We start from the raw sequence: 57,671 nt of genomic DNA on the forward strand, positions 1-57,671 counted from the left end.
GCTCAACTGGAAGCGCGACGACCGCCAGTTCTTCCAGGCCGTGGAGCTCACGGGCGGCAACTACCGCCAGGCCGGCTTCGGCAGCGGGCCGCTGTGGAGCCTGCGCTACGAGCACCGCTGGGACCTCGGCCCCAAGTTCACGCTGCGCTACGGCCTGAGCATTTCCAGCCATCCCTACGACGGCGTGCGCGAGCGACAGCGCGGCGTCTTCCTGAACCTCTCGATGCCCCTGCAGTGATGCGAACGACAGACAACAACCCCATGACCTTCCTGCGCGCGGCCATGCTGTGGCTGGTGATCGCGGCGGCATCCGCGCTGGCGCTCCCCGCCTTCCCGCAGCCATTGCCGCCCGCCGACCCCGACGACGGCCTGAGCTTTCGCGTGCTGTCCTTCCACGACGTGCGCACCGGCGTGCGCGCCAGCTTCGAGCAGTCGCCCGACGAGACCGCCGTGGACGACAGCACCCTGGCCGAGGTGTTCGCATGGCTGCAGTACAGCGGCTACCACCCGGTGAGCCTGCAGCAGATCGTCGACGCGCGCGCCGGCGGCAAGCCGCTGCCTTCGCAGCCCGTGCTGCTGACCTTCGACGATGGCTACCGCAGCGCCTACACCAAGGTGTTTCCGCTGCTCAAGCGCTTCAACTACCCCGCGCTGTTCGCGCTGGTCACGAGCTGGCTCGACGTGCCCGAAGGCCAGCTGGTGCACTGGGGCGACAAGCCCGCGCCGCGCGAGAACTTCCTGCTGTGGCCCGAGGCGGCCGAGATGGCGCGCTCCGGCCTGGTCGAGTTCGCGAGCCACACCGACGCGATGCACACCGGCGTTCTCGCGAATCCGCAGGGCAACATGCTGCCGTCCGCGGCCACGCACCGCTACGACCCGAAGACCGGCCGCTACGAGGACGACGAGACCTACGTGCGCCGCATCGAGGCCGACCTGCGCCGCAGCCGCGAGATCATCGAGGCGCGCACCGGCGCCAGGGTGCGCGCCACCGTGTGGCCCTACGGCGCCTACAACACGGCCGCGCTGGAAGCCTCGAAGCGCGCCGGCATGCCCATCACCTTCACGCTCGACGACGGCGCCAACACGCAGGCCGTGCCGCTCACGCGCATCCGCCGCGCGCTGGCCGCGTACGACAACAAGGCGCCCGACTACGCGCAGCTGCTGCGCAGCCCGGTGGGCGGCGAGGTGCGGCCGGTGAATCGCGTGATGCATGTCGACCTCGACTATGTGTACGACCCCGACCCCGCCCAGCAGGAGCGCAACCTGTCGGCGCTGATCGACCGCGTGGCCGCCGTGCGTCCGCGCTCGGTGTTCCTGCAGGCCTACGCCGACCCCGACGGCGACGGCGTGGCCGACGCGCTGTATTTCCCGAACCGCCACCTGCCGATGCGCGCCGACCTCTTCAGCCGCGCCGCCTGGCAGCTGCGCACCCGCACCGGCGTGAAGGTGTACGCATGGATGCCGGTCACGGCCTTCCGGTTGCCGGCGTCGAACCCGCTGGCCACGCACACGGTGATGGCGCAGGGCGGCACGATGCCGCCCGGGCGCTACCACCGCCTCACGCCCTTCGACCCCGCGGTGCGTACGCTGGTGGGCGACATCTACGAAGACCTGGGCCGCCACGCATTCTTCGAGGGCGTGCTGTTCCACGACGACGCGACGCTCTCCGACGACGAGGACGCAAGCCCCGCCGCGCTCGCCGCCTATGCGAAGTGGGGCCTGCCGCCCGACGTGGCCGCGATCCGCGCCGACCCGGCGCTGGCGGCGCGCTGGAGCGCCGCCAAGACGCGCTACCTGATCGACTTCACGCACGAGCTGGCCGCGCGACTGGGCGCCTGGCGGCCCGCGCTGGAAACGGCGCGCAACCTCTACGCGCGCCCGGTGCTCGAGCCCCAGGCCGAGCAGTGGTTCGCGCAGAACTACGAAGCCTCGCTCGCGGCCTACGACTACGTCGCGCTGATGGCCATGCCGCGCATGGAACAGGAAGCCGACGCCAACGCCTGGCTCGCCCGCCTGGCGCGCCGCGCGGCCGACACGCCAAGAGGCCTGGACGGCACCGTGTTCGAACTGCAGGCGCGCGACTGGCGCACCGGCAAGCCCGTGGCCGATGCCGAACTGGCCCGGCAATGGACGCTGCTGCAGCGCGCCGGCGTGCGCCACCTGGGCTACTACCCCGACGACTTCCTCAACAACCAGCCCTCGCTCGACGTGGTGCGCCGCGCCATCTCGGTCCGCACGCTGCTGCCGCGGGCCCTGCGCGCGTCGGCCGCCGAGACCACGCCACCCCAGGCACCACAAGCATCACCACCGGCGCACGGAGAGCGGACCCCATGACCACCAGCCACTTCCTTGCGCAGACGCTGCCGTCGCTGCTGTTCGGCTTCGTCTTCTATTACCCCTTCTTCATGGCCTACGTGTGGATGGCGGGCGGCCTCTCGCATGCCTGGGTGTTCGAGCGCAAGCGCGACGTCGATGTCAATCCGCTCGACCTGCTGCCCTCGCGCCCGCTGGTGACGGTGGTGGTGCCCTGCTTCAACGAGGCGCCGCACCTGCGCGAAGTGATCGAGCAGCTCATGCGCACCCGCTACCCGAACTACGAGGTGATTGCCGTGAACGACGGCAGCACCGACGGCACCGGCGAGCTGCTCGACGAGATGACCAAGGAGTACAGCCGGCTTCGCGTGATCCACAACGCCAGCAACCAGGGCAAGGCCGTCGGGCTCAACACCGCCTGCCAGCTCGCGCGCGGCGAATACATCCTGGGCATCGACGGCGACGCGCTGGTCGACGAGGACGCCATCGCCTGGATGCTGCGGCCCATGCTGGCGTCGGAGCGCATCGGCGCCGTGACGGGCAACCCGCGCATCCGCACCCGCACCACGCTGCTCGGGCGCATGCAGGTGGGCGAGTTCTCTTCGATCATCGGCCTCATCAAGCGCTCGCAGCAACTGGTGGGCACGCTGTTCACCGTGTCGGGCGTGATCGCGATGTTCCGCCGCCGCGCGGTGATCGACGTGGGCTTCTGGAGCCCCGACGTGCTCACCGAGGACATCGACATGAGCTGGAAGCTGCAGCTCGGCGGCTGGAAGCTGCGCTTCGAGCCGCGCGCGCTGTGCTGGATCCTGATGCCCGAGACCTTGCGCGGTCTCTGGAAGCAGCGCCAGCGCTGGGCCATCGGCGGCATCCAGACCATGCTGCGCAACACCACGAGCATCCTGAAGCCGCGCAACTGGCGCATGTGGCTGGTGTATGCCGAGTACATGACCAGCGTCGTCTGGGCCTATGCGATGGCGGCGGTGCTCGTGGTCAGCCTGGCTCGGCCTTTCCTGCCGATCGAGTCGGCCTGGCACTCCGCGCTGCTGCCGCACTGGCAGGGCACGCTGCTGGCCATGACCTGCATCCTGCAGATGCTGCTGAGCCTGTGGATCGACCGCCGCTACGACCGCGACCTGATGCGCTATTTCGCAGGAACGATCTGGTACCCGATCGCTTTCTGGACTATCACGATGGCGACCACCGTCATCGCCCTGCCCAAAGCCCTGATACGCCGCCGCGGCAAGCGCGCGGTGTGGACGAGCCCTGACCGAGGAGTTTCCGATGCCCCATGAAGACACAATGACCCACAGCCGCTTTCCCGATACCGACCACGACACGCCGCCGCCGAGCCGCCGCCCCTCCTGGGGCCAGCCTGCGGTGGAGGAGCCCATCATCGATGCCGCGCGCATCTCGCTGAGCGCCTTCGGCAACGGCCGCTCGCGGCAGCGCACGATGGCCATGTACCTGTGGCTGCGCGTGCTGCGCCCGGCCGTGACCATCGCCATCTGGTTCTGCGCCATCTGGTACGCATGGCCCTATGTGCTGGGCGCGCGCTCGCAGCCGGAGGTGCTGCACCTGCTGGGGCTGTATGCATTGGTGATCGGCGCGATCCTGGTGTCGATGCTGGCGATGGCGCCGTGGCGCCGCCGCCAGCAGAAGCGCGAGTCGCCGCCCGACCAGGAGCAGTCGTCGCTGTTCGCGCTGGCCTCTTACATCGAAGTGCCGCCCGCGCGCCTGTCGACCTGGCAGCGCACGCGCCAACTGCTGGTGCACCACGACCGCGACGGCCAGCTGCGCGACGCCACCGACACCGCGCCCGGCGCGCTGGAGCCCGAGCCGCTGCGCCACGCGGCGGCACGCCGCTGACCGAAGCGGCGGCTCGCCGCTGAGCAAGGCGGCCGGAGGTCCGCAAGGCGCGGCATAGGGCCGCGCGCGTGCAGGGATTTAGTGGCGGTGCTTCAATCGCGCCACCCCCCTCCACCAAGGACCTCTTCATGGATCTCCAGCTCCAGGACCAGCACGTACTCATCACCGGCGGCAGCAAGGGCATCGGCCTGGCTTGCGCGCTGGGCTTCCTGCGCGAAGGCGCCCGCGTGAGCCTCGTCTCGCGCGAACTCGGCAACCTGGAGCGGGGCAAGAAGACACTGATCGACTCGTTCGCCCAGGCCGACGGCCGCGTGTCGGTGCATGCCGCCGACCTGAAGGACCCGGCCAGCGCCGAGGCCGCGCTCGACGCGGCCGAGCAAGTGTTCGGCCCCGTCGACGTGCTCGTCAACTCGGCAGGCGCCGCCCGCCGCACCCCGCCCGACGAGCTGACCGCCGCCTCATGGCACGACGCGATGGACGCCAAGTACTTCACCTACGTCCACATGATCCACCCCGTGGTCAGGCGAATGGGCCAGCGCGGCCGCGGCGCCATCGTCAACGTCATCGGCCAGGGCGGCAAAGTCGCGAGCCCCGTGCACATGGCCGGCGGCGCCGCCAACGCCGCACTGATGCTCGTGAGCGCGGGCATGGCCGCCGCCTATGCCGGCAAAGGCGTGCGCGTGAACGCCGTGAACCCCGGCCTCACCCTGACCGAACGGCTGCAGGAAGGCATGAAAGCCGATGCCAGGCTGCAGGGCATCGACACCGAAGAGGCGCTCCAACGCGCCAAGGCCAGGCTGCCGCTGGGCCGCATCGCGACACCGGAAGAAGTCGCCAACACGGTGGTGTTCCTGGCGTCGCCGAAGGCGAGCTACGTGACCGGCGCGATCGTCGCGATGGACGGCGCAGTCACTCCGATGATCTGAAGAAACAAGAACGAGGACGCCGGGCAAACCTCAGGCAACCGCCAGCAAAGCCTCGAACTTCAACCCCAGGAAGTCGACGAACGCCCGAACCCGGGCCGGCACGAACCGCCCGCTCGGCAACAGCGCATGCAGCGGATAGGGCTCCGTCTCCCAATCAGGCAGGAGCCGCACGAGACGCCCTTCGCGAATGTCCTCCCGCACATCCAGCGCGGACTTCAGCGAAACGCCGTAGCCCGCCACGGTCCACTCCCGCGCCAGCGAAGCATCGTCCACGCTGCGGTTCCCATTCACCCGCACCTCCGTCCACTGCCCGTTCTGCGCAAACCGCCAGACCCGATGCCGCCGCCCTGAACGGTTGAAGATCAGGCAGTTGTGATGCGCCAGGTCCTGCGGCACCTTCGGCGCGTCGTGGCGGCGCAAATAGCCGGGCGAAGCGGTCAACACCGGATTGGTCAGCGCAAACGGCCGCGCCACCAGCCGCGAATCGGCCAGCGCGCCATAGCGCAGCGCCACGTCGACCTCGTCGCGCATCACGTCCAGCGGCCGGTCGCCCACCGACAGCGACAGCTGCACACCAGGGTGCAAGGCAAGGAATTCGTCGAACCACGGCAGCAGCGTGCTGCGCGTGAGGTCCGACGGCGACGCCACGCGCAGCGTGCCGACCAGCTCGCCGCGGTCGGCGGTGACCAGCGACTCCCCCTCGTCCAGCAATTCGAAGGCGCGCACCGCGTAGTCGAGCAGCGTCTGGCCCTGCGGCGTGAGGCGCATCGCGCGGGTCGAGCGCTCGAACAGCCGGGCGCCGAGCTGGGCCTCCAGCCGCTTGAGCGTGGCGCTGGCCGCCGCCGGCGTGATGCCCAGCGCATGCGCCGCAGCGGTGAGCGTGCCGCCGCGCGCAGTGTGCACCAGCACCTGCAGGTCGGAGATATTTTCAATCTTCATTTGAAAGTGTTGCTGTTCCAGGCCGTCTTATCAAACCGGCCTTGCGATCCTACATTCGACGCATCGTCACTGAAAGGCCATTGCCATGAAAGCCGTCGGCTACTACCAGCCCCTCCCCATCGACAACCCCGAATCGCTGCAGGACATCAAGCTGCCCGCGCCCCAGGCCGGCCCGCGCGACCTGCTGGTGCGCGTGAAGGCGGTGTCGGTCAACCCGGTGGACACCAAGGTCCGCAAGAACGCCGCGCCGGAAGCCGGCCAGGCCAAGGTGCTGGGCTGGGACGCCGTCGGCACCGTCGAGGCGGTCGGCAGCGGCGTGAAGAACTTCAAGGTGGGCGACCGCGTGTACTACGCCGGCTCGATCATCCGCCCGGGCGCCAATGCCGAGCTGCATGCGGTCGACGAGCGCATCGCCGCCCTCGCGCCCCGGAGCCTCGACGACGCGCAGGCCGCCGCGCTGCCGCTGACCACGATCACCGCCTACGAACTGCTGTTCGACCGCCTGCAGGTGCCCAAGGGCGGCGGCGAAGGCCAGACGCTGCTCATCACCGGCGGCGCGGGCGGTGTCGGTTCCATCCTGATCCAGCTGGCGCGCCAGCTCACCAAACTGCGCGTGGTAGCCACCGCCTCGCGCGCCGAGACGCGCGAATGGTGCCTGGCGCTGGGCGCGCACACCGTCATCGACCACTCCAAGCCGCTGGCGGCAGAGCTGAAGGCGGCGGGCATCGGCGAGGTCGACATGGTCGCCAGCCTCACCCAGACCGAGCAGCACTACGCGCAGATCATCGAAAGCCTCAAGCCCCAGGGCCAGCTCGCGGTGATCGACGACATGAAGATGCTCGACGCCATGCCGCTGAAGACCAAGTGCATTTCGCTGCACTGGGAAATGATGTTCGCGCGCTCGCGCTTCGAGACGCCGGACATCGCCGAGCAAGGCGCGCTGCTGGCCGAGGTGGCGGCGCTGGTCGACGCGGGCCGCGTGCGCACCACGGCGAACGCGAGCTTCGGCACCATCAACGCGGCGAACCTCCGGCGTGCGCATGCGCTCATCGAGAGCGGCAAGGCACAGGGCAAGGTGGTGCTGGCGGGCTTCTGAGCCCACGACAGAGCCAGCACAATCGGGCGCATGAACGACATTGCAGCCCGTGCCCACCCCATCGAGTTCGAAACCGCGCGGCTGCGCCTGCGCCAATGGCGCGAGAGCGATCTCGCGCCGTTTTTCGAGCTGGCCCGCGACCCGCAGGTGATGGCGTTCCTGCTGCCTTTGCCCACGCGCGCCGACAGCGATGCGATGGTCGAACGCATCAAGGCGCGCATCGCCGCGAACGGCTGGGGCTTCTGGGCCGTGGAGCACCGCGAGTCGGGCGCGTTCATGGGCTTCACCGGACTGAACTCGCCGCTGGCGGACCTGCCGTTCTCGCCGTGCGTGGAAATCGGCTGGCGCTTCGGTCGGCAGTGGTGGGGGCAGGGCTTCGCGAGCGAGGCGGCGCGCGGAGCGCTCCAGGTGGGGTTCGAGCGGCTGGCGCTGGACGAGATCGTCGCCTTCACCGCTTGGAACAACACCCGCTCGGCGGCGGTGATGGAGCGCATCGGCATGCATGAAGACGTGGGTGGCGCGTTCGACCACCCGCTGGTGCCCGAGGGCCACCCGCTGCGCCGGCACCGGCTCTACCGCATCACCCGGCCGCGGCGCTGAAGAAAGCTACTTGGCCTTCGACACCCGCCACACGGCGTTGCCCACGTCGTCCGCAACGATCAGCGCGCCGCTCTTGTCCAGCGCCACGCCCACCGGGCGGCCCTGCGCCTTCTCGTCGGGCGACAGGAAGCCGGTGAGCACGTCGACCGGCGGGCCGCTCGGCTTGCCGCCGATGAAGGGCACGAACACCACCTTGTAGCCCGACTTGGGCTTGCGGTTCCACGAGCCGTGCTCGCCGATGAAGGCGCCGCTGGCGAACTGCTCGGGCATGCCGCCCGGGCGCGAGAACACCATGCCGAGCGGCGCGACGTGCGAGCCCAGCGCGTAGTCGGGCGCGATGGCCTTGGCCGTCATGGCGGGGTTCTGCGGCGTGACGCGCGCGTCGACGATGCCGCCGTAGTAGCTCCAGGGCCAGCCGTAGAAGGCGCCGTCCTTCACCGAGGTGAGGTAGTCGGGCACGAGGTCGCTGCCGATCTCGTCGCGCTCGTTCACCACGGTCCACAGCACCTTGGTTTCCGGCTCCCAGCCCATGCCGTTGGGGTTGCGCAGGCCGCTGGCGAACATGCGCTTCTCGCCGGTCTTGGTGTCGACCTCCCAGATGGCGGCGCGGCCCTCTTCGGCGGCAAGGCCGTTCTCGCCGATGTTGCTGTTGGAGCCGACCGTGACGTAGAGCTTGCTGCCGTCGGCATTGGCGATCACGTTCTTGGTCCAGTGGTGGTTGATGCCGGCGGGCAGTTGCGTCACCAGCGTGGGGTTGGCGCTGACGGAGGTCTGGCCTTCGGTGTAGGGCACCTTCACCAGCGCATCGGCGTTGGCGATGAAGAGCTCGTTGCCCACCAGCACCATGCCGTAGGGCGACATCAGGTTGGTCATGAAGACCTGCTTCACCTCGGCCACGCCGTCGCCGTCGGCGTCGCGCAGCAGGGTGATGCGGTTGGCGCTGGGCACGCCGGCACCGGCGCGGCCCATGACCTTGCCCATGACCCAGTTGCGGATCTTGGCGACGGGGCCGTCGCCGCCGTCGGTGGCGCCGCCGCCGGGCTTGGGCGGCTTGTTGCTCTCGGCCACCAGGATGTCGCCGTTGGGCAGGGTGTAGACCCAGCGCGGATGGTCGAGCCCGCGCGCCAGCGCCGTGACCTTCAGGCCCTCGGCCGGCGTCGGCATGGCGACGTCCGTCCAGCCGACCGCGGGGGCGACGTTCACCGTGGGAATCAGCGTCTTGTTCGGCTCGGCCAGCTGCGGGCGCGGCCCGACCGTGACTTCCGGCGGGAGCTTGGCGGATTCGCCGCAGCCGGCGAGGAACAGCGCGGCGCCCACGGCCAGGACTGCCACGGCGGGAGAGGCGGAAGAAAAGGGCGATGCGGTGCGGGTGGGTACTTGCTGCGGTGCCTTCATGCGTGTTCCTTGAGCGGCCGATGCCGCATGGCGGTCGGATCATCGCTGGCCGGCTGGCGCGGCCGGTGTCGGTCGTGGGCGCTTTATGGCGTGGGCGCACCTCATTGGCGCATCGCCGCTACCATCGCCGGATGACCGAAGACCTGTTCCGCGCCGACGCCTACCTGCGCACATGTGAAGCCCGCATCCTGCGCATGGATGACACCGGCATCGTGCTGGACCGCACCGTGTTCTATCCGCTGGGCGGCGGCCAGGCCGGCGACACCGGCGTGCTGGTGCTGGCAGACGGGCGCGAACTGGCCATTGCGGACACCCGCAAGGCAAAGAACGAAGAAGGCCAGCCGACGAACGAATTCATCCATGTGCCGGCCGAGGGCCAGGCCGGCCTGCTGGCCGCGCTGAAGCCCGGCGACGCCGTCACCGCCCGGCTCGACTGGGAGCGCCGCCACCGGCTGATGCGCTTCCACACCGCTTCCCACCTGATGTGCCACCTCGTGCCGGTGCCGGTGAACGGCTGCTCCATCACGCCCGAGTACGCGCGCATCGACTTCCACATGACCGACCCGCTCGACAAGGAAGCGCTGACCGCCGGCCTCGCCAGGCTGGTCGAGGCGGCCCACCCGCTGACCGTGGGCGCCATCACCGACGAGGAGCTCGACGCCAACCCGGCGCTGGTCAAGAGCATGAGCGTGCAGCCGCCGCGCGGCACGGGCACGGTGCGCACCATCCGCATCGGCGGCGGCAATGAGGGCGCCGACCGGATCGACTTCCAGCCCTGCGGCGGCACGCATGTTGCAAACACCGCGGAGATCGGCGCCGTGATCGTCACCAAGATTGAGAAGAAGAGCGCCAACACCCGCCGGGTGGTGCTGGGCTGGGCGCCTTCGGCGGCAGCGGCCGCTTGAACCGCCCGGAACTTCACCCCCGCAGATCGCTCCGACCCTCGGCATGATTTTTTCGCGCATCCATTTCGCTACGCTTCTGATAGCAGCCGCCGCAGCCAGCATGCCGGCCGCGGCGCAGCTGGCTTCCAAGCCGGGCGCGGTGGTGACAACCCCGCACGTGCGGGCCGAGCTGATCGCCCATGCCCCCGACGGCGTGGCGCCCGGCAGCCCGGTGTGGGTGGGCCTGCAGATCACGCACCAGCCCGAGTGGCACACCTACTGGAAGAACGCCGGCGATTCGGGCCTGCCCACCGAAATGACGTGGACGCTGCCGGCCGGCGTGTCGACCGGCGAGATCGCGTGGCCGGTGCCCGAGAAGATCCCGGTCGGCAACCTCGCCAACTACGGCTACGAAAACACCGTGCTGCTGCCGGTGCCGCTGGAGGTGTCCACGCTCTACAAGCCGCCGATGGCGCTGGGCGGCAGCACGCCGGCCATGGACATCCAGCTCAAGGCATCCTGGCTGGTCTGCCGCAAGGAGTGCATTCCGGAGGAAGGCACCTTCTCGCTGTCGCTGCCGCTGCAGGGCTCGACCGCGCTGCACAAGGCCGAGTTCGACACCGCGCAGGCCGCGCAGCCGCAGCCGCTGGCCCAGGCCGGCGCCGTGGAAGTCGACGGCCACAACCTGAAGGTGCGCCTCGACGGCCTGCCCGCCGCCGCACAGGGCAAGACGCTGGGCTTCTTCCCCGAGACACCTGAGGTGATCCGCACTGCGGCCGTCTCCGGCAAGGACTGGACCCAGTCCTGGCAAGGCGGCACCTGGACCGCCACCATTCCGCTGGCCGACCAGCGCAGCGCCAGCCCCACGGTGATGCCGGTGGTGGTGGCGCTGGCCGAAGCCGACCGGCAGGCCGGCCAGCCCGTCGCATGGCGCGCCGAGGCGCCGGTCAGCGGCAACTGGCCCGCCACCGCGGCACCGCGCGCCGAGGTGTCGCCGGCGCTGCAGGCCGCGCTGGCCGCCAACGCAGCCAACGCAACCAATGCGGCCAGGCCCGCCGAAGCGCCCGCCCCTTCTTCCACCACCTTCATGGCCGCCCTGCTGGGCGCCCTGCTCGGCGGCCTGCTGCTCAACCTGATGCCCTGCGTGTTCCCGATCCTCGCGATCAAGGTGCTGGGCTTCGCGCGGCAGGCCGGCAACGACAGCGCGCACCGCCGGGCCGGGCTGGCCTACACGGGCGGCGTGATGCTGTCTTTCCTCGCGCTGGGCGGCGCCATGCTGGCGCTGCGCGCTGCCGGCGCCGGGCTGGGCTGGGGCTTCCAGCTGCAATCGCCGGGCGTGGTGGCGGCGCTGGCCGCGCTGTTCACGCTGATCGGCCTGAACCTGGCGGGCGTTTTCGAGTTCGGCCGCGCCGCGCCGTCGTCGATCTGCAGCGCCCAGGCCAAGCATCCGCTGGCCAACGACTTCCTCTCCGGCGTGCTCGCAGTGGTGATCGCCTCGCCTTGCACCGCGCCCTTCATGGGCGCATCGCTGGGCTTCGCGATCGGCCTGCCCGCCGCCCAGGCGCTGCTGCTGTTCGCGGCGCTGGGCTTCGGGCTGGCGCTGCCTTACCTGGCCGCCAGCTTCGTCCCCGCCGTGGCGCGCCTGCTGCCCAAGCCGGGACCATGGATGCACACGCTGCGCCGCCTGCTCGCGTTCCCCATGTTCGCCACGGTGGCGTGGCTGGTCTGGGTGCTGGGCCAGCAAAGCGGCATCGACGGCGCCGGCACGCTGCTGGCGCTGCTGGTGTGCATGGCCGCCATCGTCTGGGCGTTCACGCTGCGGGGCCGCACGCGGATCGTGATCGCGGCAGTGATGATCGCCTTCACCGCGGTGCTGACCGCCGCCATCGGCCGCAATGTGTTGCAAGTCGTTGAGCCCGCCCGGCTGGCCGCGGCGGACGGCACCGGCCAGCCGCAGCGCTGGCAGCCGTGGTCGGCCGAACGCGTGGCCGAGCTGTCGGGCGCGGGCCGGCCGGTGTTCATCGACTTCACCGCCGCCTGGTGCGTGACCTGCCAGTACAACAAGAAGAGCACCCTGGCCGATGCCCAGGTGCTGGCCGACTTCGACGCCAAGAAGGTCGCCATGCTGCGCGCCGACTGGACCCGGCGCGACCCCGCCATCACGGCGGCGCTCACCGCGCTCGGCCGCAGCGGCGTGCCGGTGTACGTGCTGCAGGCGCCGGGCAAGCCGCCGGTGGTGCTGACCGAGATCCTGGGCAAGGACGAAGTGCGCGCCGCCATCGCCGCGCTTTGACCACCGGCATGACATGGGTTGTCACATCCACTTGAAGAAACCGTTCTAAGCTGCAGCTGTTGTTTGGAATTTTGTTTTGGAGTTCAAGCTGGCCATGTCTCTTTCGCCAACCACAGACTCGCGTTCCCTTCGTGCCGCGCGCCAAGCCCGCGCCGCCCTGAGCCGGGCATCCCGCCGCGCGGTCGTCGCCGCGGCCGTGGCGCTGGGCGCCACCTTCCTCATGGGTTCCAATGCCGTCGCCGCCCCCGCAGTGGGCCAGCAGGCGCCCGATTTCGTCGCCGTCGACACCACCGGCGCCAAGCACAAGCTGTCCGACTTCGCGGGCAAGTTCGTGGTGCTCGAGTGGACCAACCCCGGCTGCCCCTTCGTGCGCAAGCACTACGGCAGCGGCAACATGCCCGCCACGCAGAAGGCCGCGACCGACAAGGGCGTGGTCTGGCTCGCCATCAATTCCACCGAGCGCGCCGCCAGCGACTACCTGAAGCCCGATGCGCTGGACGCATGGATGAAGTCGCAGAAGGCCGCGCCCACCGCCGTGCTGATGGACGAAGACGGCCTCATCGGCCAGGTCTACGGCGCGCGCACCACGCCGCACATCTTCATCATCGACCCCAAGGGCACGCTGGTGTATGCGGGCGGCATCGACAGCATCGCCTCGGCCCGGCCCGACGACATCAAGACCGCGACCAACTACGTGAACCAGGCGCTCGGCGAGGCCTTCGGCGGCAAGCCCATATCGTCGGCCAGCACGCGGCCCTACGGCTGTTCGATCAAGTACAAGACCTGATGACGAGCGAAGTCGGGGGAACGGCCGGCTACGGCGCCAATGCCGCGGTGCTGGCGCAGCAGTACGAAAGCCTGCGCTTCGAAGACGTGCACCGCGAAGTGCTGCACCTGTTTCCCCGCGCGCCGGGCCGGGTGCTCGACATCGGCGCGGGTTCCGGGCGCGACGCCGCCGCGCTCGCCGCGCTGGGGCACCGGGTGGTGGCTGTCGAGCCCACGCCCGAACTGCGCGCCGAAGGCATGCGCCGCCACGCCGCGCTGCCCATCGAGTGGATCGACGACCACCTGCCCGGCCTGCAACGCACGCGGGCGCTGGACGTGCGCCACGACCTGATCCTGCTGACCGCCGTGTGGATGCACCTGGACGCCGCCGAACGCGCCACGGCCATGGAAGCCCTGGCAGCGCTGGTGGCCGAAGGCGGCCAGGTCGCAATGTCGCTGCGCCACGGCCCCGTGCCCGAAGGCCGGCGGATGTTCGACGTCTCCCCCCGGGAAACCGCCGAACTCGCGGACCGGCACGGACTGCGGCAGCGCTTCCTGGGCGAGCGCGAGGACATGCTCGGCCGCGCGGACGTGCGCTGGAGTTTCCTGGTCCTCCAGCGCCCCGCGTGACAGCTACCTGACCCGCGCAGTCAGGCAGCGGTCGGGAAGCCCGGCCTACCCTCGGCAGATACACATGCCACAGGGGACAACGAGATGAATCCCGCGCCTTCCACCGCGCAAAAGGGCACTGCCGCCGCGCACGCTTCGCCCGCAAGCTCCTCCAAATTCGCCACCGTCCTGCGCGTGACCGGCGGCAATTTCATGGAGATGTTCGACTTCTTCCTGTTCGGCTTCTACGCCACGCAGATATCGAAGGCGTTCTTCCCGGCCGGCAACGAGTTCGCCTCGCTGATGCTGACCTTCATGACCTTCGGCGCCGGCTTCCTGATGCGGCCCCTGGGCGCGATCTTCCTGGGCGCGTACGTCGACCGCGTCGGCCGGCGCCAGGGCCTGATCGTCACGCTGGCGCTGATGGCGCTGGGCACGCTGCTGATCGCCTGCGTGCCTTCATACGCCACCATCGGCCTCGCGGCCCCGGTGCTGGTGCTGATCGGCCGGCTGCTGCAGGGCTTCTCGGCCGGCGTGGAACTGGGCGGGGTGTCGGTGTACCTGTCGGAAATGGCCACGCCGGGCCACAAGGGCTTCTACGTGAGCTGGCAGTCGGCCAGCCAGCAGGTGGCCATCGTCGTCGCGGCAGCGCTCGGCTACTGGCTCAACGTGACCTTCACCTCGCAGGAAATCGGCGACTTCTACTGGCGCGTGCCCTTCTTCGTGGGCTGCCTGATCGTGCCGGTGCTGTTCATCATCCGCCGCTCGCTGCAGGAGACCGAGGAGTTCATGGCGCGCAAGCACCGCCCGGACGCGCGCGAGATCTTCCAGTCGATGCTTGCCAACTGGGGCCTGGTGCTCGCCGGGATGATGCTGGTGTCGATGACCACCGTGTCGTTCTACCTGATCACCGTCTACACGCCCACCTTCGGCAAGGCCGTGCTGCACCTGAGCACCACCGACGCGCTGATCGTCACGCTGTGCGTGGCCATCTCCAACTTCATCTGGCTGCCGATCATGGGCGCGCTGTCGGACCGCGTGGGCCGCAAGCCGCTGCTGATCCTGTTCACGGTGCTGACCATCCTCACGGCATACCCGTCGCTCAAGTGGCTGGTCGGCGAGCCGAGCTTCGCGCGCATGCTCGCCGTCGAGCTGTGGCTGTCGTTCCTCTACGCCAGCTACAACGGCGCGATGGTGGTGGCACTGACCGAGGTGATGCCGGTGAACGTGCGCACGGCCGGCTTCTCGCTGGCATACAGCCTGGCCACCGCGGTGTTCGGCGGCTTCACGCCGGCCATCGCCACCGGGCTGATCGAGATGACCGGCGACAAGGGCGCACCGGGCCTGTGGATGACGGCCGCCGCGGTGTGCGGCCTGATCGCGACGCTGGTGCTGTACCGCCGCAACCTGAACCCGGCGGACGCGCGGCGCGTGCCGGTGGTCTGAGCAGCACCGGTCCGGCCAGGGACGGGGTGCCCTGCGACAATGTCGCAATGCCCTTCGCCCCACTGCAAAACGACACTTTCCTGCGAGCCTGCTGGCGCCAGGCCACCGACCACACGCCCGTCTGGCTGATGCGCCAGGCCGGCCGCTACCTGCCGGAATACGTGGCCACCCGCGCCAAGGCGGGCAGCTTCATGGGACTGGCCACCAACACCGACTACGCCACCGAGGTCACGCTGCAGCCGCTGGCGCGCTATGAACTCGACGCGGCCATTCTCTTCTCCGACATCCTGACGGTGCCCGACGCCATGGGCCTGGGCCTCTCGTTCGAGGCCGGCGAAGGCCCGCGCTTCGCGCGCCCAGTGCGCGACGAAGCGGCGGTGGCCGCACTCGAAGTGCCCGACATGGAAAAGCTGCGCTACGTGTTCGACGCCGTGGCCTCGATCCGCAAGGCCCTGAACGGCCGTGTGCCGCTGATCGGCTTCTCGGGCAGCCCGTGGACGCTGGCCTGCTACATGGTGGAAGGCGCGGGCTCCAGCGACTACCGCCTCGTGAAGAGCATGCTGTACGGCCGCCCCGACCTGATGCACCGCATCCTCGCGGTCAACGCCGATTCGGTGGCCGCCTACCTCAACGCCCAGATCGACGCCGGCGCGCAGGCCGTGATGGTGTTCGACAGCTGGGGCGGCGTGCTGGCCGACGGCGCGTTCCAGGAATTCAGCCTGGCCTACACCGCGCGCGTGCTGGCCGGCCTGAAGCGCAACGGCGCCGACGGCCAGCCGGTGCCGCGCATCGTGTTCACCAAGGGCGGCGGGCTGTGGCTGGACGCCATGCGCGAGCTCGACTGCCAGGTGCTGGGCGTGGACTGGACCGTGAACCTGGCCTCGGCCCGCAAGCAGGTCGCCGAGGGCACGGACGGCAAGGCCAAGGCGCTGCAGGGCAACATCGACCCGAACGTGCTGTTCGCGCCGCCCGCGCAGATCGAAGCCGAGGTGGCGAAGGTGCTGGACGCCTTCGGCAAGCCCCACACCGACCGCGGCACCCAGGGCCCGACGCACATCTTCAACCTGGGCCACGGCATCAGCCAGTTCACGCCGCCGGAACATGTGGCGGCGCTGGTGAAGGCAGTGCATGCCCACTCGCGCGCCATGCGCGGTTAACACGGCTGTCATCGAGCGGGAGCTTGCCGGTGCGGACGCCCGGCGTCCGAAAAGTCGGTTCGCGGCCGTTTGTCAAGCGCAAAAACGGCATATGGGTCTGACTTATGCACAAAACCCGTGCTGCACTGCGCAAGATTGTCCGGGGGCGCACCTTGTTTGCTCCCAAAGCGATAGCGACGCTAAGTCATTGATTTATATAGGATTTGGTTTTTGCTTTTTTTCCGGGCAATCCAGCGAGAGCCTTGATTTTCAAGGCTCGCCGACGTAACGAGCCCGCTTGTCAACAAAGTTATCCACAGAAACTCTGGATGGCGCCCAAAGCCCAGAAGAATCAACAACTTAAGCGGATTTGCTCAAAGCCGCATTAACAAACCTTGCCAAGAAGGACCTCGAATCGCCACCGCCGCCCTCCCCCTCGACGGGACAAGCCAACCGACGAACGGTAGCCCGCCGGCCCTGCCATGGCGGCTCGACATCGCGGTGCAGACGCCCGCGCATGCCGCGCTGGGCGACCTGCTGAGCTACGCCGGCGCCGAGCCGATGCCGCCCGGCACGCTGGTGCGGGTGCCGCTGGGCAAGCGCGAAGTGCTGGGCGTGGTCTGGAACGAGCCGGTCTCGCTGGAAGGCGCCGAGCCCGACATGGCGCTGAAGCCCGTGGGCGCGGCGCTCGACGCGCTGGCGCCGCTGGGCGAGGCCTGGCGCGACCTCGTGGCCTTTGCCGCGCGCTATTACCAGCGCTCCATCGGCGAGATCGCGCTGGCCGCCCTGCCGCCGCAGCTGCGCGACCTGACGACGACGCAGCTGGCGCGCCGGCTCAAGCGCAAGACCACGGCCGGACCGGTGGCCGAGACGGCCGAATCGGCGAACCTGATCGCGCTGAGCGCCGAGCAGACCGCCGCGCTGGAGCGCATCGAGGCCGCCGCCGGCGGCACCTTCCTGCTGGTCGGCAGCACCGGCAGCGGCAAGACCGAGGTCTACCTGCGCTGCGTGGCCGACCTGCTGGCGCGCGAGCCCGAAGCGCAGGCGCTGGTGATGGTGCCCGAGATCAACCTCACGCCGCAGCTCGAAGCCCGCTTCAAGGCCCGCTTCGGCGAAGAGGCGGTGGTGTCGCTGCACAGCGGCATGACCAACCCGCAGCGGCTGGCGAGCTGGCTGGCGGCGCACAGCGGCGCGGCGCGCATCGTGCTGGGCACGCGCATGGCGGTGTTCGCGTCGATTCCGGGGCTCAAGCTGATCGTGGTCGACGAGGAACACGACCCCAGCTACAAGCAGCAGGAAGGCGCGCGCTACTCGGCGCGCGACCTCGCGGTGTGGCGCGGCCAGCGCGAAGGCGCGAAGGTGATCCTGGGCTCTGCCACGCCATCCTTCGAGAGCTGGCACCAGAGCCGCCCCGCCGAGGGCGACGACCCGGGCGGGCGCTATGTGCGGCTGGCCATGCCCTCGCGCATCGGCGCCGGCGAGCTGCCCGCGGTGCGGCTGGTCGACATGAACCTGCAGCCGCCCAAGACGGTGATTTCGGGCGCGCTGCTCGATGCCATCGGCCAGCGCATCGCGCGCGGCGAGCAGAGCATGATCTTCCTGAACCGGCGCGGCTATGCGCCGGTGCTGGCCTGCGGCGACTGCGGCTGGAAGAGCGAATGCCCGCACTGCAGCGCCTACCGCGTGTTCCACAAGATCGACCGCACGCTGCGCTGCCACCACTGCGGCTTCACCGAACGCGTGCCGCGCGCCTGCCCGGCCTGCGGCAACCCCGACATCGCGCCCGTGGGCCGCGGCACCGAGCGGCTCGAGGAGCACCTGGCCGAGCTGTTCGCCGCCGTGAAGCGGCCCGACGGCGGCGCGGTGCGCATTGCGCGCATCGACGCCGACAGCACCAAGAAGCAGGGCGCGCTCGAATCGCAGCTGGCGGCGGTGCATTCGGGCGAGGTCGACGTGCTGGTCGGCACGCAGATGATCGCCAAGGGCCACGACTTCCGCCGCATCACGCTGGTGGCCGCGGTGAACCCCGACGGCGCGCTGTTCTCCAGCGACTTCCGCGCGCCCGAGCGGCTGTTCAGCCTGCTGATGCAGTCGGCCGGCCGCGCGGGCCGCGACGCCGCCTACCTCGCCGCGCAGGGCGCGACAGCCGAGATGTGGATCCAGACGCACCATGCGCACCACCCGCTGTTCATGGCGCTGCGCAGGCACGACTACGCGGTGTTCGCCCAGCAGCAGCTCGACGAGCGCCGCGCCGCCGGCATGCCGCCGTTCGCGTTCCAGGCGCTGCTGCGGGCCGATGCGCGCGAGCAGTCGGTGGCGCAGGCCTTCCTGAACATCGCCGCCGACCAGGCCGAGGCGCTGCCGGGCGCGGACCTGGTCACGCGCTATCCGGCGGTGCCGCTCACCATCCAGCGCGTGGCCAACGTGGAGCGCGCGCAGATGCTGATAGAGAGCCCTTCGCGCGCGGCGCTGCAGAAGCTGCTGGCGGCCTGGCAGCCGCTGCTGCACGAACTGCGCCGCACGCCGGAGGGAAAAGGCGTGATCCGCTGGCTGGTCGACGTGGATCCGCACAGCATCTGAGCGAGTTGTCCTGCAAGGCCGTCCGCCGCGCGCGCCCAAGGTGCCAAGTATGAACACCCATTCCGCCCACCGGATCATGAACACGACGAACACGGCCCGCCGCCTTCCGCTGCTGGCCATGCTGCTGGCGGCGGCACTGTCGCTGGCTCCCGCAATGGCAACGGCGCAGACGGCCGCGCCGGCCGGGGACGCGAGCGCACTGCGCGACAAGCTCCAGGCGCTGGCGCCGCAGCTGGCGCGCAACGCCTTCAAGCGTCCGCTGGCCATCGAATCGAACGAGGCCTCCGACCGGCTGAGCGGCGACATCTACGCGCTGGTGGACCATCCCTTCAACAGCGTGAACGGCGCGTTGCGCACGCCCGCCGCCTGGTGCCAGGTGCTGATGCTGCACCTGAACACCAAGAGCTGCGCCGTGAGAAACGGGGGCAGCCAGATCGAGCTGGCCGTCGGGCGCAAGTTCGACCAGCCGCTGTCGGACACCCAGAAGATCGCCTTCGACTACAGCCTGGCCAAGACCGACGCCGGCTACCTGAACGTGCGCCTGAGCGCGGCCGACGGCCCGCTTTCCACGCACGACTACAGCATCGTGCTGGAGGCCGCGCCGGCCGACAACGGCAAGACCGCCATCCACCTGAGCTATGCCTATGCCTACGGCACCGCCGCGCGCTTCGCGATGAAGGGCTACCTGGCGACGCTGGGCAGCGACAAGGTGGGCTTCACGAAGCAGGGCCAGGGCGGCGCCTACATCGGCGGCGTGAGAGGAGTGGTGGAGCGCAACACCATGCGCTATTACCTGGCGATCGACAGCTACCTGGACGCCCCTGCGCCGGGCCAGCTCGACCAGCGCCTGGGCGCGTGGTTCGATGCGACCGAGCAATACGCCCAGCAGTTGCACGAAATGGACCGCGACGACTACCTGGCAATGAAGCGCCGCGAGTTCGAACGCCTGCGCACGGCGTCCTGAAAAAACCAACAAACCGCGATTTTCAGTGGTAGCCCGTGGGCTCCTTGCCCATGTCGACGTAGCGCAGCTCGTCATGACGGCGCCGGGCGATGCTTACCGGCCAGGCAAACACCACCAGGCTCAGCGCGGCGAGCGCGATGGCGGTGGCCGTGCCGAACTTGCCGGCATGCCAGAACCAGCCCACGCTGGCGAGCCAGACGAACCACAACAGGATGCGAACCAGTATTGCCATAGCGCGCCCCATTCACATCTTTGACTTGCAACCACTGTAGCAGCGGTTCTGCAAACTCAAGCATTCAACTGAAGCAGTAGACGCCGCTATGCCTTACGGCCAACCCCTGGCTTACCCGCAAATTTGTGAAAAAAAGATTGACGGGAAGCCGTGCCGCTACTCAAGCTGTTACAGCGTGAACGCACGAACTCCGCGCGGAATACGCATTCAAATTTGCTCGCTCATTGCAAGGGGGTCGACGTGAAACCGCCATCTGTCTCTGGTTGGGTTTTGTCCCTGGCGTCCCTCGCCTGCGCCGTCGGCGCATCCACGGCATCCGCGGCCGAGCTGGAATTGCAGGGCAGCCGGCTGGTGGTGTCGGGCACGCTCGACGGCAGCGCGATCCAGGAATTCAACGAACGACTGGGCAGCGGCACGGTCCGCACGGTGGTCTTCGAGGACTCGTTCGGCGGCACCGCCGAAGCGGCCGGCGCCTTTGCCGACGCCATCCGCGCCAGCGGCGTGCAGACCGAGGTGCGGGGCCAGTGCATGGCCGCCTGCGCCTATGCCTTTCTGGCGGGCAAGACGCACCGTTTCGGCTACGGCCTGCAGGTCAACGGCATCATGCTGCCGGTGGCGGCGCGGCCCACCGCGGCCGAACTCGCGGTGCGCTGGCGCGGCGACGAAGCCCACAAGACACTGGCCGACTTCACACCCGCCCCCAATCCCGGCACGGCCGCCGTCGTGACCACGGCGGCGGCGACCACTGCCGATGCACCGGCCGCGCCGGTGGAAGCCAGCGTGCAGCCGCCCAGGGACAACTGGCAGCCCGAGCACGGCGTGCTCTTCACGGCCAGCCCGTCGCTCTTCGGCCGCATCTACAACACCTACTACTGCGACGGCACGCAGGGCCGCGACTTCTCCAAATGCGAGCGCCTGCCCGATGCCGACCCGTACAAGCTCGGCGTGCTGACGCCCTAGCGCCCCGCCGGCTCAGTGGAGCAGGCCGACCGCCAGCGGAAAGCTGAAGAACGCCACCACCGTCGTCCACAGGATGATCCGGGCGATGCGGCCGTTGTCGGCGCCGAAGCGCTCGGCCAGCATCGACACATTGCTGGCGCTCGGCAGTGATGCCACCAGCACCATCACCACCAGCGCGGCGGGCGCGAGCGGCAGCCCCAGCGCGATGGCGCCCAGGCCCAGCCCCCAGATCAGCAGCGGGTGTACCAGCAGCTTCACCGCCACCACGGGCAGCACGTCGCCCCACGGCGCCCTGGGCGCGGGCTGCACGCCGGTGCCCAGCGCCTCGGCCACCGCCGCGCTGGCGTCGTGCTCGCGCGCCAGCAGCGCCGAGCGTGCCAGCACCGCGCCGATGGTGAACAGCGCCACCGGCGACGCGGCATCGGCCAGCATGGCCACGGTGCGCTCCAGCGGCCCCGGCAGTTGCCAGCGCGCGGCCGACAGCAGCACGCCCAGCAGGATCGACCAGGGCATCGGGTTGACCAGGATGCCGCGCAGCGCCTTGCGCGCCGCCTGCGTGGCGCCGCCCGCCGCGCCCGCCCCCACCCCGTCGAGCCGCGACAGCCCGATGCACAGCGACGAGGTGACGACCATGTCGAACGCGATCGCGATGATCATCGGCCCCGCAGCCTGCGCCCCGAGGATCGCCACCAGCAGCGGCACGCCCATGAAGCCGGTGTTCGGGAATGCCGCCACCAGCGCGCCGAATGCGGCGTCGTTCCAGCCGACGCGGGCGTTGCGCGTGAACGCCACCACCCCCGCCACCACGGCCAGCGCCCCCAGGCCCCAGACCAGCGCCACGCTGCCGTCCAGCAATTGCCCGATGGGCGTGCCCGCGCCGAAGCGCAGCAGCATGCAGGGCAGCGCGAAATAGAGCACGAAGGCGTTCAGGCCGGGTATCGCGTCCAGCGGCAGGATGCGGGCGCGCGCGGCGCCGTAACCGGCGGCGATTAACGCGAAGAAAGGGAAAGTAACAAGAAATACAGGCAGCACATGCCGATTGTCGGGGGCACCGGCCTACAACCCCGGGAAAGGCCGTCCCCGTATCATTGCCCGCTTTGCGCATGCCCTTCCCCAGGGCGTTTTCCGGCTCTTTCTCTCCCCAATGTCTCACGGACTCAATCCCGCGCAACTCGAAGCGGTCAACTACATGTACGGTCCCTGCCTGGTGCTCGCCGGCGCGGGCTCGGGCAAGACGCGGGTGATCACTCACAAGATCGGACGCCTGATCCAGTCGGGGCTCGAGCCCCAGCGGATCGCGGCCATCACCTTCACCAACAAGGCCGCCGCGGAAATGCGCGAGCGCGCCAAGGACCTGATCGGCAAGGACGCGCGCAAGGTCGTGGTCTGCACCTTCCACGCACTGGGCGTGCGCATGATGCGCGAGGACGGCGCGGTGCTGGGCCTGAAGAAGGCCTTCAGCATCCTCGACTCCGACGACGTCACCAAGATCCTGAAGGACGCCGGCGGCACCACCGACATCGCCACCGCGCGCATCTGGCAGTGGACCATCAGCAAGTGGAAGAACATGGGCCTGAACGCCGCGCAGGCGGAGGCCGCCGCGGTGGACGACAACGAGCGCATCACCGCGCGCATCATGGCCCGCTACGAAGAGCGGCTGCAGGCCTACCAGAGCGTCGATTTCGACGACCTGATCGGCATGCCGCTGAAGCTGCTCTACGAATTCCCCGAAGTGCGCGCCAAGTGGCAGGCCGCGCTCGGCCACATCCTGGTGGACGAATACCAGGACACCAACGCCACCCAGTACGAAGTGCTCAAGGCCCTGGCCGGCGAGCGCGGCCACTTCACCGCGGTGGGCGACGACGACCAGTCGATCTACGGCTGGCGCGGCGCCACGCTGGACAACCTGCGCAAGCTGCCGGTCGACTACCCCACGCTCAAGGTCATCAAGCTGGAGCAGAACTACCGCTCCACCAGCGCCATCCTGCGCGCGGCCAACAACGTGATCGGCCCCAACCCCAAGCTGTTTCCCAAGACGCTGTTCTCCGAACTCGGCGAAGGCGAGCCGGTGCGCATCGTCGACGCCGACAGCGAGCAGCACGAGGCCGAGCGCGCCGTGGCGCGCATCGTCAGCCTGCGCGCGGGCGACGCCACCACGCAGGGCAAGCAGTACAAGGAATACCGCGACTTCGCCATCCTGTACCGCGCCAACCACCAGGCGCGCGTGTTCGAGCAGGCGCTGCGCAAGGCGCAGATCCCGTACAAGGTGTCGGGCGGCCAGAGCTTCTTCGACCGCGCCGAGATCAAGGACCTGTGCGGCTGGTTCCGCCTGTGGGTCAACAACGACGACGACCCGGCGTTCCTGCGCGCCATCACCACGCCCAAGCGCGGCATCGGCCACACCACGCTGGCGAGCCTGGGCACCTTCGCCAGCCAGTACAAGCTGAGCCTGTTCGAGGCGCTGTTCAGCCCGTCGCTGCCCAGCGTGATGCCCAAGCGCACGCTGGAAGGCATCCACGAGTTCGGCCGCTACATCAACGACCTGGAATACCGCGCGCGCCGCACCATGGGCGCGGAAGACTCGCGCACCTTCATGCTCGACTGGCTGAAGGAAATCGACTACGAGAAGCACCTCTACGACGGCGAGGACAGCGAGTCGGCCGCGGCCTCGCGCTGGACCAACGTGCTGGAGTTCGTCGACTGGATGTCGCAGCGCGCCGGCGGCACCATCGACGACACCTCGGGCGCCGACAACACCATCGAGACCGAACGCAAGAGCCTGCTCGAGGTGGCGCAGACCATCTCGCTGCTGTCCACCATCAGCGAGCGCCAGCAGGACCAGGACGTGGTCACGCTCTCGACGCTGCACGCCTCCAAGGGCCTCGAATGGCCGCACGTGATGCTGATCGGCGTGAGCGAGGGCCTCCTGCCCTTCAAGCTCGACGACGACAACGGCCGCCAGCAGAAGGTCAGCGAAGACACGCTGCAGAGGTTGCAGGAAGAGCGCCGCCTGATGTACGTGGGCATCACGCGCGCGCAGCGAAGCCTGGCGGTGAGCTGGACCAAGAAGCGCAAGCAGGGCCGCGAGATGGTGCCCTGCGTGCCCAGCCGCTTCATCGCCGAGATGGGCCTGGACAAGGCCACCACCCGGGAAGACCCGCGCGAGAAACTCAAGGCGCTGCGCGCCGAGTTCGCGCGCAAGGCACAGGACAGCGCGGCCAAGGCGGCCGCCGCCGCATCATCATGAAGACGACGAAACTCAAGACCGCGATGCCGGCCGCGCTGCTGGCCGGTGCCGTGCTCGCGCTGTCGGGCTGCGCCACCGGGCGCGGCAACCCCGACTGCCCCACCGACGCGCGCGACCTGCCGCTGCAGTCGCTCTACGGACGCTGGGAAGCACGCTTCGACGGCCTGCCCGAGGCGGCCGTGGTGCAGCTGGGCAAGCACCCCGACTACGACGGCGTGCGCGGCACCATCACGCGCAACGGCGCCAGTCCCGGCAAGGCGCGCATCGCGCAGCTGGCCGGCGACGTGGACGACGAGGGCGCGCTTTCCATCGACGAGTCGCAGGACGGCCGCGCCATCAGCGGCGTCTGGTCCGGCAAGCTGCAGAAGGGCTCCTGCGGCCGCGAATTCAGAGGAACGTGGCGCGACGCCACGGATGAAAGCACCCACCCGTTCGTGCTCAGCAAGACCGCCGCCCCAGAGGAAAAAAAGCCATGACGACGAAACGACCCCACATCCGGCTGCGCGAGCTGGCCGCCCTGGCCGCCTGCCTGGGCGGCGCCGCCGGCGCGCAGGCGCAGGCCGTCGACAAGCCCGCGAGCCCGCTGGCCGATTCGCAGCTCACCTGGCAGCAGTGCACCGCGCTGGGCGCCAACAACGAGGCGCGGCTGGCCTGCTTCGACCGCTGGGCGCAGCAGCAGACGCTGCCCTCGGTGTCGGTGCCCGTGGCGCCGCCGGTGCTCGCGAGCACGCAGCCGCCGGTGGACGGCACGATCCCGGCCACGCGCGTGGTCTCGGTCGCCACCACCGAAGGCTGCCGCGACCGCCAGTACTCGGCGCTGTCGCGCTTCTGGGAGCTGGAGAACGCCACCGACTGCGGCACCTTCGGCTTTCGCGGCTACCGGCCGCTCACCGTGTCGGTCTCGGCCGCCACCAACAAGCCGCAGACGCCCACCTCGCCGTCGCCCGACCACACCGGCCAGCCCGTCGCCTACCAGGCCAACGAGATGCGCATCGGCCTGTCGGTGCGCACCAAGCTCGCCCAGGGCCTGCTCACGCAGGGCGACCCGGTGAGGAAAGACTCGCTGTGGTTCGCCTACACCCAGCAGTCGACCTGGCAGCTGTTCAACGGCGCCATCTCGCGGCCGTTCCGCACCACCGACCACGAACCCGAGCTGATGTATGTCTACCCGACCGACTTCAAGCTGCCCGGCGGATGGCGCTGGCGCTATTCGGGCCTGGGCATCGTGCACCAGTCGAACGGCCAGAGCCTGCCGCTGTCGCGCAGCTGGAACCGCGTCTACCTGATGGGCGGCGCCGAACTGGACGACCGCTTCACCATCACCGGCCGCATCTGGAAGCGCATTTCCGAGAGCGCCGCCAAGGACGACAACCCCGACATCGCCGACTACATCGGCCGTGCCGAAGTCACAGGCCGCTGGAACCTCGACCGCGACAACCAGCTGGCCGTGACCGTGCGCAACAACCTGCGCGACAGCGGCCGCGGCTCGATCCGCCTCGAGTGGCTCAAGGCCATCGGCGATCCGACCAAGAGCAACCTGCGCTTCCACACGCAGCTGTTCTCGGGCTACGGCGACACGCTGGTGGACTACAACCGCAAGCGCACGGTGCTCAGCATCGGCCTCAGCCTCGTGGATTTCTGACCTCTTTCTTACGCAGACAAAACCAATGAGCGCAGACCTCACCCCCGTCGACGACACGCAGCGCGAGATCATCGCGGCGCTGCATGTCGCGCCCGTCTTCGATGCCGCCCGCGAGCTGGAGCGCCGCGTCGACTTTCTCGCAAGCTACCTGAAGCAGACCGGCCTGAAGACGCTGGTGCTGGGCATCAGCGGCGGCGTCGATTCGCTGACCGCCGGCTGCCTGGCGCAGCGCGCGGTCGAGAAGCTGCGCGCCACCGGCCATGACGCCACCTTCATCGCCATGCGCCTGCCCTACGGCGTACAGAAGGACGAAGCCGAGGCGCAGGCTTCTCTCGCCGTCATCAGGCCCGACCGCACCATCACCGTCGACATCCGCCCCGCGGCCGACGGCATGCTCGCCGCGCTGAAGGCCGGCGACCTGAGCTTCCGCGACGCGGCGCACGAAGACTTCGTGCTCGGCAACATCAAGGCGCGCGAGCGCATGGTGGCGCAGTTCGCGGTGGCCGGCGCGCACGACGGCATCGTCATCGGCACCGATCACGCGGCCGAGGCGCTGATGGGCTTCTTCACCAAGTTCGGCGACGGCGCGGCCGACATCACGCCGCTCACCGGCCTGAACAAGCGCCGCGTGCGCGCGGTGGCGCAGCTGCTGGGCGCGCCCGATTCGCTGGTCTACAAGGTGCCCACGGCCGACCTCGAGTCGCTGGTGCCGGGAAAGCCCGACGAAGACGCCTTCGGCGTGACCTACGAGCAGATCGACGATTTCCTCGAAGGCAAGCCGGTGTCGGCCGAGGCGCGCGCAATCATCCTGTCGACGCACCGCAAGAGCGCACACAAGCGCGCGCTGCCCGTCGAGCCCCCGGCACCCGCCGCGCTCGGCTGAAGCTGGCGGCCACTCTGCGGCCGGGCCGCTCCTGCAGGGGCCCGGAGGGGCGCGGTGTAGACTGCTAGGTTTTTCGATTTGACGGTAATGGTGCAAGCGTCACGGCGCACAGGTTTCACCGGTTCGCCGCTCGTGCGCTTGCTTTCCAGGCTGACCGACAGCGACGTCGGGCAACCCCGGCAGACGACCGCGGAGCGGCTGAGCCAGTGGTTCGGCTGGACCGACGACATCTCGCTGTCCGCGGCGTTGAACGCCGGCCCGGCGAGTTCTCTCTCCAGTGCAAAAAAAGCCTCCTCGAGCGCCGAGGAAGCCGAGTGCGCCCGCGTGCGCGCCGCGCTGACCAAGGCCATCGCCTCCGACGGCGCCGCCCCCGCGGACGCCACCGACTTCGCTCCGCTGCGCCAGCGCTACCTGGCCCGGCAACAGGCGATGGAAGCCGGCATCGGCCCGCTGCGCAGCCGCCTGCGGACCACGCTGGCGGGCCGTTCGCAGGCCATGGCCAAACTGGCGGCGGTCGACGTCGTGATGGAGCAGGTGCTGGCCGTGCAGGAACGCAGCCTGCTCTCGGGCGTGCCCGCGCTGCTGGAGAGGCGCTTCAGGCGCCTGCGGCAGGCGGCGCTGGAGGCCCAGGCCGAGCAGGCCGCCGAGCAGGCCGCCGAACCGGCAGCCGATCAGACGACGCCGGCCCCATCTGCCGGTGCCGCGTGGCAGGACGTGTTCCACAAAGACCTCCAGGACGTGCTGCTCGCCGAACTGGACTTTCGATTTCAACCGGTCGAAGGGCTGCTCGAAGCCCTTCGCATGAAGCAACCAGGCTGACATGACCAGATTTCTTCCTCACGCTGTGTTCGCAGCGGGCTTGGCCGTCGTGGGCTGGGTCGCCGTCGGCTACGTCGGCGCGAACCCGCTGGCGCTGGCCGTCACCGCGCTCGTCGCCGCCTTCTACCTGATGGGCGCGCTCGAACTGCGCCGTTTCCAGCAGGCCACCGACACCCTGTCGCGCGCCGTGGCCGAACTGTCCGAAGCGCCCGCCAGCCTCGGCGCCTGGCTCTCCCGCCTGCCAGCCTCGCTGCAGAACGCGGTGCGCCTGCGCATCGAGGGCGAGCGCGTCGGCCTGCCCGGCCCCGCCCTCACGCCCTACCTGGCCGGCTTCCTGGTGCTGCTGGGCATGCTCGGCACCTTCCTGGGCATGGTGGTCACGCTCAACGGCACCGGCCTTGCGCTCGACAGCGCGACCGACCTGCAGGCCGTGCGCTCGTCGCTCTCGGCACCGGTGAAGGGCCTGGGGCTGGCCTTCGGCACTTCGGTGGCGGGCGTGGCCGCCTCGGCGATGCTGGGCCTGATGTCGGCGCTGTGCCGGCGCGAGCGGCTGCAGGCCGGGCAACTGCTCGATAGCAAGATCGCGACCACGCTGCGCGTGTTCTCGCAGGTCCACCAGCGCGAGGAATCGTTCAAGCTGCTGCAGCAGCAGGCGCTGGCCATGCCCGAGCTGGTCGGCCAGCTGCAGGCGATGATGGCCGCGCTGGCGCAGCAGAGCCAGGCGCAGAACGACCGCCTCATCAGCAGCCAGGACAGCTTCCACGGCAAGGCCGAAGCGGTGTATGCCGGGCTTGCCACTTCCGTCGACCAGTCGCTGCGCCAGAGCCTGACCGAGAGCGCGCGCATCGCCGGCGCGGCGATCCAGCCGGTGGTCGAGGCCACCATGGCGGCCATCGCGCGCGAGACCGCCGCCCTGCACGGCACGCTCTCGCAGACCGTGCAGCAGCAGCTCGAAGGCTTGTCGAGCCGCTTCGCGGCCACCACGGCCGGCGTGGCCGACACCTGGCAGGCCGCGCTGGCCGAACACCGGCAGACGAGCGAAGCCCTCTCCGGCGAAGTGCGCGGCTCGCACGACCGCTTTGCCGAAACCTTCGCGCAGCGCTCGGCCGCGCTGGTCGACAACGTTGCCGCGCAGCTCGAACGCACCGTGGGCAGCGTCTCGCACACCTGGAGCGGCGCGCTCGCCGAGCACCAGCGCGTGAGCGAGAAGCTCTCGGCCGATTCGCAGCAGGCGCTGACCGCCGCCGCCGCCGCCTTCGAACAGCACTCGGCCTCGCTGCTGCGCACCGTGGGCCAGGCGCATGCCGAACTGCAGACCGACATCGCGGCGCGCGACGAACAACGGCTGGCCGTGTGGACGCAATCGCTGGCGGCGATGGCGGCAGCCCTGAAGGAAGAATGGCAACAGGCCGGCACGTATGCCGCGGGCCAGCAGCAGCACCTGCTCGACACGATCTCGCAGGTGTCGTCGCGCGACGAGCAGAAGCTCGCTGCGTGGACGCAGTCGCTGGCTGCGATGGCGGCGGCGCTCAGGCAAGAGTGGCAGCAGGCCGGCGTGCATGCGACCGGCCAGCAGCAGCTGCTGCTCGATTCGATCGCTCAGATTTCGTCGCGCGACGAACAGCGCCTCTCTGCCTGGACCCAATCGCTCGCATCGATGGCCGCAGCGCTCAAGGAAGAATGGCAGCAGGCAGGCGCCCACACCACCGGCCAGCAGCAGCAACTGCTCGATGCCATCTCGCAGATTTCCTCGCGCGACGAGCAGCGCCTCTCTGCCTGGACCCAATCGCTCGCATCGATGGCCGACTCGCTGAAGGAAGAATGGCAGCAGGCCGGCGCGCAGTCCGCGAGCCGGCAGCACGAGCTGCTCGAACAGGTGGCGCAGACCGCGCGCGAGATGTCGTCGCAGACCGACGCGCACGCCAAGGCCACCGTCGCCGAGATCGCCCAGCTGCTGCAGGCCGCCTCCGAGGCCCCGCGCGCGGCGGCCGAAGTGGTCGCCGAGCTGCGCCAGAAGCTGTCGGACAGCATGGCGCGCGACAACGCGATGCTGGAAGAACGCAGCCGCATCCTCGAGACGCTTTCCACGCTGCTCGACGCGGTCAACCATGCCTCCACCGAGCAGCGCGCGGCGGTCGACTCGCTGGTGGCCGCATCGGCCGAGGTGCTGGAGCGCGTGGGCGGCCGCTTCACCGAACAGGTCGAGGCCGAGACCGGCAAGATGACCGGCATTGCCGCGCAGATCACCGGCGGCGCGGCCGAGGTGGCGAGCATGGGCGAGGCCTTCGGCCTGGCAGTGCAGATGTTCAGCCAGTCGAACGACAAGATGGGCGCGCAGCTGCAGCGCATCGAGGCCGCGCTCGGCAAGTCGATCGCGCGCAGCGACGAACAGCTGGCCTACTACGTGGCGCAGGCGCGCGAGGTCATCGACCTGAGCATCATGTCGCAGAAGCAGATCGTCGAAGACCTGCAGCAGCTCGCCAGCCGGCAGGCCGCGGTGGGCAGCGAGGCGTGATGCGCGAGGACATCGACGAGAGCGGCCTGGAGCCGGGCGTGCCCGTGTGGGCCGTCTTCGGCGACCTGATGTCGGGGCTGCTCGGCGCCTTCGTGCTGATCCTGGTGTGTGCGCTGGGCATGCAGATGGAGCTTGCGTCCAAACTGGAAACCGAAGTGCAGCAGCGGCGCGCCGAGGCGCAGCGCCGCGAGCAGCTCGAACAGGCGCTGGCGGGCCCGCTCGCGGCCGGCCGCGTGACGCTGAACAACGGCCGCATCGGCATCAGCGGCAATGTGCTGTTCGCCTTCAATTCCGCCGACCTGCAGCCCGAGGGGCGGCAGTTGCTCAAGAGCCTGTCGGCGCCGCTGGCCGCCTACCTGGGCAGCCGCGACGAGATCCTGATGGTCAGCGGCTTCACCGACGACCGGCAGATGCGCGGCGACGCGCGACGCTTCGCGGACAACTGGGAGCTGTCGGCCCAGCGCGCGCTCACGGTGACGCGCGCGCTGATCGAGGAAGGCATGCCGTCGTCGTCGGTGTTCGCCGCGGCCTTCGGCTCCGAGCAGGCGGTGGCGTCGAACGCCGATGCCGAGGGACGCTCGAAGAACCGGCGCGTGGAGATGGCGCCGACGCCGCGGCCGTCTTCCGCCGGCACCGCCAACGCGAAGCGCCGTGAATAGCGAAGAGGAAGTCAGCGCCGGCAACGTGGCGGCGGTCCAGGCGTGGATTGCGCGCGGCGACCACCGCTTCGACCCGGTGCGCTTCCGCTTCATCGAGGCACTGGCCCGGCGCGCGGACACGCACGAGGGCGAGGCGCGCCGCCTGCTCGACGAGCGCGTGGCCACGCTGCTCGCTGCGTACGGCAAGGACATGGCGGCCGCCCGTGCGGCAGCCGCAGCGGACGGGCCGCAGGATGCACGGCAGCAGCCGCGCGAACGCAGCGCCCTCGCGGAACTGGTCGACCATGCCGCACAGAATTCGCCCCTCCCCGCCGGCATGCAGGCGGTGCCCGCCGACGCCGCGCCCGGCCAGTCGCCCGCGCTGGAACTGAAGACGCTGCGCTACTTCCGCAGCACCTGGTCGAAGCTCAGCGCCGACCTGCGGCTCACGCAGTCGCTGGCCAAGGTGCCGGAGAACGCGGGGCCGCTCAACTCGCACCACCTGGTGCACCGCGCGCTCACACTGATGCGCGACCTGTCGCCGGAGTACCTGAACCACTTCATGTCGTACGTCGACACCTTGTCGTGGGTCGAGCAGGCGAACAGCGCCAGCGCCTCGGCCGCGGCGAGCACCACGCGCGCCGAAGCCGGCGGCAGGAAGACGGCGCGCGCCGGCAAGGCCGGCTGACGCGGCAGGTGCTTTCGCCGGCGATCTCGGGCACAGTGCCGACCGGGAGAAGGTGACCGGCGCGGCGGCAAGGTGCAAGATCGCGGGCCGGTGCATCGACGACACACGGGCAGAACCCACGCGAGGATCCATGAGACAAGACATGCGACAGACCTTCGACGCCATGCGCGCCGCCAGCCTGCGCGCCCAGACGCCGCCGTGGCCCGAACGCGCCGACCGCCTGCAGCGCCTGCGCGCGCTGGTGAAGGACAACCGCGAACAGATCGCCGCCGCCATCAGCGCCGACTTCCACCACCGTGCGTTTCAGGAGACCGAGCTGGCCGAGGTGTTCCCGGCGCTCGAGGGCATCGCGCACGCGCTGCGCCACGGCAGGCACTGGATGCGGGTGCGCCGCCGCTCGACCGGCCTGTGGTTCAAGCCCGCGTCGTCGAAGATCATGCCGCAGCCGCTGGGCGTGGTCGGCATCGTGGTGCCGTGGAACTACCCGCTGTACCTGGCCGTGGGACCCATGACGGCCGCGCTGGCGGCGGGCAACCGCGTGATGGTCAAGCAGTCGGAGTTCACGCCGCGCTTCGCCGAACTGTTCGCGGCGCTGGTGGCCGAGGCCTTCGCGCCCGACGAGATCGCCGTGGTCAACGGCGACGCAGAGGCCGCGCGTGAGTTCTCCGCCCTGCCCTTCGACCACCTGCTCTTCACCGGCTCGACCGCCGTGGGCCACCACGTGATGCGCGCGGCCAGCGACAACCTCACGCCGGTGACGCTGGAGCTGGGCGGCAAGTCGCCGGCGATCATCGGGCCCGGGGCCGACTTCGACAAGGCGGTGGAACGCATCCTCGTGGGCAAGACGCTGAACGCGGGCCAGACCTGCATCGCGCCCGACTACGTGCTGGTGCCCGAGGGCCAGCAGCAGCGCTTTGCCGACAGCGCGCGGCGCGTGTTCGCGTCGATGTACCCGGACCTCGGCAACAGCAACACCGACTACACCAGCATCGTGAGCCCGCGCCACTTCGCGCGGCTGCAGGAGCTGGCGGCCGCCGCGCAGCAGGAAGGCGCCGCGGCCGTGCCGTTGTGCGACACCGCACCCGACCCCGCCACGCGCCGCTTTCCGCCGGTGCTGCTGACCGGCGTGAACGACGGCATGCGCGTGATGCGCGAAGAAATCTTCGGCCCGCTGCTGCCGGTGCTGCCCTACGCCGGCATCGACGAAGCCATCGCCTACGTCAACGCGCATCCGCGCCCGCTCGCGCTCTACCTGTTCGAGAAGAACGGCGCGACCATCGACCAGGTGATGCGCCAGACCGTGTCGGGCGGCGTGTCCATCAACGACACGCTGCTGCACATCGCGCAGGACGACCTGCCCTTCGGCGGCGTCGGCGCGAGCGGCATGGGCGCCTACCACGGGGAGTACGGCTTCGAGACCTTCTCCAAGCTGAAGCCGATCTTCCGGCAGTCGGCGTTCAACGGCGCGGGGCTGCTCAAGCCGCCCTATGGCAAGACGTTCGCGCGGATGATGAAGCTGTTGGTGCGCTGAACCGACAGCGCACCGCACGGCGCTGCTATGTAGCAATCTAGCGACAAAGTTCCAGTTTTATTGCATACGAAAGGTAAAGATTACAGTCCATTGCTATTGAGAGTTATTACCATTCGCACAGCCGTGACGCATGTTTCTCCTTTGTGAAAAGCCCAGCGTGCAGCCAGCCAGGCGTTCGTCCAGGCGGCCAAGCAAGAGACACGGCCGACAACAACTCTCAGAGGACTATGAACTACGTCAAGAGCCGCAAGCACTCGCCTGCGCGTTACCTTTCTGGCCGCATGGCCACCACCGCCACACTGGTCGCCATCGGCTCGGTGTCCGCGCATGCCCAGGGCACGCTGAACGAAGTCCGCGTCGAAGCCTCGACCGACTACAAGGTCGAGAAATCGGCCTCGCCCAAGTTCACGGCGCCGCTGCTGGACACGCCCAAGTCGGTCACCGTCATCCCGCAGGAAGTGATCCGCCAGACCGGCGCGACCACGCTGGTCGACGCGCTGCGCACCACGCCCGGCATCACCTTCGGCGCCGGCGAAGGCGGCAACCCGGTGGGCGACCGCCCCTTCATCCGCGGCTTCGATGCGCAGAGCGACACCTACGTGGACGGCTTGCGCGACGGCGCGGCCCAGACGCGCGAAATCTTCAACGTGGAGTCGGTCGAGGTCGTGAAGGGCCCGAGTTCCGCGTTCGGCGGCCGCGGCTCGGCCGGCGGCTCGGTGAACATCATCAGCAAGGCGCCGCAGGCCGAGAACTTCTTCAGCGGCACCATCGGCCTGGGCACCGACTCCTACCAGCGCGAAACGCTGGACATCAACCGCAAGATCTCCGACAGCGTCGCGGCCCGCCTGAACCTGATGAACTTCAAGTCGGACATCGCCGGGCGCGGTCCGGTCAACGTCAAGCGCTGGGGCGTGGCGCCGAGCGTGACCTTCGGCATGAACTCGCCGACGCAGGTCACGCTGAGCTACTACCACTACGAGACCAACGACCTGCCCGACTCGGGCATCCCCTTCAACAACCCGTTCACCTCGGGCGTGTACCTGAACCGCAACGGCGACGGCCAGCCCATCGCGGTGCCGCGCGGCACCTACTACGGCCTGGTGGGCCGCGACTACCAGCGCACCAAGGTCGACGCCGGCACCGTCGACGTGAAGCACGACTTCGGCGGCGGCCTGGTGCTGCGCAACGTCACGCGCTCGAGCACCTCGACCAACGACTACATCTGGTCCCAGCCCGACGACAGCCGCGGCAACTTCCTGGTCAACGGCAACGTCTGGCGCCGGCCCAACAACCGCGCGTCCGACTCCGAGTCGCTGGTCAACCAGACCAGCCTGACCGGCAAGTTCGAGACCGCCGGCATCAAGCACAGCTTCACCACCGGCATCGAGCTGGGCAAGGAAGCCACCACCAAGGGCAACTACCTGTTCCTGCAGGACGCGAAGACCGGTTTCGAGACCTACCCGCGCACGGGCGTGAGCGGCCTGAACTGCGCCGTGGGCTCGGGCATCCGCAGCAACTTCAACTGCACCTCGGCGCTCAGCCCGACGCCGTACGACCCGTGGACCGGCGCCATCACCAGGTCGCCGGCGGTGACCGAAGTGAAGACCACCACCAGTTCGGTCTACGCCTTCGACACCATCGAGTTCAACCCGCAGTGGTCGCTGAACCTCGGCCTGCGCTGGGACGACTACAAGACGCGCGCGGTCACGCCGGCCTACATCGCGCCGATCGCGACCACGGCAGCCGTGCCCAGCAATGCCCTGAGCGGCTCGACCAGCGTGTCCGTGCCCGCCGGCCGCATGGTCCCGGGCATCGAGCTGGAGAACAAGGCCTCGTTCCTGAACTACCAGGTCGGCGCGGTCTACAAGCCGGCGCCCAACGGCAGCATCTACGTGTCCTACGGCACCTCGTCGACGCCGCCCGGCACCGACGGCGGCGACGGCGCCGACGGCATCAGCGCGGCCATCCGCAACCTGAAGCCGCAGGAAAGCCGCAGCCTCGAACTCGGCACCAAGTGGGAAGTGCTGGACCGCCGCCTGGTGCTGACCTCGGCGATCTTCCGCACCGACATGAAGAACGCCCGCGTGGTCGCGGCCGACGGCTCGACGCAGAACGTCGGCAAGAAGCGGGTGGAAGGCATCGAGTTCGGCGTGGCCGGCAGCATCACCCGCGACTGGCAGGTGTTCGGCGGCTACACGCACCTGAACGCCAAGCTCACGGACAACGGCTACACGCTGTCGGGCACGACGTACGTCGCCTCGCCGTTCAACGGCAACATGTTCCCGAACACGCCGAAGGACAGCGCGACGCTGTGGACCACCTACACGGTGATGCCCGGCCTCACGATCGGCGGCGGCGCCACCTACGTGAGCAAGCAGTACGGCAACGTCAACAACACGAAGTGGATTCCTTCCTACGTGAAATACGACGCGATGGTGAGCTACGTGGTCAACAAGAACCTCAGCCTGCAGCTGAACGTCCAGAACCTGACCAACAAGTACTACTTCGACAAGGCCTATGCGTCGCACTACGCGACCGTGGGCGCGGGCCGCTCGGCTTCGCTGACCGCATCGTTCTCGTTCTGAAGCGGCACAGGGCGCCCACGGGTGCCCGCCTGTTCCTCGTGCCGGTCCCGGCCGGAGCATTCATACTCGGCGGCAAACGCCGGCCATGGATGGCTCCGGCGACCGCACGATGGAACCCAACCTCCCCTTCCTGCAGATCAGGAACCTGCGCACGCGCGGCGCAGGCGCCATCGACCTGAGCGCCGCGCGCGGCGAATGCATCTGCATCCTCGGCAAGTCGGGCTCCGGCAAGAGCGTTTTCCTGCGGCTGGTGGCCGACCTCGACCCCGGCGAAGGCACCGTCGCCCTCGACGGCATCGAACGCAAGACACTGAGCGGCCCCCAATGGCGCCGGCGCGTGGTCTACCAGGCTGCGGAGCCCGCATGGTGGGCGCCCACCGTGGCCGCGCATTTCCCCGACGACACCCATGCCCGGCTGGGCGCCTGGATGGAAGAGATCGGCCTTTCCCCCGGCCTGCTCGACACCGAGATCCCCCGCCTCTCGACCGGCGAGCGCCAGCGCCTGGCGCTGCTGCGCTCGCTCGCGCGCGAGCCCGCGGTGCTGCTGCTCGACGAGCCCACCGCGTCGCTGGACACCGAATCGACGCTGGTCGTCGAGGCACTGCTGGCCCGCCGGCTGGCGCAGGGCCTGACGATCCTGATGGTCACGCACTCGCGCGAGCAGGCCGCGCGCATCGGCCAGCGCCGCTTCGAGATGGCGGACGGCCAGTTGAGGCGCATGCCGTGAACGCCACCATCCACCTCGACGCCACCGACCTGATGCTGGCCACGCTGCTGGTGCTGCTGAACGCCGGCGCCTCGCTGGCGCTGCACCTGCGGCTGCACCGCCAGGTGCTGTGGGCGGCGGCGCGCATGGTGGTGCAACTGCTGCTGGTGGGGCTGGTGCTGCGCTTCGTGTTCAGCGCGGCGTCGCCGGCTGTCACCCTCACCATCGTCGTGCTGATGATCCTCGCTGCGGCGCGCGAAGTGGCGGTGCGCCCGTCGCACCGGCTGGCGCGCGGCGGCAACTTCCGCATCGGCGCGGCGGCCGTGGGCATATCGAGCGTGGCGACCGTGGTGCTGGCGCTCATGACAGCGATCCGCCCGCAGCCCTGGTACGACCCGCGCTATGCGATACCGCTCATGGGCATCGTGCTGGGCAGCGTGCTCAATTCCGCGAGCCTGGGCCTGGACAGCTTCTTCGAGGGCGTGACCACCGGGCGCGCGCGCATCGAGGCGCAACTGGCGCTGGGCGCGACCATCCGCGAGGCGCTGTCGGAGCTCACGCGCTCGTCGATACGGCGCGGGATGATCCCGATCATCAACCAGATGTCGGCCGCCGGCGTCATCACCCTGCCCGGCATCATGACCGGCCAGCTGCTGGCCGGCATGGACCCGGTGGAGGCCGCCAAGTACCAGATCCTGCTGCTGTTCCTGCTGACCGGCGCGGGCGGCCTGGCGGCGGCGGGCTCGGTCTACATGGCGGCGCGCTCGATGACCGACGAACGCCAGCGGCTGCGCTCCGACCGCCTGGGCTGAGGCCGGCTGCGACACTGCTTCCCCGTATTTCTTCCTGCTTCACTGGAGACAAGATGGCTATAGACACTTTGCACATCGGCGTGGTCGGCTGCTCGGCCGAAGGCGCGGCGCTGTGCTATCGCACGCTGTGCGTGGAAGGCGCGCGCTACCTCGGGCAGCCGCATGCGCACCCGGAGGTCTCGGTGCACACGCACTCGCTCGCCAGCTATGTCGACTGCCTCGACCGCGGCGACATCGACGGCGTGGCGCAACTGATGCTGTCCTCCGCGCGCAAGCTCGCGGCAGCCGGCGCCGACTTCCTGATCTGCCCCGACAACACGATCCACCAGGCGATGCACCGCGTGCTGCCGCAATCGCCGCTGCCCTGGCTGCACATCGCCGAAGTGGCGGCGGCGGAAGCCGCGTCGCGCGGCTTTCGCCGCGTGGGCGTGCTGGGCACGCGCTGGCTGGTCGACAGCGAGGTCTATCCGCAGGCGCTGGCGGACGCGGGCCTCGCCGCCGTGCGGCTCGATGCGGCGGAGCGCGCCGAAGTCGGCCGCATCATCATGGACGAGCTGGTGTGCGGCGTGTTCCGCCCCGAATCGACGGCAGTGCTCCAGCAGATGATCGAAGCGCTGAAGGCGCGCGGCTGCGATGCCGTCGCGCTCGGCTGCACCGAGCTGCCGCTGGTGCTGAACGACGGCAACTCCGCGCTGCCCACGCTCGACTCCACGCGCCTGCTCGCGCACGCGGCGCTGCGCCGCGCCACGGCGCGCTGAGGCCCCTCGGCCACTGCCCTCAGAACTTGCCGAGCACGTTCAGGAACCAGCCCTTGCTGCGGTAGCTCATGTCGGTGAGGTTGTCCGAGTAGTCGGTGAAGTTGTAGCCCACGCCCACCTTCAGGTTCTCGTTGACGTGGTAGTACGCCGCCGTGACCCAGCCGTTCTTGCGGTCCTGCAGTTCCCTGGCGCGCAGCGAGCGCCACTCGACCATCCAGTCCCAGTTGCGCACCAGCTTCCAGTCGACGCGCAGCACCGCGAGTTCGGCCGAGCTCTTGAACCACGGCGCCGAGCTGTCGCGGCTCGCGCGCAGGTCGCCGCGCCGCCAGGCGTACTTGCCGCCCAGCGTCCAGCGCTCGTTGAGATCCCAGGTGGCATCGATGGCGAACACGTGGCTGCGCTGCTGGTAGTCGACGGCGGTGGTCGACACCGTGCCCAGGCTCGAATCGACACCGCTCGACACCACCTGCCCCGGCGACGACAGGTCGTACAGGAAGGTGTACTTGAACAGCAGGTTCAGCCGGTCGTTGAACGCGGGGCGCAGCGCGTAGCCGAGCATGGCCTCCGTGTACTTGGCCGCGGCCAGCACGCCGGTGCTGCTGTCGCTGTCGGCCCAGTTGAACTTGCCGAGCCAGCGCGAGTCGTCGTCCACCTTCCAGGTGAATGAGTTCTTCAGCAGCCAGCTGGTGCGGGTCTCGGAGGTGGTGCGGTCCTTGCGGTACTCCAGGCCGCCGCTGTACTTCAGGCGCTCGCTCGAATAGCCGGTGGTGAAGGCGACGGCCTCGCGCCGCGTGGCGCCCAGCGTCTCGGCGCCGACCCAGCCGTTCTCGAAGTTCACGCCGAAGGTCCAGCGCGTGTCGGGCGCGTACTGCACGCCGTAGGCATGCGTGAGGCCCGGCTGCGTGCCGGTGGCCTGGCGGTGCTCGGTGAACATCGTGAGGCCGTCGCCCACGCGCGAGCGCACGCCCGTCACCAGGGTGCCGCCGCGGCCGATGAGGTTCTCGTCGGTGCGGCCGGTGTCGGACACGTAGGTCATGTAGAGGTTGGAGCGGTCGTCGTACTGGTAGTCGACGCCGGCCTTGCCCGCGAAGCCGCCGTCGCCGGTGGAGAGCTCGCCGCGCAGCGCCAGCTTGTCGTTGACGCGGTAGCGCCCGCCGAAGCCCAGGCGGTCGTTCTCCAGCCGCGTGCCGGTGCGCCGCAGCGTCTTCTGCGCGAAGCCGTAGGCGCTCCAGCGGTCGCTGCCGGTGTATTCGAGCTGCACGGCGGCATCGGCGCGCTCGCCGGACACCGCCTGCGTGGTCGGCAGCGAAGGGCTGGTGATGAGCGCGTCGCCGGTCTTTTCGTCGTAGCGCAGGCCGAGGCCCAGCTTCCACTCGGGCGTCAAGGCCAGCGAATACTGCGCGTCGAACACGCTGCTGTTGTAGCCGTCGCGCTCGTCGCGGCGGTCGGCCTTCAGGCGCAGCTCGCCGTTCTCGGCCTTCTCTCCGAAGGGCACGGTGGCCTGCACGCCGAACTGGCGCGTGGCGTTGCTCGCGTACTGGCCCGGCGCGGAGAAGCCGGCGTCGCGCGACTGCGCATAGGCGCTCACACGCCCGCCGCCGCGGATGTCGAAGTCGCCCAGGTCGGCCCGGCCTTCCAGGCGCCAGGCGCTGGCGCTGCCGGTGGGTCCGTTGCCCAGCGTGTTGCCGACCGCGCCGTTGCGCCCGGTGAAGCTGAAGCCGCCGTCCATCGAGTCGAGCTGGCCGGTGCCCGGGCCCTTGCTGCGCGCGAATTCGCCCTTGAAGTAGGTGTTCTCGGTCTTGCGCAGCGTGAGGTCGGCGCCGGCCAGGCGCTGGTCGCCGCCGATCTGGTCCTGGCGCGACGCGGTCACGCCCACGCCCACGTGGTCGTTGGCCCACCAGGAGACACGGCCGCCCACGGCGAGCGTGTCGAGCGAGGTGGTGAGCGGCGTGTATTCGTAGTCCACCACCAGGTAGGTCGGCATGCCGGTGAAGCCTCCGGCACGCACCAGCGAGCCGTCGTCGGACAGGCTGGGCAGCGGCGCCGACAGCAGCACGCGGCCCTGCAGGTAGTCGATCTCGTAGTCGGAGCTCGGCACGAGCTGCGTGCGCTTGAGCACGAAGCCGGAATCCCTGTCGCGGATCTCCAGCGTCACGCGCTCGGCGCCGCGCGTGATGTCCTGGTTGCGCAGGTAGTAGAGCGAGCCGCCGGTGCCGCGGAATTCCTCGCGCGCGGCCAGCGTGCCGGGCTCGGCCGCGAAGGCGTCGATCTTCAGCCGCGCCTCGCCGAACGAGGTCGACTCCTCGCCCAGGTAGCGGCCATGGAAGCCGTAGAGGCCGCGGCTCACGCGGGTGAGTTCGGTGTCGCCGAAGTTGAGCTTGAAGTTGCCCCACATCGCCTGCGAGCGGCCGTCGTCCACGCGCAGGTAGAAGCGGCCCTGCGTGGGCGCGTCCTGGATGGCGGTGGAGTCGTCGCCGAAGGTGGTCCACGAGTCCTCGGGGTCGAAGCGGCGGAACAGCGAGGTCGGGTCCTTGCGGTCGAGGTTGCGGAACAGTTCCTTGAGCGGGCGTTCCTCGGTGTCGACGCTGGCCGTCAGCGTCCAGCGGTCGTTGAGCTGGCCCTTGGCATAGCCGGCGATGCGGCCTTCGCTCCAGCCGCCGCCACCGTAGCGGTTCTTGTCGTTGGTCATGATCGCGGCCGGGCCGCTCACGCTGTTGCTGCCCACCGTGAGGTCGGCCTGCCCGACGAAGAACCAGTCGCTCGCGGGCAGCTCGAAGTCGCGGCGGTAGGCGCGCGTGGCGCCCTGCGCGTCGGTGACCGCGATCTCGCCGGTCTGCACGCGGCGCGGCACCAGCTGCTGGAACACGAAGCGCCCGCTCTCGTCCACCGGCACCGCGAAGCCCAGCGCGCGCACCGTCTCGCCGGGGCGGATGGCCGCGCCGCTGGCGGTGACCGTGCCGGCGCTCAGCGGAATGTTGGCGATGGCGATGTTGTTCATGCCGTAGCCGCGCAGCAGCTCGCGCGCCGGGTCGGGCGGCGTGCCGGTCTCGGGCCTGTGGCGCTGGGCCAGCGTGAGCGAGAGATCGTCGGTCTCGTCGAAGCGGCCTTGGCGGTCGTACACGCGCACGCGGTAGTACAGCTTGCCGCTCGCTCCTTCGGCGACGCGGTTCAGCAAGCCCTCGGGCACCTGCCATTCGCCGCGCAACGCGGCGTCCAGCGGCACGGTCGCGACCAGGCGGCGCTGCATCGCCTCGTTGGCGGTGAACACGCGCAGCTCGGCCTTGCTGGTGAACAGCAGGTAGTTGCTGTAGCCGGCGAAGCGCACGGTGTCGCCGGCCACCACGGTGGTGGGCCAGGCGCTGGCGCTCAGGCGGCGCGGCTGGGAAAGGTTGTCGTACTGCAGGCGCAGCTGGTTGCGCTCGAGCTGCACGTCGACGCAGCGCTGGCGGTCGGCGCTGCCGGTGCCGTCGCCGGCCGCGGCCTTGCCGTCGGCCGTGAGCAGCTGGCCGTCCACGCTCAGGCGCAGCGGCGCGTCGTCGGTGCCGAAGGCGGTGAAGGTGCGGCACACGCCAAGGTCGGCCGCCGCCGGCGCGGGCGCGACGGCCACGGGCGCATCGCGCCAGTACACGCGCACTTCGACGCGGCGGTTGGCGGCCCAGTTGGCGGGGTCGGTGGCGGGCGTGGCCACGGGCGCGTCGGGTCCGCGCGAGGAAGCGGCCGCAGCGTCTTCGGGCAGGCCCAGGCGCTGCGTGAGGTAGCGCGCCACCTGCTGCGCGCGCGCCAGCCCCAGCGCATGGTTGTCGGCGAAGCGTTCGCGCGACCTCGCGCTCAGCGCCTGAGTGTCGGTGTGGCCGACGATCTCGAAGCGCAGGCCGTCGCGCCCTTTCACCTGCGCGGCGATGCGGTCGAGCTGCGCGCGGTCGGCCGGCGCGAGCCCGTCGGCGCCCGATTCGAAATGCGGCACTCCGGTGTCGCTGCGCTCGGCGCCCGGCACGGGCGGCGGCGTCGGGCCCGCGGCAGCTGCCGGCGCGCTCGCGTCGCCCAGCACGAAGGTGGCCTTGGGCAGCTCGCGCTCGCTGCTGCGCGGCAGGTGGCGCGCGCCGTCGATGTCCACGGCGCGCGGGTCGGCCGCGGCCTGGTCGTGCATGCGGCCGCGCACGGCCGACTCCTGCGCGGCCGCGAGCCCCATGCCCATGCAGGCGGCGGTGACGGCGCCTGCGAGGGCGATGCGCTTGGGTAGCTTTCTTTTCATGTCGGCTCGCTGGCTCGGGTTCTGTGCGAAGGGGCGGTTCATGGCTTGCCGCCCTCCGGCGTGGCGGCGGGCACCAGTTCGACCTCGACGTCGAGGTTGAACAGCGGCGGCGCGTTGCCGTCGGCGCGGGCGCGCTGCTCGCCCAGCTGCTTCCAGCGCGCGAGCACCGCGGCCTTCACCGCGTCGGTGCGCTGGCGGCCGAGCGATGCGGGCTCGCCGGGCGTGGCGCGGTAGGCCAGCCGCAGCACCGATGTCTTCTCCGCCAGCACGCTCACCGTGCGGTCGAGCTCGGGCACGAAGCCGGCGCGCAGCGCGGCGCCGCCGTCCTCGAAGGCCGCGCCCTGCAGCGCGAGCCGCACCACGCGGTGCACGGTGGCGCCGAAGTTGATCTTCAGCACCTTGCCGCGCGTGGCGCGCTCGGCCGCCGGGTTCTCGCTGGTGGTGCGATAGCCCGAGGGCAGCGTGCGCTCGTCGAGCTTCAGCACCAGGTTGCTGCCGGTGCCCTCCTTCGGAATGGCGGCACAGGCGATGTGGTAACGGCCCTCGGCGTCGGTGGTCACCAGCACGCCGTTGACGGTGGCGATGCGCACGTTCGCGATGCCGGGCTCGCCGTCGTCCTGGTAGCCGTTGGCGTTTTTGTCGTCGTAGACCTTGCCGATCACGTCGGTGCAGTCGAACAGCGCGTCGGGCACCACGCGCACGGTGGCGGTGGCCAGGTTCGACAGCGTGCGGCCGCCCACGCCCTGCGTGGCGACGACCTGGTTGACGAACTCGCCCTCGCCCACGCCGACCCCCACGCCCGCGACCATCAGGTATTCCTTGGTCTCGTTGGGCGCGAAGTTCTGCCCGGGCACCACCAGCTGGCGGCCGTTGAGCTGCGGCACCACCGGCAGCGCCACGCCGCCCGGCAGGCTGCGCACGGTCAGCGAGCCCGGCACGTAGCGGAAGCCCGGCGGCAGCGTGTCGACCACGGCCACGCCCGGCACGGGGTTGCCGCGCGTGTTGCGCGCCGTGATGCGGTACGGCAGCAGCTCGCCCTTCTTCACGGTGAGCTTCGAGGTGGTCTTGCGCAGCTCGATGAGCGTGGCGTCAGACGGGTCCAGCGGGATGTTGTTGGCCACCACGTGCTGGCCGCCGCCGCCCGGCATCTGGAACACCATGTAGTAGCCCGCGCCCGGCACCAGTGCCGCGCCGGGGCTCACCACGCAAGGGTTGGTCTGCGAGGGCGCCGGGCCGTTGGGCGGCGGCGAGCACGACTGCGTGCCCAGCGCGCCGGCGGCCGCCGGGTAGATCGACGACGGCAGGTAGTTGCCCGGCGGCGTCACCACCAGGCGGTACTCGCCGGCCGGTGCGCCCGGCAGCACGAAGAAGTCGTAGTAGCCCGACGGGCCGGTCGTGTAGCTGTCGCGGCCGTCGAACAGGTGCTGCGCCGGATCGAAGCCGGGCGGGCCCACCAGCCGCACCACGGCGCCGGGCACGGGCGTGCCGCTGACGCTGTCGTACACCACGCCGCCCGGGTCGTACGGCAAGTCCTGCTTCTGCACGTTGGCGCCGGGGTTCACGCGCACCTTGATGGTGAAGCGCGGATCGCTCGGCGAGGGCGTTGGGTACGGGCCGCCGGCGCCGTTCTGCGATGCGTCGGTCGGCCACACGCCGCCCACGTAGCGGCCGTCGGGCGAGCGGAAGCGCACGCGGTATTCGCCGGGCACGAGGTCGCCGAAGCGGTAGCCGCCGTCGGCCGCGGTGGTCACGCTGTAGAGCACGGTGGCCGCGTTCTCGGCGCAGGCGTTGCCGCCGTCGGCGCAGCGCAGCAGCTCCACGGTCCAGCCTTCGCCGTTGCCCTCGCCCGAATCGCGGCTGCGGTTGTGGTTCTGGTCGAACCACACGTTGCCGGTGAGCGAGGCGGGCTGGCTGCTGTGCTCGGTGAAGTCGTAGCCGGTGCCGCGCGCGTCGAGCCCCGTGATGTTCACGCGGATCTGGTTCGGGCCCTGCGCGGTGCCGCCCAGGGTGCCGGGCACGGCGATGCCGTCCTCGTAGCCGGCGGGCTGCGTCTCGGTGACGGTGTAGCCGCCGCTGCCGGGCAGCGGCAGGCCGGGCAGCTCGTAGCGGCCGTTGGCATCGGTGACGGCGGTGCGCGTCACCGGCTGGCCCGCCGCGTCGGTGCCGGTGAGCGTGATGGTCACGCCCGGGATCGGCAGGTCCTGCGGCTCGCGCGTGCCGTTGCGGTTGGCGTCGTTGTAGACGGTGCCCGCCAGCGATGCGCCGCGCTCGCCGAAGTTGTAGTTGTCGCCGTTGCCGCCGCGGTACGCGATGGCGCCGATGACGTCGTTGCCCAAAGTGCCGCTGGGCACGCCGTCGAGCGTGCCCACGGCGTCCAGGCCGTCGGCATAGGTCACGGGCTGCGTCTCGCGGATGGTGTAGCCCGCGGCGTCGGCCGGCAGCAGGCCGGTGAAGACGTAGCGGCCGGTGGCGTCGGTGACCACGGTGGCGTTCACCGCCAGGCCGCTGGCCGAGCGGCCGGTCAGCGTCAGCGTGACGCCGGCAATGCCGGGCTCGCCGGCCTGGCGCACGCCGTCGTTGTTGTTGTCGACGTACACCCAGCCCGCGATCTGGCCGCCGCGCTCGCCGAAGTTGTAGTCGATGCCCACGTCTTCCGACACCAGCGCGATGCCGCCGAAACGGTCGTTCACGTTGCCCGGGTTGGCCACGCCGCGCGCAGCGCCGTTCACCGTGCCGAGCGACTCGGGGCCGTCGGCCACGCCGGCGGGCTGCGTCTCGTCGACCTGGTAGGTGCCGGGCACGAGCTTGTCGAACAGGTAGCCGCCGTCGGCGCCGGTCTGCACCGTGCGGTCCACGGCGTTGCCCAGGAAGTCGGTGCCGGTGACGCGCACCGTGGTGCCGGCGATGCCGGGCTCGCCGCTGTCGCGCACGCCGTTCGACGGCGCCACGTCGGCATACACGTAGCCGGCCAGGCTCGCGGGCTTCACGGCCGAGAAGTTGTTGCCGGCCGAGCCCGCGCCCACCGCGCCGAGCACGATGTTCTGGATCACGTTGGCGGTCGAGCCGTTGGGCCCGTTGCTCACGCCGCTGCCGCCGGTGGGCACGCTGCCCGCCGTGCTGCCCGCGCCGCTGACGTTGCCTGCGCGCGTGATGCCGGGCTCGTAGCCCTGCGGCCGCGTCTCGGTCACGGTGTAGCTGCCGGGCGCGAGGTTCGGGAAGCTGTAGTCGCCGCTGGCGTCGGTGGTGGTGGTGCGCGTGACGCTCTGGCCGTTGACGTCGGTTCCCGTGAGCGTGATGGTCACGCCCGCGATGCCCGGCTCGCCCGGCGCGTTCTGCGCGCCGTTGCCGTTGCGGTCGTAGTACACGCGGCCCGAGATGCCGCCCGGCAGCAGTTCGCCGAAGTAGTACTCGCCCTGCACCAGCGGCACGTTGGTGCCCGAGACGGTCACGCCGGTGATGGCGTTGCCGCCGGCCTGCGGCGTGCCGGGCAGTGCGTTGTTGTTGGCCTTGCCGGGCGCATAGTTGGCCGGCTGCGTCTCGGTGATGGTGTAGCCGCCGGCGCCCGAAGGCGGCACGTTGCGGAACTCGTAGCCGCCGACGGTGCCGGTGGCCACCGCGACGATGTTCACCGGGTTGCCCGCGGCGTCGGTGCCCGTGAGGCGCAGTTCCACGTTCGGGATTCCGGTGTCGCCTGCCTGCGGCACGCCGTCGTTGTTGGCATCGACGAACACGCGCACGCTGATGCGGCTGAGCAGTTCGCCGAAGTCGTAGCCGGTGGCGTTGACGTTGGAGCGCAAGGCGATGGCGCTCACCACGTCGTTGCCCAGCGTGCCGCCGGCCGTGCCGGCCGCGTCGCTGCCGTCGGCGAAGCCCGCGGGCTGGGTTTCGGTCAGCGTGTAGTTGCCGGGCGTGAGATTGGCGAAGGCGTAGTTGCCGGTGCCGGTGGCCGTGGTGGTGGTCGTCGACACCGCATTGCCGAACATGTCGGTGCCGGTGAGCGTGACGGTCACGCCTGCGATGCCGGGGTCGCCCGCGCTCGCGGCGTTGCTGTAGTCGGCGTCCTGGTAGACGCGGCCGGCCAGGCTGGACGCGCGCACTTCGCCGAAGTTGTTGGCCGACGAGGTGCCGCCCGTGCCCAGCACGATGTTGTCGATGCGGTTGGCGTTGGAGCCGTTCGGGCCGCTGGTGACGCCCGCGCCGCCGGTGGGCACGCTGCCTTGCGCGCTGCCCGCGCCGGTGACGCTCCCCGCGCGGGTGATGCCCGGCAGGTACGCGGCGGGCTGGTCCTCGACCACGTTGTAGGTGCCGGCGGGCACGGTGAAGCCCCAGTTGCCGTTGCCGTCCGTGGTGGTGGTGAGCAAAACGGCATTGCCCAGGTAGTCGGTGCCGGTCAGGCGCATGGTGACGCCGGCGATGCCGGACTCGTCGCCGTCGATCTGGCCGTTGCCGTTCAGGTCTTCATACACGCGGCCGGACAGCGCGCTGTTCTGCACCGTGACCCGGCCTTCGTTGAAGTTGTTGCCGGCGTTGGGGTCGGCGCCGCCGTTGGTGTCGCCCGAGCCGGTGGTGACGATGTGCGCGCGGTTGACGATGTCCGTGCCGTTGGCCGGCGGATTGCCGCTCGCGAAGCGCACCGGAATGCGCACGGTGGCGGTGCCGTTCGCGGGCATCGACGTGATCGCGCAAGTCACCGCCGTGCCGCCGGAGGCGCCGGTGCAGGTGGGCGCCGCGGGCGTGAAGCTGCCGCCGGTCACGGTGAACACGGGCGTGCCGTCCAGCACCAGCGCCGCGGGCAGCGTGTCGGTGAAGCTGGTGGTCTCGGCGCTGTCGGGGCCGTTGTTGCGCAGCTGCACGAACCAGTCGAAGGGCTGGCCCGACGACGCGGTAGTCAGCGGCGTGCCGGTGCCCTTGACCACGGCCGCCTTCGAGACCACCTGCACGTCGGCCTTGAAGCGGAAGGTGGTGTTCTCGGCCACCGTGTTGTTGCCCTGCACCGCGTCGTAGACGTTGCGCGCGGCGTCGAAGAAATCGACCTTGGCGTTGTTCTGGAACGTACCGCGCGACACGCCGCGCAGCACCACGCGGAACTGCAGCGAATTGATGTCGCCGGTGGCGGTGGCGCCGGCGCCGCCGAGCGTCGGAATGGTGAACACCACCTGTCCGCCGGCCGAGCCGATGGCCGCGCCGCCGGCCAGCGCGAAGCTGGTGCCTGCCGGCGCATCCGCCGGGATGCTCACCGACACCAGCGTGGGCGCTGCCTCGCCGTTGGGGCCGGGCAGCGGCAGCAGGTCGATCATGCGCACGTCTTCCGCGGTCGACGCGCTGTTGTTCGACACCGTGATGGTGTAGCCCACGTCGTCGCCCACGTTCACAGGATCGACGTCGTCGCGCTTGGTGACCACCAGGTCGTAAACCGGCGCGGTGATCGTGGCCGGCACCGATGCATCGTTGTTGGCCGTGCTGAGCTCCGGCGTTGCCGTGGAGATGTGCACGTTGTTGGTCACCGTAGTGCCGTTGAGCACGTACAGCGGACGCACGCGCACCGTGACGGTCTGCTGCACGTTGCGGTCGAGCGAGGTCCAGGCGCACTCGAGCTGGTTGTTGGTGGTGCCGGTGCCGGTGGGTTGCGTGGTGCTGGGCTTGGTGGTGCAGCTGCCGCCGCCCGATGCGTCGGCCGAGATGAACATCAGCCCGGCCGGCAGCGTGTCGACCACGTGCACGTCGTAGGCGCGGCTGAGGCTGCCCTGCGCCAGGCTCTGGTTGCGGGCCGTGAGCGTGTAGGTGAGCAGTTGCCCGACCGGCACCGAGCCGGGGCTGGCCGACTTGGTAACCACCACGTCGCTGCGCGCGGTCAGGTAGGCGGTGGTGCTGCCGTCGTTGTTGGCCAGGTTGGGGTCGGCCGGCGTGGCGGCCACGGCGCGCGCCGTGTTGTTGATCTGGAAGCCGTGGTCGGTGGCCGATGCGCCGTCACCGTAGTGCCGGGCGACGACCTGGATGACCGGGCACAGCGGCAAGGCGCTGGCGGGGTCGGTGCTGGCGCGGCAGACCGGCAGGGTCGACAGCGTGCAACCGGAGAGCGAGGCGTTGCCGAAGCCGCCGCCGTTGGCCGGCAGCGCGCAGGTACCGCTGAAGGTGCCGGCGTTGGCCGTCTGCGAGACGCTGCCGGCGCCGATCACCTGCGCGAAGGTGTCGGTGACGACGACGCTCTGCGCCTCGGAGGGCCCGTCGTTCACCACCTCGATCTGCCACGTGACGTCCTGGCCCGCGATCTGGCGGTTGCCGGCGCTGTCGCCGATGCCCACCACGCGCTTGAGCACCCGCACGTCGGCGGCGGTGGCGTTGTCGTTCACGCCGGTGCCCAGGCTCGTGCAGTCGTTGCCGGTGTTGGCGTCGGGGTCGGCGCCGAGCGTGGGCGCGGCGGCGGGCAGCGCCACGTTCACGCACATGGTGTTGACGACCTGGCCGCCGCCCGGCGGCAGCGCCGGGATGGTGGCGTTGACGATGATGTAGCCGCCGTTGCGCGCGCTGCTGCCGTTCGACTGGTCCACGCCGATGTCGGCCGTGAGCGTGCGCGTGCAGGTCACCGTCGCGGGGCCGGGCACGGGCACGGCGGACGTGGGCACGACGGTGGCGCCGCCCTTGGTCACCGTGCAGGTGTAGCCGTCGCGCTGCGTGACGCTGTTGATCTGCACGCCGGCAGGCACGTCGTCCACCAGCTGGATGGTGCTTCCCGCCAGCAGGCGCGTGCCGCCCAGGTTGGTGCTGCCGACCTGGTAGTCGAAGGCCTGGCCCAGCGGCACGTTGTTCTGCGGCCAGCTGCGGCGCTTGTCGGCGCGGAAGTCGGCGGAAGAAGGCGCCACGTCGACCGGCACGCTGCCGGTGGCCGAACTGACGATGGGGCCCGTCGCGTTCACCGTGGCTTCGTTGACGACGCCGGTGCCGGCAGTCATGGCGATGACCGGCACCAGGATGTCGCCGAGCGCCACGCTGGCGCCGTTGTTGCCGCCGATGTTGCTGCGCGTGCAGCTCACCGTCTGGCCGCTGACGGAGCAGCTCCAGCCGGCGGGCGGGTTGATCGGCGTCTGGATCGCGAAGTTGGCGGGAATGGTGTCGGTCAGCGTCACGCCGGTGGGCGGGCTGCCGCTGAAGCTGGGGCTCAGCTTGAAGTTGAAGCGCTGGCCGACCAGCACCTGGCCGCCGTCATGGCTCTTGGCGAGCGCCAGCACGTAGCCCGCGGTCACGGTTGTGTTGGCCGTGGCGCTGTTGTTGGTGGAAACGCCGTCGCCCACGGAGCCCGCCGGCGCCACGGCCGGCTGGTGCGTGATGGTGGAGCCCGCGCCCGCGGTGACCACGCCGTTGATGCTGAAGGTGCGCGTGTTGCTGCCAGCCGTTGCCGGCGTGGCCGGCACGTTGCAGGTCAGCTGGCTCCCGCTGACCGAGCAGCCGGACGGCAGGCTGGTGTTGGAGACCGTCAGGCCCGTGGGAATGGGATAGGTCAGCGTCGAGCCGGTGCTGGTGTCCGGGCCGTTGTTGGTGACCGTGAAGACGATCGGCACCGTCGAGCCGCTCGGCGCGGTGACGGGCGCACTGATGGCCACGGCCACGTCGGCGCCCTGGTTGACGGTGATGGCCTTGGTCTCGCTGGCGCCGCCGCCGCTGGGCGTGGCGGTCACGGTCAGCGTGCCCTGCGTCTGCGTGCGCAGCAGCACCTTGAAGTCAAGCCGCTCGTTGGCCGCGAGCGTGATGCCCGAGCAGGTCAGCGTGCCCTGTCCGGCCGAACCCACGGCCACGTCGGCGGTGCAGGTGCCGGAAGGGACCGCGGAGGTGCCCATGTAGATGGCGTTGGCGGGAATCGTGTAGGTGAACGAGGCGCCCGGCGCGCCGATCGGCAGGCTGTCGGAGTCGGCGACGGTGACCGTGCTGGTGACCGTGCCGCCGGCGGGAAGAATGTCGGGGTCGTGGACCAGGCTCGATATCTGCGGCACCGCGTGCGCGCCCGCGGCGAGCAGCAGCCCCGCCAGCGGTACGGCAAGCTTGGCCAGCGTGCGCCGCCAGCGCCCCGAAGGCGCCTGCGCGCAGGTGGAGAACAGGTCGCGTCGCACCGACGCGACCGGCAGATTCGATGGGGTGCTGGACATCCCGTCCCTCGTGATGGCTCTGATGGACCGGGCACCGACCATTTACAGGTGCGCCGCTCGATGCGGCGAGGTGCTCCGGAAAGTGCGGGAGTCTCGAAGCGGAGGACGGGAGCCGCTTTTGGGATTCAGGACAAAAGGTTTGCTTTGGATGACATTTGTTTACGAATGCAACGTAACGTGAACTTAGTCACATGGCATTTCAGGCCCGCTCCCATACGCTCGGTGGCATGTCCTACTGGTCGACCACACCCCCCCGGCGCGCGCACATCCTTGTCATCGACGACAACATCGAGGAGCTGCAGTTGCTGCTGGGCGCGCTGCGCGGCGCGGGCCACCGGATCAGCCTTGCGTTCGATGCGCTGCAGGGCTACCGCCGCGTCACCGCGCTGCAGCCCGACCTCGTGCTGCTGGACGTGCGCATGGGCACGACCGACGGCTTCACGACCTGCAGGCTGCTGAAGGCCGACAGCGCGACCGCGCACATTCCGGTGATCTTCCTGACCTCGTCGAGCGCCGTGGACGAGCGGATCGCGGGCCTGCGCGAAGGCGCGGTCGACTACATCCTCAAGCCCTTCGAACCCTCCGAAGTGCTGGCGCGCGTGGCGGTGCACCTGGCGCTGGCCAGCAGCAGCAGCCATGCGCAGGCCTGCATGGCGCAGGCCGAGAGCGTGCTGGAGAACGCGCGCTCGGACAACGCCGACCGCGTGATCGCGCAGGCGGCCGAACGGCTGGTGCTGTCCAACCTTGCGAGCGTGCCCGCGTTGCCCGAGCTTGCCGCGCGCGTGGGCACGCACGAGAAGCGGCTGACGCGCGCGTTCCGCGAGCAGACCGGACGCACCGTGTACGAGTACGTTCGCGAGATGCGGCTGGCCGAAGCAAAACGCCTGCTGGCGGCCTCCGCGCTCAACATGGAAGAAGTGGCGCATGCGGTGGGCTTTTCCGGCGCGGCCAATTTCTCGACCGCGTTCCGCGAGCGCTTCGGGCTCACGCCCTCGTCCTATCGCAACGCACGAGCGGCTCGGCCTGTGCCAACGCCGACACGGGCGCCGGCGCCGTCGGCCTGAGGCGGCGGCGGTGGCGGTGGCGATCCGCGGCATCATCGCCGCCTTGCTGCTGTGCGCGGCTTCCTGGCTCGCGGGCCCGGTGCACGCGGCCACGCTGCGGATCGTCGATGCAGCCGCGCTGCCGCTCGTGCTCGACGAAAAAGTCGAGCTGCTCGAAGACCCCGGCGGAATGCTCTCGCGCGAAGACGCGGACGCCTCGACCCGCTTCCAGCCCGGCACGCATGCGCAGATGCGCCAGGGCTTCAGGAACTCGGCCTTCTGGCTGCGCCTGGGAGTGGTGAACGACACCGGCACGGTGCAGCCGCTGCGCCTGGTGCTGAACGCCACCTGGCTGCAGCACGTCGACTTTCACGTGCAACGCGGCAACGGCACCGCGGCCGCGGGAGCTGCGTGGGTGCACGAGCGAGCCGGGGTGTCGGTGCCGCTGCACGGCGAACGGGACCGCGTGCCCACGCTGTCGCTCGACCTGCAACCCGGCGAGCAGGCGCGCCTGCTGGTGCGCGTGCAAAGCCACAGCAACCTCAAGTTCGCCCCCCAGCTCTACACCGCCGACGGCTGGCGCGACGCCGAGAGCAGCCATGCGCTGCTCGACGGCCTGCTGATCGGCGGACTGCTGGTGCTCGCCGTGTATTCGCTCACGCTGTGGCTCATCTCGCGCAACCCGCTGATGGCCTCGCAGAGCCTGGGCTTCACGCTGGTGGCGCTGTACGAGGCCACCTATCGCGGCCATGCACGGCTCGCGCTGTGGCCCGACAGCATCGACTGGAGCTACCGCGCGGCCGGCGTGGTCGCCGGCTGCAGCGTGCTGAGCCTGCTGCTGTACCTGCACGTGCTGTCGCGCCGCGGACCGGTGCGCCCGCCGGGGCTGCCCGTCATCGCGGTGCTGGCCGCGAGCCAGGTCGTCGCGGTGCTCGGCACGCTGCTGGGGCCGTACGCGCCCTTCGCGCGCCTCGGCAACCTGACCGTGCTGCTGCTGGTGATCGCACTCACCGCGAGCAGCTTCGTCTACATGCGGCGTGCCGGCCCGGGCGGCAAGCTGGCGTTCCCGGTGATGACCATCATCATGATCGGCGTGTGCCTGCGCCTGACCGAGCTTTCGCTTCCCACGCACATGCTGCCCGGCTTCGACGCCTATGCACTGGGCTTCCCCGGCATGCTGGTGGGCCTGGTCGCACTGTCGTCGTGGACGCACCATCTGTCGCGCCAGCGGCAATCCGCGCAGCGCACGCTGGTGCTCTGGCAGGCGGAAGAACAGCAACGCCTGCGCGACGAAGTGGCGCTCAAGACCCATGCGCTGAACGCCGCGCTCGAGCAGGCCGAGCACCAGGCTCGCGAACAGACGCGGCTCATGGCCTACGTGAGCCACGACCTGCGCGCCCCGCTCGCGACCATCATCGGCCACGTGCGGCGGCTGCGCGAAGAAATGCCGCAGCCGCCGCAGCGGCTGCAAGCCATCGAACGCAGCGCGACCTACCAGCTCTCGCTCATCGACGACCTGCTCGACTATGCGAAGGGCGAGCTGCTGCCGTTTTCCTTCGAGCTGCGGCCGGTGCGCCTGCAGGCGCTGATCGACGACATCGCCCAGTACGCCGACACGCTCGCACAGCGGCGCAACAACGCATTCGACCTCGAGGTGCAAGGCGCGCTGCCGCGTACGGTGCTGATCGACAGCAAGCGCTTTCACCAGCTGCTGCTCAACCTGCTGTCGAACGCCGCGAAGTTCACGCAAGGCGGCAAGATCGGCCTGCGCGTGCGGGCGCGGCCACGCGCCGACTCCTGGCGGCTGCAGTTCGAGGTGTGGGACAGCGGCAGCGGCATCGACCTGAGCGAGCAGGCGCACATCCGCCAGGCCTTTGCGCAGGGCGCACCCAGCGCGAGCGGCAACGGGCTGGGGCTGGTCATCGCGCGGCGCATCGTGCAGCGCATGGGCGGGCGCCTGCTGCTCATGAGCCATCCGAACCTGGGCACGCGCGTGCGCTTCTCGGTGATCGTGAAGGATGCGCCGGATGAGCCGCGTTCGGTCGCCAGCCAGGCACCGCCGCAGCAGCCCCAGTCGTCGCGCCTGCGGCTGCGCCGTCCGCCGGCGCCCGTGCCGACCGTCGCGCCGCTGCCCGCCGCGGTACGCGCCGAACTCGAGGCGTTCGCGCGCGACGGCCGCTGGACCGACCTGCACGAATGGGCCGACCGGCTATCGGCGGCCGATTCAGGCCACGAGGCACTGGTGGATGCGGTACGGCAGGCGCTCGACCGGCTGGACTTCGAGCACATCCGCCTGCTGGCGCGCGCGACGCCCAAGCTGTGAGTGCCCCCGGCGCGGGCTTTGCACGCGGCGAGGCCTCTGTTTAGCATGCAAGGACCTCATTTTCAGGAGCCTTCATGCACGACATCGCCGCTCTCCAGAAGCTGCTGGACACGCTGTTCCCCGGCCTCATGGGCGTGCGCCTCACTGCGCTCGAACCCGACCGCGTGGTCGCGGAGATGGAAGTGCGGCCCGACCTGTGCACGGCCGGCGGCATCCTGCACGGCGGCGCCTACATGGCCTTCGCCGACACGCTGGGCGCCGTCGGCACCATCGTCAACCTGGCGGAAGGCAAGCGCACGACCACGACCGATTCGAGCACCAAGTTCATCGCCGGCGCGCGGGTGGGCAGCATCGTCACCGGCACCAGCGTCGCGCTGCACCGGGGACGCACCACCATGGTCTGGCAGACCACCGTCACCAATGCGCAAGGCAAGCTGTGCGCCGTCGTCACGCAGACGCAGCTGGTGCTTGAAGGGGCGGGGTGACGTCCCCTGGGGTTTCTTCGGCCGAATGGCTCGACGCGTAGCGCTCGAGGAACAGGTAGAGCGCCAGGCCACCGGCCAGCGGCAGCAGATAGTAGAGCGCGCGGTAGGCCAGCACCGCGCCCATCAGCACGCCCTGCTTCACGCTGCCCGAGAGCAGCGCCAGATACACCGCCTCCAGCACGCCGAGGCCGGCGGGAATAGGCGTGAGCACCCCGACGATGGACGCGGCGAGCAGCACGCCCAGCGTGGTCGCATAAGGCACCTTCTGTCCCAGCAGCAGATACATGGCGGCGCCCATCAACGCCCAGTTGGTGGTGGACAACGCAAGCTGCACCACCGCCAAGCGCGCGGCCGGCAACTGCAGGCGGCGGCCCCTGAAACGCCATTCCCGCCCGCGCGCCAATGCGCAGGCCGCGACATACGCCAATGCCAGCAGGATCATCACCACGCCGAGCAGGCGCAGCGCGCCCGCCCCGATATGCGCCTGGCTGGGCGGCACGATGGCCCCCGCCGCAAACAGGCCACCCGCCAGCAGGCCGTAGCCCAGCCAGTTGGTCGCGAGACTCAGGCCGACGATCTGCGCCACCGTGGTGTCGTCTAGACCGGCACGCGCATAGAGCCGCGCGCGCATCGCGATGCCGCCGACCAGCGAGCCGAGGTTGAGGTTGAACGCGTAGCTCGTCACGGCAATCGCCCATGTGCGCCAGTACGGCAGGCGATGCCCCAGATGGCGCTTGCCGATCAGGTCGAAGCATCCGTAGAGCGCATGGCTCGCCGTGGCGAGACCGAGCACCGCGAGCAGCAGCAAAGGCGAGTAGCGCTGTAGCGCCTGCCACGCGCCAGCCCAGTCGATTTTGTGCGCGTGCGAAAGGAGCAAGCCCAGCACGGCGATGCCGAACAGCGGCAAGGCCCAACGCCTGCAGCGTTGCCAGATCGTGCTGCCCGCGGCGTGCGCAGGGGCATCGGCGATGGCGGCCGAGTGGGTGTTCATGGCGACGGCGGCCCGGCGGCTCAGGGCTTGGCGGGCTTGTCGCTTTTCTCGGGCGTCTTGTGCTCGGCGAGGCCCTTGTCGTGGAGCTTGCTGTTGCGCACGTCTTTCATCATGCGTTCGCCTTCGGCGTCACGGCCGTCAGTGGGAACGGACTCTTCCTGCGTGACTTCGGGCTCTTCCTGGTGCGGCGAGCCTTTGCGGATCTGGGACATGGACATCTCCTCGGTGATGACCGAGTTTGTCGAAGCCCGCGATGCCCACGGCGCCGTCCATCGGCGATGGCGGATGCAGGACATTTGCCATTCCGGCGCTGTGCACAGCCTGCAGGGAGGCGGAAATTGAAAAAGCCCTTGATCCTGTGAAGGATCAAGGGCTTTGAATTGGTGGCCTGGGGCGGAATCGAACCACCGACACGCGGATTTTCAATCCGCTGCTCTACCAACTGAGCTACCGGGCCATCTGCATTTGAGTGCAGCCTTAAATTATACAGCGCTTCTGCGCCCTCTCGACAGATCCACACCAAGTTGTTTGAGTTTTCTGTAGAGATGGGTGCGCTCGAGGCCGGTTTTCTCGGCCACGCGGGTCATCGACCCGTTCTCCATCGCGAGGTGGAACTCGAAATAGGCCTTCTCGAAACCGTCGCGCGCATCGCGCAGCGGGCGGTCGAGGTCGAAGCTCTGGGTCGACTGTGGGCCGATGTCGGCCACGGGCACTGAAGCGAGCGATGCCATCAGCAGGCTGTCGCCGGTGGTGGTGATGGCGGTGGCCTGCGCCACGCCCGCCGGTACGGGGACCACGCCGGCTGCGGCGCGGCGCGCGCTCTCGCGCGCCAGTCCCTGCTCGACGGCCTTGAGCAGCTTCTGCAGCGTGATGGGCTTTTCGAGGAAGGCGAAGGCGCCGATGCGCGTGGCGTCGACCGCCGTGTCGATGGTGGCGTGGCCGCTCATCATGATGACGGGCATGCTCAGCAGGCCTGCGGTGGACCACTCCTTGAGCAGCGTGACGCCGTCTGTGTCCGGCATCCAGATGTCGAGCAGGACGAGGTCCGGCCGCGCACGCTGGCGGGCCGCGCGGGCTTCGGCGGCGTTTTCCGCGAGCTCCACGTTGTGGCCTTCGTCATTGAGAATTTCGAAGAGCAGGTCCCGGATGCCCAGCTCGTCATCGACCACGAGAATGTTTGCCATGAGTGCTGCTTGTTGTGTGCGCTGGTATCTGCAATGGTGTGTAAGGTCCGCCGGTCCGGCCATCGCCTGGGCGACGGAAATCGTAAGCGCTCAGGCGGCGGAAGATTTCGAATCTTCGGTGTGAGCGACCGCTGCCCGCGGCTCGCTTGCCAGCGCGAATGATAGCGAGACTTGTGCCCCTGCTACAGCCCCGTCGACAACGCGGTTGGAAAGCTCGATGCGCGCACCGTGCTCATCCGCGATCTTCTTCACGACGGCAAGGCCCAAACCGGTACCTTTAGTTTTCGTCGTGACATAGGGTTCGAAGGCCCGCTTGAGAATGTTCTCGGCAAAGCCGGGGCCGCTGTCCTGCACGGTGAGCCGCACGCGCTGGCCCGAATCGCCCAGGCGCGTGCGGATGACGACCTCGCCCCGCCGGCCGGTGCCGCTGGCCGCGGCCTCGGCGGCGTCCTGCGCGTTTTGCAACAGGTTGTGAATCACCTGCCGGATCTGCTGCGCGTCGCCGCGGATCGGCGGGCAGCGCTCGTCGAGTTCGGAGCGCAGCACGATGGGCAGGCTCTCGGCGTTGTAGAGCTGGAGCACGTCGGCCAGCAGCGCGTTGAGGTCGACCGGCTTGAGGTCGGCGGCGGGCAGCCGCGCGTAGTCGCGGAATTCATTGACCAGCCGCTTCATCGCATCGACCTGGTCGACGATGGTCTTCACCGACTTCACGAGCACCGCCTGCTCGGGCGGCTGCACCTTGCCGGACAGCTTCATCTCGAGCCGCTCGGCGGACAGCTGGATCGGCGTCAGCGGGTTCTTGATTTCGTGCGCGAGGCGGCGCGCCACCTCGCCCCAGGCCTGGGCGCGCTGCGCCGAGACGATCTCCGAGATGTCGTCGAACACCAGCAGCCGCGCGGCACCGGGCAGCTCGGCGCCACGGGCGACGATGTTGATGGCGCCGTCCTGCTGCGGCATGTCGTGCCCCGAGGCGTGGAGCTCGAAGGCGTGCTGCCAATGGTCGAGGCCGTGCTGCATGCGCTCGACCAGGAAATCGTCGAACTGCTGCTGCACCTTGGCACCGAACTCGGCGAGGCCGGGCACGTCGACCAGCGGCTGGCCCTCGTAGGCCGCGAGCGGCGCACGCAGCACGCGGGTGGCGCCGGGGTTGGTCGACAGCACCGTGCCCTTGGCGTCGAGCACGATCACGCCGGAGGTGAGGTTGTCCAGGATGGTCTGCAAATTGGCGCGGGCGGCATCGAGCTGGCCCATGGTCTTCTCGACCGCGCCGCGCGCGTCGGCCAGCTGCTGGGTCATGACGGCGAACGAGCGCGTGAGGCCGCCCAGTTCGTCCTTGCCCTGCAGCACGGCCGTGGGCCGCAGGTCGCCGGCGGCCACCTGGCGCACGCCATCGGCCAGCACCAGCAGCGGGCGCGCGAGCTGGT

General features: G+C 69.8%; 43 protein-coding genes and 1 tRNA gene (2 of these 44 running past the window's edge). 33 read left to right on the forward strand and 11 right to left on the reverse strand.

Translation table 11 applies throughout. From position 1 onward, the window contains the following. The 5 genes from pgaA to AC1RVW_RS12545 all read left to right on the forward strand — a co-directional run. Positions 1-238 carry the 3' portion of a poly-beta-1,6 N-acetyl-D-glucosamine export porin PgaA gene (pgaA, locus tag AC1RVW_RS12525; RefSeq protein WP_493200216.1) on the forward strand. Its footprint begins 2,267 nt before the window's first position, so 238 of the gene's 2,505 nt are visible here — the last part of the coding sequence; the start codon falls outside the window, past its left edge; it ends in the stop codon at positions 236-238. A gap of 23 nt (positions 239-261) precedes the next feature. Continuing rightward, positions 262-2,334 carry a poly-beta-1,6-N-acetyl-D-glucosamine N-deacetylase PgaB gene (gene pgaB, locus AC1RVW_RS12530; RefSeq protein WP_493200218.1) on the forward strand — a complete coding sequence of 691 codons (2,073 nt, stop codon included), beginning with the start codon at positions 262-264 and terminating at the stop codon, positions 2,332-2,334. Continuing rightward, positions 2,331-3,608, forward strand: coding sequence for a poly-beta-1,6-N-acetyl-D-glucosamine synthase (gene pgaC, locus AC1RVW_RS12535; RefSeq protein WP_081268316.1), 1,278 nt, complete (start codon positions 2,331-2,333; stop codon positions 3,606-3,608). Before pgaB ends, pgaC begins: the two co-directional genes overlap by 4 nt. 7 nt (positions 3,609-3,615) lie before the next feature. Continuing rightward, positions 3,616-4,182, forward strand: coding sequence for a poly-beta-1,6-N-acetyl-D-glucosamine biosynthesis protein PgaD (gene pgaD, locus AC1RVW_RS12540; protein WP_106935846.1), 567 nt, complete (start codon positions 3,616-3,618; stop codon positions 4,180-4,182). 128 nt (positions 4,183-4,310) lie between these two features. Further along, positions 4,311-5,108, forward strand: a complete 798-nt coding sequence (locus tag AC1RVW_RS12545; protein ID WP_493200220.1) for an SDR family oxidoreductase — start codon at positions 4,311-4,313, stop codon at positions 5,106-5,108. A gap of 30 nt (positions 5,109-5,138) precedes the next feature. On the opposite strand, the gene AC1RVW_RS12550 is transcribed toward AC1RVW_RS12545, so the two are convergent. Further along, complete coding sequence (locus tag AC1RVW_RS12550; protein ID WP_106935848.1) at positions 5,139-6,047, reverse strand: LysR family transcriptional regulator; 909 nt, start codon at positions 6,045-6,047, stop codon at positions 5,139-5,141. A gap of 85 nt (positions 6,048-6,132) precedes the next feature. Between AC1RVW_RS12550 and AC1RVW_RS12555 the strand changes: the two genes are divergently transcribed. Both AC1RVW_RS12555 and AC1RVW_RS12560 read left to right on the forward strand, forming a co-directional pair. Next, positions 6,133-7,143, forward strand: a complete 1,011-nt coding sequence (locus AC1RVW_RS12555; protein WP_493200222.1) for a zinc-binding alcohol dehydrogenase family protein — start codon at positions 6,133-6,135, stop codon at positions 7,141-7,143. Between the two features lie 30 nt (positions 7,144-7,173). Next, a complete protein-coding gene (locus AC1RVW_RS12560; protein ID WP_493200224.1) occupies positions 7,174-7,743 on the forward strand; it encodes a GNAT family N-acetyltransferase in 570 nt (189 codons plus the stop codon). 6 nt (positions 7,744-7,749) lie between these two features. On the opposite strand, the gene AC1RVW_RS12565 is transcribed toward AC1RVW_RS12560, so the two are convergent. Further along, positions 7,750-9,138 carry a PQQ-dependent sugar dehydrogenase gene (locus tag AC1RVW_RS12565; RefSeq protein ID WP_216639220.1) on the reverse strand — a complete coding sequence of 463 codons (1,389 nt, stop codon included), beginning with the start codon at positions 9,136-9,138 and terminating at the stop codon, positions 7,750-7,752. A gap of 131 nt (positions 9,139-9,269) precedes the next feature. Between AC1RVW_RS12565 and AC1RVW_RS12570 the strand changes: the two genes are divergently transcribed. The 8 genes from AC1RVW_RS12570 (at position 9,270) to AC1RVW_RS12605 (ending at position 19,815) form a co-directional block, all read left to right on the forward strand. Further along, complete coding sequence (locus AC1RVW_RS12570) at positions 9,270-10,043, forward strand: alanyl-tRNA editing protein (protein WP_081268308.1); 774 nt, start codon at positions 9,270-9,272, stop codon at positions 10,041-10,043. A 43-nt stretch (positions 10,044-10,086) separates the two neighbouring features. Beyond that, positions 10,087-12,315, forward strand: coding sequence for a protein-disulfide reductase DsbD family protein (locus AC1RVW_RS12575; RefSeq protein ID WP_493200226.1), 2,229 nt, complete (start codon positions 10,087-10,089; stop codon positions 12,313-12,315). A gap of 94 nt (positions 12,316-12,409) precedes the next feature. Next, entirely contained in the window at positions 12,410-13,102 is a 693-nt protein-coding gene (locus AC1RVW_RS12580) for a thioredoxin family protein (protein WP_493200228.1), read from the forward strand. Continuing rightward, the gene (locus tag AC1RVW_RS12585; protein ID WP_493200230.1) at positions 13,102-13,710 is read left to right on the forward strand and encodes a class I SAM-dependent methyltransferase; all 609 of its coding nucleotides are present in this window, start codon (positions 13,102-13,104) and stop codon (positions 13,708-13,710) included. The genes AC1RVW_RS12580 and AC1RVW_RS12585 overlap by 1 nt, the downstream gene beginning before the upstream one ends. Before the next feature lie 84 nt (positions 13,711-13,794). Continuing rightward, a complete protein-coding gene (locus tag AC1RVW_RS12590; protein ID WP_081268305.1) occupies positions 13,795-15,135 on the forward strand; it encodes an MFS transporter in 1,341 nt (446 codons plus the stop codon). Between the two features lie 47 nt (positions 15,136-15,182). Continuing rightward, positions 15,183-16,292 carry a uroporphyrinogen decarboxylase gene (gene hemE / locus AC1RVW_RS12595; RefSeq protein ID WP_106935854.1) on the forward strand — a complete coding sequence of 370 codons (1,110 nt, stop codon included), beginning with the start codon at positions 15,183-15,185 and terminating at the stop codon, positions 16,290-16,292. A gap of 456 nt (positions 16,293-16,748) precedes the next feature. Further along, the gene (locus AC1RVW_RS12600) at positions 16,749-18,851 is read left to right on the forward strand and encodes a primosomal protein N' (RefSeq protein WP_493200271.1); all 2,103 of its coding nucleotides are present in this window, start codon (positions 16,749-16,751) and stop codon (positions 18,849-18,851) included. A gap of 76 nt (positions 18,852-18,927) precedes the next feature. Further along, the gene (locus tag AC1RVW_RS12605) at positions 18,928-19,815 is read left to right on the forward strand and encodes a hypothetical protein (RefSeq protein WP_493200232.1); all 888 of its coding nucleotides are present in this window, start codon (positions 18,928-18,930) and stop codon (positions 19,813-19,815) included. Between the two features lie 22 nt (positions 19,816-19,837). Here the strand turns inward: AC1RVW_RS12605 and AC1RVW_RS12610 are convergent, their stop codons facing one another. Beyond that, complete coding sequence (locus AC1RVW_RS12610; RefSeq protein WP_081268301.1) at positions 19,838-20,047, reverse strand: hypothetical protein; 210 nt, start codon at positions 20,045-20,047, stop codon at positions 19,838-19,840. A gap of 270 nt (positions 20,048-20,317) precedes the next feature. Between AC1RVW_RS12610 and AC1RVW_RS12615 the strand changes: the two genes are divergently transcribed. Next, positions 20,318-21,007 (forward strand): hypothetical protein, encoded by a 690-nt coding sequence (locus tag AC1RVW_RS12615; protein ID WP_493200234.1) that lies wholly within the window; start codon positions 20,318-20,320, stop codon positions 21,005-21,007. Between the two features lie 12 nt (positions 21,008-21,019). On the opposite strand, the gene AC1RVW_RS12620 is transcribed toward AC1RVW_RS12615, so the two are convergent. Continuing rightward, complete coding sequence (locus AC1RVW_RS12620) at positions 21,020-22,039, reverse strand: AEC family transporter (protein ID WP_493200236.1); 1,020 nt, start codon at positions 22,037-22,039, stop codon at positions 21,020-21,022. Positions 22,040-22,151: 112 nt separating this feature from the next. Here AC1RVW_RS12620 and AC1RVW_RS12625 point away from each other — a divergent pair, with 112 nt between their 5' ends. The 13 genes from AC1RVW_RS12625 to AC1RVW_RS12685 all read left to right on the forward strand — a co-directional run bounded on the left by AC1RVW_RS12625 (position 22,152) and on the right by AC1RVW_RS12685 (position 37,831). Next, positions 22,152-24,254, forward strand: a complete 2,103-nt coding sequence (locus tag AC1RVW_RS12625; protein ID WP_081268299.1) for an ATP-dependent helicase — start codon at positions 22,152-22,154, stop codon at positions 24,252-24,254. After that, on the forward strand, positions 24,251-24,730 hold the full coding sequence (locus tag AC1RVW_RS12630; RefSeq protein WP_493200238.1) for a hypothetical protein: 480 nt from the start codon (positions 24,251-24,253) through the stop codon (positions 24,728-24,730). Before AC1RVW_RS12625 ends, AC1RVW_RS12630 begins: the two co-directional genes overlap by 4 nt. Beyond that, on the forward strand, positions 24,727-25,896 hold the full coding sequence (locus tag AC1RVW_RS12635; protein WP_409194792.1) for a phospholipase A: 1,170 nt from the start codon (positions 24,727-24,729) through the stop codon (positions 25,894-25,896). Before AC1RVW_RS12630 ends, AC1RVW_RS12635 begins: the two co-directional genes overlap by 4 nt. Before the next feature lie 25 nt (positions 25,897-25,921). Further along, positions 25,922-26,779: an NAD(+) synthase gene (nadE, locus tag AC1RVW_RS12640; protein ID WP_081268296.1), complete on the forward strand. Its 858-nt coding sequence runs from the start codon at positions 25,922-25,924 to the stop codon at positions 26,777-26,779. 87 nt (positions 26,780-26,866) lie between these two features. Further along, positions 26,867-27,598 (forward strand): DUF3348 domain-containing protein, encoded by a 732-nt coding sequence (locus AC1RVW_RS12645; RefSeq protein WP_493200241.1) that lies wholly within the window; start codon positions 26,867-26,869, stop codon positions 27,596-27,598. Position 27,599: 1 nt separating this feature from the next. Next, the gene (locus AC1RVW_RS12650) at positions 27,600-30,113 is read left to right on the forward strand and encodes a DUF802 domain-containing protein (RefSeq protein WP_493200243.1); all 2,514 of its coding nucleotides are present in this window, start codon (positions 27,600-27,602) and stop codon (positions 30,111-30,113) included. Next, positions 30,113-30,772: an OmpA family protein gene (locus AC1RVW_RS12655; protein WP_081268408.1), complete on the forward strand. Its 660-nt coding sequence runs from the start codon at positions 30,113-30,115 to the stop codon at positions 30,770-30,772. Before AC1RVW_RS12650 ends, AC1RVW_RS12655 begins: the two co-directional genes overlap by 1 nt. Next, the gene (locus AC1RVW_RS12660; protein WP_493200245.1) at positions 30,765-31,439 is read left to right on the forward strand and encodes a DUF2894 domain-containing protein; all 675 of its coding nucleotides are present in this window, start codon (positions 30,765-30,767) and stop codon (positions 31,437-31,439) included. The genes AC1RVW_RS12655 and AC1RVW_RS12660 overlap by 8 nt, the downstream gene beginning before the upstream one ends. Positions 31,440-31,581: 142 nt before the next feature. Continuing rightward, positions 31,582-32,970, forward strand: coding sequence for a coniferyl aldehyde dehydrogenase (locus tag AC1RVW_RS12665; protein ID WP_493200247.1), 1,389 nt, complete (start codon positions 31,582-31,584; stop codon positions 32,968-32,970). A 227-nt stretch (positions 32,971-33,197) separates the two neighbouring features. After that, positions 33,198-35,555, forward strand: a complete 2,358-nt coding sequence (locus AC1RVW_RS12670; protein WP_493200249.1) for a TonB-dependent receptor — start codon at positions 33,198-33,200, stop codon at positions 35,553-35,555. Between the two features lie 109 nt (positions 35,556-35,664). Further along, positions 35,665-36,282, forward strand: a complete 618-nt coding sequence (locus AC1RVW_RS12675) for an ABC transporter ATP-binding protein (protein WP_493200250.1) — start codon at positions 35,665-35,667, stop codon at positions 36,280-36,282. 32 nt (positions 36,283-36,314) lie between these two features. Continuing rightward, entirely contained in the window at positions 36,315-37,073 is a 759-nt protein-coding gene (locus tag AC1RVW_RS12680; RefSeq protein WP_493200273.1) for an ABC transporter permease, read from the forward strand. Positions 37,074-37,126: 53 nt separating this feature from the next. After that, positions 37,127-37,831, forward strand: coding sequence for an aspartate/glutamate racemase family protein (locus AC1RVW_RS12685; protein WP_106935864.1), 705 nt, complete (start codon positions 37,127-37,129; stop codon positions 37,829-37,831). A 19-nt stretch (positions 37,832-37,850) separates the two neighbouring features. Here the strand turns inward: AC1RVW_RS12685 and AC1RVW_RS12690 are convergent, their stop codons facing one another. Further along, a complete protein-coding gene (locus AC1RVW_RS12690; protein WP_493200252.1) occupies positions 37,851-42,083 on the reverse strand; it encodes an OmpA family protein in 4,233 nt (1,410 codons plus the stop codon). A gap of 38 nt (positions 42,084-42,121) precedes the next feature. After that, positions 42,122-50,221 (reverse strand): SdrD B-like domain-containing protein, encoded by an 8,100-nt coding sequence (locus AC1RVW_RS12695; protein WP_493200254.1) that lies wholly within the window; start codon positions 50,219-50,221, stop codon positions 42,122-42,124. Positions 50,222-50,448: 227 nt separating this feature from the next. Between AC1RVW_RS12695 and AC1RVW_RS12700 the strand changes: the two genes are divergently transcribed. The 3 genes from AC1RVW_RS12700 to AC1RVW_RS12710 all read left to right on the forward strand — a co-directional run bounded on the left by AC1RVW_RS12700 (position 50,449) and on the right by AC1RVW_RS12710 (position 54,072). Next, positions 50,449-51,285 carry a response regulator gene (locus AC1RVW_RS12700; protein ID WP_493200256.1) on the forward strand — a complete coding sequence of 279 codons (837 nt, stop codon included), beginning with the start codon at positions 50,449-50,451 and terminating at the stop codon, positions 51,283-51,285. 10 nt (positions 51,286-51,295) lie between these two features. Next, a complete protein-coding gene (locus AC1RVW_RS12705) occupies positions 51,296-53,587 on the forward strand; it encodes a sensor histidine kinase (protein WP_493200257.1) in 2,292 nt (763 codons plus the stop codon). Between the two features lie 74 nt (positions 53,588-53,661). After that, positions 53,662-54,072 carry a PaaI family thioesterase gene (locus AC1RVW_RS12710; RefSeq protein ID WP_493200259.1) on the forward strand — a complete coding sequence of 137 codons (411 nt, stop codon included), beginning with the start codon at positions 53,662-53,664 and terminating at the stop codon, positions 54,070-54,072. Here AC1RVW_RS12710 and AC1RVW_RS12715 read toward each other — a convergent pair. Both AC1RVW_RS12715 and AC1RVW_RS12720 read right to left on the reverse strand, forming a co-directional pair. Beyond that, complete coding sequence (locus AC1RVW_RS12715) at positions 54,035-55,063, reverse strand: lysylphosphatidylglycerol synthase domain-containing protein (RefSeq protein ID WP_493200261.1); 1,029 nt, start codon at positions 55,061-55,063, stop codon at positions 54,035-54,037. The two genes, AC1RVW_RS12710 and AC1RVW_RS12715, sit on opposite strands and share 38 nt — an antisense overlap. Before the next feature lie 20 nt (positions 55,064-55,083). Beyond that, positions 55,084-55,275: a hypothetical protein gene (locus AC1RVW_RS12720; protein ID WP_285413430.1), complete on the reverse strand. Its 192-nt coding sequence runs from the start codon at positions 55,273-55,275 to the stop codon at positions 55,084-55,086. On the opposite strand from AC1RVW_RS12720, the gene AC1RVW_RS12725 reads away from it, so the two are divergent. Next, positions 55,274-55,405 carry a hypothetical protein gene (locus AC1RVW_RS12725; RefSeq protein WP_493200263.1) on the forward strand — a complete coding sequence of 44 codons (132 nt, stop codon included), beginning with the start codon at positions 55,274-55,276 and terminating at the stop codon, positions 55,403-55,405. The two genes, AC1RVW_RS12720 and AC1RVW_RS12725, sit on opposite strands and share 2 nt — an antisense overlap. Before the next feature lie 39 nt (positions 55,406-55,444). Here AC1RVW_RS12725 and AC1RVW_RS12730 read toward each other — a convergent pair. The 3 genes from AC1RVW_RS12730 to AC1RVW_RS12740 all read right to left on the reverse strand — a co-directional run. Next, positions 55,445-55,520: transfer RNA gene (locus tag AC1RVW_RS12730), tRNA-Phe, on the reverse strand. A gap of 25 nt (positions 55,521-55,545) precedes the next feature. After that, positions 55,546-56,247, reverse strand: coding sequence for a response regulator (locus AC1RVW_RS12735; protein ID WP_081269565.1), 702 nt, complete (start codon positions 56,245-56,247; stop codon positions 55,546-55,548). Positions 56,248-56,337: 90 nt separating this feature from the next. Next, positions 56,338-57,671, reverse strand: the 3' portion of a protein-coding gene (locus AC1RVW_RS12740) for a sensor histidine kinase (protein WP_409194781.1). The gene runs 997 nt beyond the window's last position; the window shows 1,334 of its 2,331 coding nt (coding positions 998-2,331); its start codon lies off the right edge, out of view; the stop codon is at positions 56,338-56,340.

The sequence above is a fragment of the Variovorax sp. MPBD4-3 genome, assembly GCF_058809745.1.

Coding starts and splice junctions, on each gene's coding strand:
- pgaB (WP_493200218.1), top strand. CDS start 262: ATGACCTTCCTGCGCGCGGCCATGCTGTGGCTGGTGATCGCGGCGGCA.
- pgaC (WP_081268316.1), top strand. CDS start 2,331: ATGACCACCAGCCACTTCCTTGCGCAGACGCTGCCGTCGCTGCTGTTC.
- pgaD (WP_106935846.1), top strand. CDS start 3,616: ATGACCCACAGCCGCTTTCCCGATACCGACCACGACACGCCGCCGCCG.
- AC1RVW_RS12545 (WP_493200220.1), top strand. CDS start 4,311: ATGGATCTCCAGCTCCAGGACCAGCACGTACTCATCACCGGCGGCAGC.
- AC1RVW_RS12550 (WP_106935848.1), bottom strand. CDS start 6,047: ATGAAGATTGAAAATATCTCCGACCTGCAGGTGCTGGTGCACACTGCG.
- AC1RVW_RS12555 (WP_493200222.1), top strand. CDS start 6,133: ATGAAAGCCGTCGGCTACTACCAGCCCCTCCCCATCGACAACCCCGAA.
- AC1RVW_RS12560 (WP_493200224.1), top strand. CDS start 7,174: ATGAACGACATTGCAGCCCGTGCCCACCCCATCGAGTTCGAAACCGCG.
- AC1RVW_RS12565 (WP_216639220.1), bottom strand. CDS start 9,138: ATGAAGGCACCGCAGCAAGTACCCACCCGCACCGCATCGCCCTTTTCT.
- AC1RVW_RS12570 (WP_081268308.1), top strand. CDS start 9,270: ATGACCGAAGACCTGTTCCGCGCCGACGCCTACCTGCGCACATGTGAA.
- AC1RVW_RS12575 (WP_493200226.1), top strand. CDS start 10,087: ATGATTTTTTCGCGCATCCATTTCGCTACGCTTCTGATAGCAGCCGCC.
- AC1RVW_RS12580 (WP_493200228.1), top strand. CDS start 12,410: ATGTCTCTTTCGCCAACCACAGACTCGCGTTCCCTTCGTGCCGCGCGC.
- AC1RVW_RS12585 (WP_493200230.1), top strand. CDS start 13,102: ATGACGAGCGAAGTCGGGGGAACGGCCGGCTACGGCGCCAATGCCGCG.
- AC1RVW_RS12590 (WP_081268305.1), top strand. CDS start 13,795: ATGAATCCCGCGCCTTCCACCGCGCAAAAGGGCACTGCCGCCGCGCAC.
- hemE (WP_106935854.1), top strand. CDS start 15,183: ATGCCCTTCGCCCCACTGCAAAACGACACTTTCCTGCGAGCCTGCTGG.
- AC1RVW_RS12605 (WP_493200232.1), top strand. CDS start 18,928: ATGAACACGACGAACACGGCCCGCCGCCTTCCGCTGCTGGCCATGCTG.
- AC1RVW_RS12610 (WP_081268301.1), bottom strand. CDS start 20,047: ATGGCAATACTGGTTCGCATCCTGTTGTGGTTCGTCTGGCTCGCCAGC.
- AC1RVW_RS12625 (WP_081268299.1), top strand. CDS start 22,152: ATGTCTCACGGACTCAATCCCGCGCAACTCGAAGCGGTCAACTACATG.
- AC1RVW_RS12630 (WP_493200238.1), top strand. CDS start 24,251: ATGAAGACGACGAAACTCAAGACCGCGATGCCGGCCGCGCTGCTGGCC.
- AC1RVW_RS12635 (WP_409194792.1), top strand. CDS start 24,727: ATGACGACGAAACGACCCCACATCCGGCTGCGCGAGCTGGCCGCCCTG.
- nadE (WP_081268296.1), top strand. CDS start 25,922: ATGAGCGCAGACCTCACCCCCGTCGACGACACGCAGCGCGAGATCATC.
- AC1RVW_RS12645 (WP_493200241.1), top strand. CDS start 26,867: ATGGTGCAAGCGTCACGGCGCACAGGTTTCACCGGTTCGCCGCTCGTG.
- AC1RVW_RS12650 (WP_493200243.1), top strand. CDS start 27,600: ATGACCAGATTTCTTCCTCACGCTGTGTTCGCAGCGGGCTTGGCCGTC.
- AC1RVW_RS12655 (WP_081268408.1), top strand. CDS start 30,113: ATGCGCGAGGACATCGACGAGAGCGGCCTGGAGCCGGGCGTGCCCGTG.
- AC1RVW_RS12665 (WP_493200247.1), top strand. CDS start 31,582: ATGCGACAGACCTTCGACGCCATGCGCGCCGCCAGCCTGCGCGCCCAG.
- AC1RVW_RS12670 (WP_493200249.1), top strand. CDS start 33,198: ATGAACTACGTCAAGAGCCGCAAGCACTCGCCTGCGCGTTACCTTTCT.
- AC1RVW_RS12675 (WP_493200250.1), top strand. CDS start 35,665: ATGGAACCCAACCTCCCCTTCCTGCAGATCAGGAACCTGCGCACGCGC.
- AC1RVW_RS12680 (WP_493200273.1), top strand. CDS start 36,315: ATGCTGGCCACGCTGCTGGTGCTGCTGAACGCCGGCGCCTCGCTGGCG.
- AC1RVW_RS12685 (WP_106935864.1), top strand. CDS start 37,127: ATGGCTATAGACACTTTGCACATCGGCGTGGTCGGCTGCTCGGCCGAA.
- AC1RVW_RS12690 (WP_493200252.1), bottom strand. CDS start 42,083: ATGAAAAGAAAGCTACCCAAGCGCATCGCCCTCGCAGGCGCCGTCACC.
- AC1RVW_RS12695 (WP_493200254.1), bottom strand. CDS start 50,221: ATGTCCAGCACCCCATCGAATCTGCCGGTCGCGTCGGTGCGACGCGAC.
- AC1RVW_RS12700 (WP_493200256.1), top strand. CDS start 50,449: ATGTCCTACTGGTCGACCACACCCCCCCGGCGCGCGCACATCCTTGTC.
- AC1RVW_RS12710 (WP_493200259.1), top strand. CDS start 53,662: ATGCACGACATCGCCGCTCTCCAGAAGCTGCTGGACACGCTGTTCCCC.
- AC1RVW_RS12715 (WP_493200261.1), bottom strand. CDS start 55,063: ATGAACACCCACTCGGCCGCCATCGCCGATGCCCCTGCGCACGCCGCG.
- AC1RVW_RS12725 (WP_493200263.1), top strand. CDS start 55,274: ATGGACATCTCCTCGGTGATGACCGAGTTTGTCGAAGCCCGCGATGCC.
- AC1RVW_RS12720 (WP_285413430.1), bottom strand. CDS start 55,275: ATGTCCCAGATCCGCAAAGGCTCGCCGCACCAGGAAGAGCCCGAAGTC.
- AC1RVW_RS12735 (WP_081269565.1), bottom strand. CDS start 56,247: ATGGCAAACATTCTCGTGGTCGATGACGAGCTGGGCATCCGGGACCTG.